At 43.1% G+C, this 57,671-nt stretch carries 60 protein-coding genes (2 of these 60 only partly in view); 48 read left to right on the top strand and 12 right to left on the bottom strand.

Annotation, left to right across the window (positions count from 1 at the left end; genetic code table 11):
- The 3 genes from NSS78_RS18675 to NSS78_RS18665 all read right to left on the bottom strand — a co-directional run.
- Positions 1-1,244, bottom strand: partial view of a four-carbon acid sugar kinase family protein gene (locus NSS78_RS18675; RefSeq protein ID WP_050944717.1) — the 5' portion only. 178 nt of this gene lie to the left of the window's left edge; the window shows 1,244 of its 1,422 coding nt (coding positions 1-1,244); it begins with the start codon at positions 1,242-1,244; the stop codon falls past the left edge of the window.
- Between the two features lie 7 nt (positions 1,245-1,251).
- Positions 1,252-2,145, bottom strand: a complete 894-nt coding sequence (gene garR, locus NSS78_RS18670; protein WP_003215219.1) for a 2-hydroxy-3-oxopropionate reductase — start codon at positions 2,143-2,145, stop codon at positions 1,252-1,254.
- A gap of 198 nt (positions 2,146-2,343) precedes the next feature.
- Positions 2,344-3,201 carry a MurR/RpiR family transcriptional regulator gene (locus tag NSS78_RS18665; protein WP_199852792.1) on the bottom strand — a complete coding sequence of 286 codons (858 nt, stop codon included), beginning with the start codon at positions 3,199-3,201 and terminating at the stop codon, positions 2,344-2,346.
- Between the two features lie 161 nt (positions 3,202-3,362).
- Between NSS78_RS18665 and NSS78_RS18660 the strand changes: the two genes are divergently transcribed.
- Entirely contained in the window at positions 3,363-4,040 is a 678-nt protein-coding gene (locus NSS78_RS18660) for a DUF3298 and DUF4163 domain-containing protein (protein ID WP_050944564.1), read from the top strand.
- 80 nt (positions 4,041-4,120) lie between these two features.
- Here the strand turns inward: NSS78_RS18660 and NSS78_RS18655 are convergent, their stop codons facing one another.
- Both NSS78_RS18655 and pepT read right to left on the bottom strand, forming a co-directional pair.
- A complete protein-coding gene (locus tag NSS78_RS18655) occupies positions 4,121-4,300 on the bottom strand; it encodes a hypothetical protein (RefSeq protein ID WP_003215411.1) in 180 nt (59 codons plus the stop codon).
- 288 nt (positions 4,301-4,588) lie between these two features.
- Complete coding sequence (pepT, locus tag NSS78_RS18650; RefSeq protein WP_327839463.1) at positions 4,589-5,821, bottom strand: peptidase T; 1,233 nt, start codon at positions 5,819-5,821, stop codon at positions 4,589-4,591.
- A gap of 226 nt (positions 5,822-6,047) precedes the next feature.
- Here pepT and NSS78_RS18645 point away from each other — a divergent pair, with 226 nt between their 5' ends.
- The 5 genes from NSS78_RS18645 (at position 6,048) to NSS78_RS18625 (ending at position 9,458) form a co-directional block, all read left to right on the top strand.
- Positions 6,048-6,371: a WXG100 family type VII secretion target gene (locus NSS78_RS18645; RefSeq protein ID WP_034321782.1), complete on the top strand. Its 324-nt coding sequence runs from the start codon at positions 6,048-6,050 to the stop codon at positions 6,369-6,371.
- A gap of 4 nt (positions 6,372-6,375) precedes the next feature.
- Complete coding sequence (locus tag NSS78_RS18640) at positions 6,376-7,572, top strand: glycine zipper domain-containing protein (protein ID WP_310026315.1); 1,197 nt, start codon at positions 6,376-6,378, stop codon at positions 7,570-7,572.
- 12 nt (positions 7,573-7,584) lie between these two features.
- Positions 7,585-8,343 (top strand): hypothetical protein, encoded by a 759-nt coding sequence (locus NSS78_RS18635; RefSeq protein WP_003215103.1) that lies wholly within the window; start codon positions 7,585-7,587, stop codon positions 8,341-8,343.
- Positions 8,344-8,364: 21 nt separating this feature from the next.
- Entirely contained in the window at positions 8,365-8,892 is a 528-nt protein-coding gene (locus tag NSS78_RS18630; protein WP_050944560.1) for a YfjD family protein, read from the top strand.
- Between the two features lie 98 nt (positions 8,893-8,990).
- Positions 8,991-9,458 carry a helix-turn-helix transcriptional regulator gene (locus NSS78_RS18625; RefSeq protein WP_003214797.1) on the top strand — a complete coding sequence of 156 codons (468 nt, stop codon included), beginning with the start codon at positions 8,991-8,993 and terminating at the stop codon, positions 9,456-9,458.
- Between the two features lie 59 nt (positions 9,459-9,517).
- Here NSS78_RS18625 and NSS78_RS18620 read toward each other — a convergent pair whose 3' ends face one another.
- Positions 9,518-9,865 (bottom strand): helix-turn-helix transcriptional regulator, encoded by a 348-nt coding sequence (locus tag NSS78_RS18620; RefSeq protein ID WP_003214932.1) that lies wholly within the window; start codon positions 9,863-9,865, stop codon positions 9,518-9,520.
- A 207-nt stretch (positions 9,866-10,072) separates the two neighbouring features.
- On the opposite strand from NSS78_RS18620, the gene NSS78_RS18615 reads away from it, so the two are divergent.
- From NSS78_RS18615 to NSS78_RS18590, 6 genes are all read left to right on the top strand, one after another.
- Positions 10,073-11,062 carry an asparaginase gene (locus tag NSS78_RS18615; protein WP_106029444.1) on the top strand — a complete coding sequence of 330 codons (990 nt, stop codon included), beginning with the start codon at positions 10,073-10,075 and terminating at the stop codon, positions 11,060-11,062.
- 28 nt (positions 11,063-11,090) lie between these two features.
- Complete coding sequence (aspA, locus tag NSS78_RS18610) at positions 11,091-12,512, top strand: aspartate ammonia-lyase (protein WP_137054182.1); 1,422 nt, start codon at positions 11,091-11,093, stop codon at positions 12,510-12,512.
- 143 nt (positions 12,513-12,655) lie between these two features.
- Complete coding sequence (gene nhaC, locus NSS78_RS18605; protein WP_044140314.1) at positions 12,656-14,062, top strand: Na+/H+ antiporter NhaC; 1,407 nt, start codon at positions 12,656-12,658, stop codon at positions 14,060-14,062.
- A 297-nt stretch (positions 14,063-14,359) separates the two neighbouring features.
- Positions 14,360-14,785, top strand: coding sequence for a DUF5082 family protein (locus tag NSS78_RS18600; RefSeq protein ID WP_050944558.1), 426 nt, complete (start codon positions 14,360-14,362; stop codon positions 14,783-14,785).
- Positions 14,786-14,827: 42 nt separating this feature from the next.
- Complete coding sequence (locus NSS78_RS18595; RefSeq protein WP_050944557.1) at positions 14,828-15,091, top strand: YwqI/YxiC family protein; 264 nt, start codon at positions 14,828-14,830, stop codon at positions 15,089-15,091.
- A gap of 281 nt (positions 15,092-15,372) precedes the next feature.
- The gene (locus NSS78_RS18590) at positions 15,373-15,798 is read left to right on the top strand and encodes a DUF5082 family protein (protein WP_003214784.1); all 426 of its coding nucleotides are present in this window, start codon (positions 15,373-15,375) and stop codon (positions 15,796-15,798) included.
- Between the two features lie 45 nt (positions 15,799-15,843).
- Here the strand turns inward: NSS78_RS18590 and NSS78_RS18585 are convergent, their stop codons facing one another.
- Positions 15,844-16,056, bottom strand: coding sequence for a hypothetical protein (locus NSS78_RS18585; RefSeq protein WP_223251185.1), 213 nt, complete (start codon positions 16,054-16,056; stop codon positions 15,844-15,846).
- Positions 16,057-16,192: 136 nt separating this feature from the next.
- Between NSS78_RS18585 and NSS78_RS18580 the strand changes: the two genes are divergently transcribed.
- The 7 genes from NSS78_RS18580 (at position 16,193) to NSS78_RS18550 (ending at position 23,473) form a co-directional block, all read left to right on the top strand.
- Complete coding sequence (locus NSS78_RS18580) at positions 16,193-18,151, top strand: BglG family transcription antiterminator (protein ID WP_212045715.1); 1,959 nt, start codon at positions 16,193-16,195, stop codon at positions 18,149-18,151.
- Between the two features lie 89 nt (positions 18,152-18,240).
- On the top strand, positions 18,241-19,551 hold the full coding sequence (locus NSS78_RS18575; RefSeq protein WP_050944554.1) for a PTS transporter subunit EIIC: 1,311 nt from the start codon (positions 18,241-18,243) through the stop codon (positions 19,549-19,551).
- A 175-nt stretch (positions 19,552-19,726) separates the two neighbouring features.
- Entirely contained in the window at positions 19,727-21,160 is a 1,434-nt protein-coding gene (locus NSS78_RS18570) for a glycoside hydrolase family 1 protein (RefSeq protein WP_212045714.1), read from the top strand.
- Between the two features lie 12 nt (positions 21,161-21,172).
- Positions 21,173-21,496, top strand: coding sequence for a PTS sugar transporter subunit IIB (locus tag NSS78_RS18565; RefSeq protein ID WP_050944552.1), 324 nt, complete (start codon positions 21,173-21,175; stop codon positions 21,494-21,496).
- A gap of 19 nt (positions 21,497-21,515) precedes the next feature.
- Positions 21,516-21,845, top strand: coding sequence for a PTS lactose/cellobiose transporter subunit IIA (locus NSS78_RS18560; protein ID WP_024423898.1), 330 nt, complete (start codon positions 21,516-21,518; stop codon positions 21,843-21,845).
- Positions 21,846-21,910: 65 nt separating this feature from the next.
- Entirely contained in the window at positions 21,911-22,765 is an 855-nt protein-coding gene (locus NSS78_RS18555; protein WP_212045713.1) for a polysaccharide deacetylase family protein, read from the top strand.
- A gap of 339 nt (positions 22,766-23,104) precedes the next feature.
- Positions 23,105-23,473, top strand: coding sequence for a glyoxalase (locus NSS78_RS18550; RefSeq protein ID WP_137054507.1), 369 nt, complete (start codon positions 23,105-23,107; stop codon positions 23,471-23,473).
- A 63-nt stretch (positions 23,474-23,536) separates the two neighbouring features.
- Here the strand turns inward: NSS78_RS18550 and ribD are convergent, their stop codons facing one another.
- From ribD to NSS78_RS18535, 3 genes are read right to left on the bottom strand one after another with little or no spacing between them, the layout of a single operon-like run.
- Entirely contained in the window at positions 23,537-24,628 is a 1,092-nt protein-coding gene (ribD, locus tag NSS78_RS18545) for a bifunctional diaminohydroxyphosphoribosylaminopyrimidine deaminase/5-amino-6-(5-phosphoribosylamino)uracil reductase RibD (protein WP_106032049.1), read from the bottom strand.
- Entirely contained in the window at positions 24,615-25,376 is a 762-nt protein-coding gene (locus NSS78_RS18540) for a GTP cyclohydrolase II (protein WP_003215082.1), read from the bottom strand. Before NSS78_RS18540 ends, ribD begins: the two co-directional genes overlap by 14 nt.
- Positions 25,354-26,247 carry a VOC family protein gene (locus NSS78_RS18535; RefSeq protein ID WP_137054188.1) on the bottom strand — a complete coding sequence of 298 codons (894 nt, stop codon included), beginning with the start codon at positions 26,245-26,247 and terminating at the stop codon, positions 25,354-25,356. The genes NSS78_RS18540 and NSS78_RS18535 overlap by 23 nt, the downstream gene beginning before the upstream one ends.
- Before the next feature lie 178 nt (positions 26,248-26,425).
- Between NSS78_RS18535 and NSS78_RS18530 the strand changes: the two genes are divergently transcribed.
- The 15 genes from NSS78_RS18530 to cydC all read left to right on the top strand — a co-directional run bounded on the left by NSS78_RS18530 (position 26,426) and on the right by cydC (position 42,915).
- Positions 26,426-26,758, top strand: a complete 333-nt coding sequence (locus tag NSS78_RS18530; protein ID WP_050944548.1) for a helix-turn-helix domain-containing protein — start codon at positions 26,426-26,428, stop codon at positions 26,756-26,758.
- 370 nt (positions 26,759-27,128) lie between these two features.
- Positions 27,129-27,587, top strand: a complete 459-nt coding sequence (locus NSS78_RS18525) for an NEAT domain-containing protein (RefSeq protein WP_034620280.1) — start codon at positions 27,129-27,131, stop codon at positions 27,585-27,587.
- A 20-nt stretch (positions 27,588-27,607) separates the two neighbouring features.
- Positions 27,608-28,261, top strand: a complete 654-nt coding sequence (gene isdC / locus NSS78_RS18520; protein WP_034620342.1) for a heme uptake protein IsdC — start codon at positions 27,608-27,610, stop codon at positions 28,259-28,261.
- Between the two features lie 18 nt (positions 28,262-28,279).
- Positions 28,280-30,097 (top strand): NEAT domain-containing protein, encoded by a 1,818-nt coding sequence (locus NSS78_RS18515; RefSeq protein WP_212045712.1) that lies wholly within the window; start codon positions 28,280-28,282, stop codon positions 30,095-30,097.
- Between the two features lie 75 nt (positions 30,098-30,172).
- Complete coding sequence (isdE, locus tag NSS78_RS18510; RefSeq protein WP_212045711.1) at positions 30,173-31,060, top strand: heme ABC transporter substrate-binding protein IsdE; 888 nt, start codon at positions 30,173-30,175, stop codon at positions 31,058-31,060.
- Positions 31,061-31,093: 33 nt separating this feature from the next.
- A complete protein-coding gene (locus tag NSS78_RS18505; protein ID WP_044140297.1) occupies positions 31,094-32,080 on the top strand; it encodes an iron ABC transporter permease in 987 nt (328 codons plus the stop codon).
- Complete coding sequence (locus NSS78_RS18500) at positions 32,067-32,837, top strand: ABC transporter ATP-binding protein (protein WP_003214769.1); 771 nt, start codon at positions 32,067-32,069, stop codon at positions 32,835-32,837. The genes NSS78_RS18505 and NSS78_RS18500 overlap by 14 nt, the downstream gene beginning before the upstream one ends.
- Positions 32,838-32,863: 26 nt before the next feature.
- A complete protein-coding gene (srtB, locus tag NSS78_RS18495) occupies positions 32,864-33,616 on the top strand; it encodes a class B sortase (protein WP_003215377.1) in 753 nt (250 codons plus the stop codon).
- 18 nt (positions 33,617-33,634) lie between these two features.
- Positions 33,635-34,573 carry an ABC transporter substrate-binding protein gene (locus tag NSS78_RS18490; RefSeq protein ID WP_212045710.1) on the top strand — a complete coding sequence of 313 codons (939 nt, stop codon included), beginning with the start codon at positions 33,635-33,637 and terminating at the stop codon, positions 34,571-34,573.
- Positions 34,570-35,583 carry an iron ABC transporter permease gene (locus tag NSS78_RS18485; protein ID WP_050944543.1) on the top strand — a complete coding sequence of 338 codons (1,014 nt, stop codon included), beginning with the start codon at positions 34,570-34,572 and terminating at the stop codon, positions 35,581-35,583. Before NSS78_RS18490 ends, NSS78_RS18485 begins: the two co-directional genes overlap by 4 nt.
- Before the next feature lies 1 nt (position 35,584).
- Positions 35,585-36,706 (top strand): heme oxygenase, encoded by a 1,122-nt coding sequence (gene isdG / locus NSS78_RS18480; protein ID WP_212045709.1) that lies wholly within the window; start codon positions 35,585-35,587, stop codon positions 36,704-36,706.
- A gap of 331 nt (positions 36,707-37,037) precedes the next feature.
- Positions 37,038-38,453: a cytochrome ubiquinol oxidase subunit I gene (locus NSS78_RS18475; protein WP_003214979.1), complete on the top strand. Its 1,416-nt coding sequence runs from the start codon at positions 37,038-37,040 to the stop codon at positions 38,451-38,453.
- Complete coding sequence (gene cydB, locus NSS78_RS18470; protein WP_044140290.1) at positions 38,440-39,456, top strand: cytochrome d ubiquinol oxidase subunit II; 1,017 nt, start codon at positions 38,440-38,442, stop codon at positions 39,454-39,456. Before NSS78_RS18475 ends, cydB begins: the two co-directional genes overlap by 14 nt.
- Positions 39,456-41,192 (top strand): thiol reductant ABC exporter subunit CydD, encoded by a 1,737-nt coding sequence (gene cydD / locus NSS78_RS18465; protein WP_212045707.1) that lies wholly within the window; start codon positions 39,456-39,458, stop codon positions 41,190-41,192. The genes cydB and cydD overlap by 1 nt, the downstream gene beginning before the upstream one ends.
- On the top strand, positions 41,182-42,915 hold the full coding sequence (gene cydC, locus NSS78_RS18460) for a thiol reductant ABC exporter subunit CydC (RefSeq protein ID WP_212045706.1): 1,734 nt from the start codon (positions 41,182-41,184) through the stop codon (positions 42,913-42,915). Before cydD ends, cydC begins: the two co-directional genes overlap by 11 nt.
- 57 nt (positions 42,916-42,972) lie before the next feature.
- Here the strand turns inward: cydC and NSS78_RS18455 are convergent, their stop codons facing one another.
- Positions 42,973-44,010: a pectate lyase gene (locus tag NSS78_RS18455; RefSeq protein WP_226804433.1), complete on the bottom strand. Its 1,038-nt coding sequence runs from the start codon at positions 44,008-44,010 to the stop codon at positions 42,973-42,975.
- 474 nt (positions 44,011-44,484) lie between these two features.
- On the opposite strand from NSS78_RS18455, the gene sigY reads away from it, so the two are divergent.
- The 13 genes from sigY (at position 44,485) to NSS78_RS18390 (ending at position 55,779) form a co-directional block, all read left to right on the top strand.
- Complete coding sequence (gene sigY / locus NSS78_RS18450) at positions 44,485-45,018, top strand: RNA polymerase sigma factor SigY (protein ID WP_003214662.1); 534 nt, start codon at positions 44,485-44,487, stop codon at positions 45,016-45,018.
- Positions 45,015-45,326: a YxlC family protein gene (locus NSS78_RS18445; RefSeq protein ID WP_050944537.1), complete on the top strand. Its 312-nt coding sequence runs from the start codon at positions 45,015-45,017 to the stop codon at positions 45,324-45,326. The genes sigY and NSS78_RS18445 overlap by 4 nt, the downstream gene beginning before the upstream one ends.
- Complete coding sequence (locus tag NSS78_RS18440) at positions 45,323-45,535, top strand: hypothetical protein (RefSeq protein WP_003214995.1); 213 nt, start codon at positions 45,323-45,325, stop codon at positions 45,533-45,535. Before NSS78_RS18445 ends, NSS78_RS18440 begins: the two co-directional genes overlap by 4 nt.
- Before the next feature lie 312 nt (positions 45,536-45,847).
- Positions 45,848-47,218, top strand: a complete 1,371-nt coding sequence (gene gdhA / locus NSS78_RS18435) for an NADP-specific glutamate dehydrogenase (RefSeq protein ID WP_003214886.1) — start codon at positions 45,848-45,850, stop codon at positions 47,216-47,218.
- Between the two features lie 83 nt (positions 47,219-47,301).
- On the top strand, positions 47,302-47,415 hold the full coding sequence (locus NSS78_RS18430) for a hypothetical protein (RefSeq protein ID WP_003214702.1): 114 nt from the start codon (positions 47,302-47,304) through the stop codon (positions 47,413-47,415).
- 126 nt (positions 47,416-47,541) lie between these two features.
- A complete protein-coding gene (locus NSS78_RS18425; RefSeq protein WP_212045704.1) occupies positions 47,542-48,924 on the top strand; it encodes a copper amine oxidase in 1,383 nt (460 codons plus the stop codon).
- Between the two features lie 73 nt (positions 48,925-48,997).
- A complete protein-coding gene (locus NSS78_RS18420; protein ID WP_212045703.1) occupies positions 48,998-49,612 on the top strand; it encodes a class F sortase in 615 nt (204 codons plus the stop codon).
- Positions 49,613-49,848: 236 nt separating this feature from the next.
- Positions 49,849-51,792 carry a BglG family transcription antiterminator gene (locus tag NSS78_RS18415; RefSeq protein WP_342468248.1) on the top strand — a complete coding sequence of 648 codons (1,944 nt, stop codon included), beginning with the start codon at positions 49,849-49,851 and terminating at the stop codon, positions 51,790-51,792.
- A 122-nt stretch (positions 51,793-51,914) separates the two neighbouring features.
- Positions 51,915-52,220 carry a PTS sugar transporter subunit IIB gene (locus NSS78_RS18410; protein WP_003214824.1) on the top strand — a complete coding sequence of 102 codons (306 nt, stop codon included), beginning with the start codon at positions 51,915-51,917 and terminating at the stop codon, positions 52,218-52,220.
- 14 nt (positions 52,221-52,234) lie between these two features.
- On the top strand, positions 52,235-53,584 hold the full coding sequence (gene celB / locus NSS78_RS18405) for a PTS cellobiose transporter subunit IIC (protein ID WP_212045701.1): 1,350 nt from the start codon (positions 52,235-52,237) through the stop codon (positions 53,582-53,584).
- Positions 53,585-53,610: 26 nt separating this feature from the next.
- Positions 53,611-53,937, top strand: a complete 327-nt coding sequence (locus NSS78_RS18400; protein ID WP_003215078.1) for a PTS lactose/cellobiose transporter subunit IIA — start codon at positions 53,611-53,613, stop codon at positions 53,935-53,937.
- Complete coding sequence (locus NSS78_RS18395; RefSeq protein WP_050944533.1) at positions 53,934-55,262, top strand: 6-phospho-beta-glucosidase; 1,329 nt, start codon at positions 53,934-53,936, stop codon at positions 55,260-55,262. The genes NSS78_RS18400 and NSS78_RS18395 overlap by 4 nt, the downstream gene beginning before the upstream one ends.
- Before the next feature lie 118 nt (positions 55,263-55,380).
- Positions 55,381-55,779 (top strand): hypothetical protein, encoded by a 399-nt coding sequence (locus NSS78_RS18390; RefSeq protein WP_212045700.1) that lies wholly within the window; start codon positions 55,381-55,383, stop codon positions 55,777-55,779.
- Between the two features lie 314 nt (positions 55,780-56,093).
- Here NSS78_RS18390 and NSS78_RS18385 read toward each other — a convergent pair whose 3' ends face one another.
- Entirely contained in the window at positions 56,094-57,185 is a 1,092-nt protein-coding gene (locus NSS78_RS18385; RefSeq protein ID WP_003215056.1) for a branched-chain amino acid aminotransferase, read from the bottom strand.
- A 368-nt stretch (positions 57,186-57,553) separates the two neighbouring features.
- On the opposite strand from NSS78_RS18385, the gene NSS78_RS18380 reads away from it, so the two are divergent.
- Positions 57,554-57,671: the 5' portion of a right-handed parallel beta-helix repeat-containing protein gene (locus NSS78_RS18380; RefSeq protein WP_212045699.1), read on the top strand. Its footprint extends 1,310 nt past the window's final position; 118 of the gene's 1,428 nt are visible here — the first part of the coding sequence; its start codon is at positions 57,554-57,556; its stop codon lies beyond the right edge, outside the window.

Below are 57,671 nucleotides of genomic sequence, written 5' to 3'. Positions count from 1 at the left end.
ATATCGCTGGAGGTAATGCCACCTTTGGCAATGAGATACTTAGGGCGAATTGTGAGACGCTGGACAATGCTTGTCACAGCATCACTAATTTTTACAGAGAGCTTTAATTCTTCCTCCTGACGATCATCCCCAAGATCAAGCCGTTCTCTTCTTGTATAAACCGCCACAGATTGACCAGATGCTAATAATGCCTCGGTTTGCTGAATCACGCGGTCAATTTCTTGTTGAAATGCTTCAGGCTCCAGCACGAGGTGTGTATTAAATTCAATAAAAGCTACCTCTTTATTTTGTTGAAGCGCTTTTAATTGATCTGTTGTCTTCTTCACATGAGAACCAATCATAATGAGACCACCGTGCGGGCTTTGTTCTTGTATCAAGTCATGTCTTGTTAATAAGGCACGATCCCCTATACCGCCAAGAACTTTTGTAAGTGCCGCCGCACTTCTGAACATGAGTTGCTTTCCTGCTTGAATGGCCTTAATGAGAGCAGTGACAAAGACTTTGACATCGTCATAGTCCACAGCGTTTACAACCACCTTTTTAAAATCGGTCACACTCATGAGCTGTTTTTTTATTTGATCAATTCGTAAAGCCCGTAGATCATCTAATGAAATGTAGGTGGTGTTCTCTTTCGTGAACGAACCGTCTGACTTTTCTTCAATCCATTCTCCGAGATGAGATGACTGAAAGCCGAATGTGCGATCTCGTGCAAATTCTGTTTCACCAGCAGGAATTAATTCGTGTCCTTCTTGGACGTAATGAATATTGTTGATCGTCAAGCGTCCACCTTCTTGGAAAAAAGGAAGAAGGATTTCTCCATCGAATTGGCGTGAGCTTTGTTGTTCAATTGTGGTTTTGAGTACTTCAGTTTCCAGCGGAAAGTGTCCACGAAGAGTGGAATCTCCTCGGCTGACAATGATGAAATTCTGATCAACCCGTTCCGCTACCTTCACAATTGTTGAAGCGATTGTTTCGTGCACAGCGGTCGTTTCCTTCTCTGTCATGCTGCGAGAATTGGTCAAAATAAAGAACATGCGGCTGTCTTCAAGAAAACCGGCTTCGATGCTTTCTTCTGACCAATCGGTGAAAACAGAGACGCCATGTACGGTTTGAATCCCTGTTGGATCATCATCTAATACAATGACTTTATGATGAAAGCTGTTCAGTGCTTGTTCGTATGCTGATTGAATGATCTTTGCATCCGCTTTCGGAATGGCATTCAGTATGTCAGTGCTTTTCTTCATGACCATCTCATCCTTTCTTCACTTCGACATGAGCCATTTTTTCGTAATATTGAACGATGCCGCCATGGTCAAGCCCAGATTTTCCGTCCGCTTTGAGGGCGTGGAAGATTTCAAGCAGCTGGCTAGAAAGCGGGAGAGGAACGCCGATATCATGAGCAGTTTCCATCACATTGGTTAAATCCTTTAAGTTGATGTCGATACGTCCGCCTGGTTCAAAGTTTCGTTCTAAGATGAGAGGGACCTTTGCATCGAGAACGGCACTTCCTGCCAGCCCGCCGCGAATGGCTTCATACATTTTGTCAATGGCAATGCCCGATTTAGCGGCAAGAACGAGCGCCTCGGACATAGCGGCAATATTTAAGTTGACGATGATTTGATTGGCGAGCTTCGCTGTTGTTCCGCTTCCATTTGTGCCAACTAATACGACCTCTGTGCCCATCGCAAGCAGGACATCCTTCACTTGCTCAAAGATGGTTTCTTCGCCGCCAGCCATGATGGCAAGTGTTCCGTCTATTGCCTTCGGTTCTCCGCCGCTGACAGGTGCGTCGATAAATTCCACCTGATGCTGTTTTGTAAGAGCAGCTAAAGCTCTAGAAGTAACAGGGGAAATTGAGCTCATATCTACGACAACAGTGCCAGGTTTAGCTGTAGTTAAAATGCCATGATCACCTGCAACAACTGCCTCTACATGCTCTCCTTTAGGAAGCATTGTGATGATGATATCGCTTTCAGAAGCGGCATCAGCTGCTGAAACAGCACCTTTTGCTCCGGCTTCTTGTAACGCTCGAATCGCTTCCTCATTTAGATCGAAAACAGTCACAGTATGACCGGCTTTTAATAGGTTGAGTGCCATAGGCTTTCCCATAATACCTAATCCAATGAATCCAATTTTCTTTGTCACATTGAACGCCTCCTATATAGAAAACCCTTATAAAAAGCGCTTTCTTTTTCTTTTGTTAGTATATATACTATCTTTTTGTTTTAATAGTAGGAAATAAACTATTGTTCATTTAATGTACATGACGTGATAGGAACGTGTCAACGGAAAATATGAGAAAAGTCACAAAAAAAGACCGGAATCAGCTCCGGCCTTTTGCGTTCATGTTTTATTTTTAGCTACGGCTAATCGAGATTGTTTCACGTTTTCAATGGCATCTGATCCTAGTTCTAAAACAGCGGCGACGTATAGTACATCAATGATTACAAGCTGGTTAATACGGGAGATCATAGAGTCAGATCGATAGGTTGTCTCCCTGGAAGAACTGAGCAGATGAAAGTCAGATCGCTTTGCGAGCTCTGATTTCGGATAGCTGGTGATAGAGGCAACCTTTGCTCCCTTTTCTTTAGCAAATTGCACGGCATCAAGAATTTCTCTACTCTCTCCTGAATGGGAGATCGCAACGATAAAATCGTGTTCCGTGGCGTGAGTAGCAATCATGTTCATCATATGCGGATCACTGCATAGACTCACTTCAAAACCAATCTGGAGGAACTTATGATAAGCATCTCCAGCAATAAAGCTGGATGCACCGGCTCCAAAGAAGACGGTTTTATGTGCCTGCTTCATTTGTTCAATGAATTGTGTGACGGCTTGGTCTTCTAATATATGCTTCATATCTTGAATAGAGTTTGTTGTTAACTCTATGACCTTATGTTTAATGTCAGCTACACTATCGGATGCCTCGATCTCACCGTATATGGATTGAGGCGTATTGGTTGCAATATCCTGTGCGACATGGACACGAAACACTTGGTACGATTCATAGCCAATTTTTCGTAGAAACCGAAAGATCGTCGTTTCACTAGTATTGCATTCAGCAGCGAGTGCACTAATGGAATGAAGCACAACTTTCTGAGGATTTTCTAAAATGTAATTGGCAATCTTTTTTTGGGTCGGAGACAAACTATGAAACGTCGTCCGAATGTGACTAAAAATATTCTCTTCTATGATAAACACCACACTTCATCTAGCATTCTACATTAAGCATACAGGAACTTATGAAAACGGTAAACAAACCCGAAGTGGGAAAAGAAAGAATAAAATGTAAATACTGCTTTTTTTGGTTCTTTTGTCATGGTATACTCAATTGGTAATAGACAAAAATGGGGGTTTTTACTATGACAATGAAAAAAGGCCTAACGATCAGTCTGATCATTTTTTCACTGATTGTTTCGTTGTTTGCGCCAGTTGGATCTGCGGATGCCAAACAAGCAAAAAAAGCAAAAGTAAGCACACACTATTATAAAAAGAAAAAAACATTCAAATATGCACAGGTGAAAAACCTAAGCAAGGCGCATATGAAAACCATCAATCGTGATTTAAAAGAAGATATCGCATTCTCTTATTCTACGTACTTGTTCTTAAAGGACGAAGCGAAAAAGGAAGGCTTTGGGAAGATCACTTACGAGAGATCGTTTAAAACGAAATTTAACAATGGGAAGAAGCTCAGTATCTTAAACTATGATTACATGAATGATGGTGGAATGCATGGAGATACGATGGTTTCCAGCATGAACTATGTGTTGACAAAGAAAAAGACAAAGCAGCTGTTCTTGACAGACGTTGTGAAAACGAAGAAAAAGCGTACGAAAGTGAGAGATTATGTCTATAACTATACAAAGAAACATAAAAGTAAATTCTATGCGAACCTGAAAAAAAGAGACATTGAAATCAACTACAACACGCAGTATTACTTCACGAAAAAGGGAATTGCTGTTGTCTTCCAGCCATATGAAATTTCACCTTACTATGTAGGAATTCCTGTGATTCAAGTTCCTGCGAAGGTGTATAAATAAAAGGAAAAACGACCAATGAATCTGGTCGTTTTTTTTATGTACTCACACAAAAGAGCCCCATATGAGGCTCTTTTTCAGATTTATACTTGTTTAGGTGCATCGTTTAGTGGGTGACGGCGTTTTCCGTTGTAGTGGCGGCGCATACGAAAGATTTCAAACTCCGAAAGCTCTGCGCTTTTTCGTTTTGGTGTGCGGTTATCTTTTTTGAAAGAGAATAGTAAGTAGCAGCAAAGTGAAGCGATAATCAATAAAATCATCATATGACATTCCTCCAATTCATCCTATTCTTTAAGTGTAGACAGGGTGAGTGATGTTTATAACTGAAAATATGCAGCAGAATCGGTTTAGTTCTTAAGGTTTAGGTGATCTGCTAATTTAGGTCTAAAATACTGGTTGTTTTTAACTATTATATTTCCAGTTATTGCACTCGTCAAGAAGAATTTTTCTGGGGTTGTCTCTATTAGTACGAATAAATGTCATAAAAGTTTCAGAAAATTGTAAACTTTTATTAAAAAACCGTTCCCGAACAGGAACGGTTGTAAACATATTTATGCTTTTTCTTCAAATAGACGGGCGATTTCAACGATGACTTCTGTTGCTTTCACCATGTTCTCGACAGAAATAAATTCATATTTACCGTGGAAGTTTTCCCCACCAGTAAAGATGTTTGGCGTTGGAAGACCTTTATATGAAAGCTGGGAGCCATCTGTACCGCCGCGGATCGGTTCGATTACAGGTGTCACTGAGCGGTTTTCCATTGCTTCATGGGCAATATCCACAATATGTTTCACCGGCTCAATTTTTTCTCTCATATTATAATATTGATCTTGAATTTTGAGATTGATGCTGTTTTCTCCGTAAATGGCTTTTAAGTCATTTGCTATTTTTTCAAATAGTGCTTTGCGTTCGTTAAATTTGTCTTTATCAAAATCACGAATAATATATTGCAGCTCTGCTTCTTCGACTTCTCCTACAAACTTCGTGAGATGGAAAAATCCCTCGTAGCCTTCTGTGTATTCCGGAGATTCATCAGAAGGAAGCTTGTTATGGAAGAGCATCCCAATCTTCGCAGCGCTGACCATTTTGTCTTTCGCTGTCCCAGGGTGGACGTTGTTTCCTTTAATGGATACTTTCGCACCTGCTGCGTTGAAGCTTTCATATTGCAGCTCCCCGAGCGGTCCTCCGTCAATTGTATACGCATAGGAAGCGCCAAAGGCATCAACATCAAATTTGTGCGGCCCTCTGCCAATCTCTTCATCGGGTGTAAAGGCGACGCGAATTTTCCCATGCTTGATTTCTGGATTTTCAATTAAGTAATGCATGGCGGTCATAATTTCTGCGATACCAGCTTTGTTATCTGCACCAAGCAAGGTTGTGCCATCTGTTGTGATCAGCGTATGTCCTTGATACTTTTGTAAATTTGGAAACTGTGATGGAGATAAAACGATATGTAGTTCATCATTTAAGGTGATGTCGCCGCCTTGATAGTTTTCATGAAGCTGCGGTTTCACATTCTTGCCGGTGAAGTCAGTAGCTGTGTCGATGTGAGCCAGGAAGCCAATGGTTGGCACGTCTTTGTCTGTGTTAGATGGGATCGTTCCCATGACATAGCCGTTTTCATCCATTGTCACTTCTTGAATCCCGATGGATTTCATTTCCTCAACTAGCTGTCTCGCTAAGTTCAACTGTCCTTCAGTCGATGGGCAGCTTTCCTTATCTGCATCCGACTGCGTATCTACCTTCACATAACCTGTGAAACGCTGAATCATTTCCTCTTTCATGTATACGTCACTCCTTTTGTAGAATACGTTCATTTTATCATGTCTTGAATGCGCTTCATAACAAGAAAGGCTTTCTCTGGCAATTAGAGAGGAAAAAGACCTACTTTTATTTGGTGATGTGTTGAATGGTTCTTTAGGGTGATTTTTTTGGGTGTCTTTTTATTTATAATGAGGACATATAAAATCATCCATTTGTACGTTAAATTGGGAGAAAGGGGTGCGAAAGTTGGATTCTAGTCAAACGCTGGCACTCGCTCAAAAGTTTCAGGAAGCAGCTGATGAGATTCGGCAGTCAAAGCAGCTGCTGGAGAATCGGCTCAAGGCAGTAGGATCAGGCTGGCAGGGAGAAGCAAGGAATAAATTTGATCAAAGCTTTGAGGAAACAACCGCACGCTATGATCAATTCGAAAAGGACTTGCTTGAAACAAGTCAGGAACTGCGCGATGCAGCGGTCAAAATCGAGGAACGGAAAGCTGAAATAGCCAGAATGGAAGAGCTTGAGCGAAAGAGACGAGAAGAACGGAGAGAAAGAAACCGAGAAGGGAGATGATGTGATGGCACGTGACATAGTGGTTGATCCAGATCAGCTGACAGGGCTTGCGAATGATGTTGTAGGCGAACTTTCTGCTATTGAAACGAAGCACCGCGATTTACATAGTGAACTGGATGGTCTCATTTTAGGCTGTGATCCTCGGTATAGTAGCTGTTTTTCAGGCGTCGGGGATGCATGGGGAGCAGGACAAGCGTTGATCAGTAAATTGAGCAGTGATGATATTGCGATTCGTCATGCAAAAGATAAAATGGTCGAAGCAGACGATATTTTACGGAAATTGTACAGTATCTATGATCAATATGGTACACTCACGAGCTTAGCTGGTATTGTGATGATGCAGGCGAAATACTATGGACTTGGGATGACGACTTTCATTAAAGACAATGGCCGTTATGCAGCGCAGCATTCAAAGCTGCTGCTTGATCTGACCAGCCGGGTAGAAGGAACGAGATTTGACCGGCTAGCAAGGATTTGGCTGAGTAATAAAGAATTATTAAAACGATCAAACTGGTCGATGGCTGATTTGGTCCATAAGAAATTCACAAAATTTTATCCTGACGATACAGTTGCATTCACGAACAGTGTCCGAGATTTTACAAAAGGAAGTATCAATTGGAAGGACACGGCTGCGATCAAGTCTGTTTTGAAAAATGGATCAAGATTCGCGAAAGGAAATGCCATCATTGCAACGGTTGTCACTGGCGCAACGGAAACGGTCGGCTGTGGTTTGAAAATTGCTGAGAACTATGCAGAATTCGGTGATCAGCCAGAAGTCCTGAAGCGTGAAAATGCTAAGGCTGTTGGAAATGCAGTGAACAATACGGTCTTTATCGCTGGCGGGTCTGTCGCAGGTGCCGTTGTCGGAGGAGCTCTTGGAAGCTTTGCAGGACCGATTGGAACCGTCGTTGGAGGAGCCATTGGTTCCGCAGTCGGTGGATTTATAGGAGAAAAAGTTGCCAAGCTGACATCAGGCTTTGCTGAGCAGGTTGCAGTGAAATTAAAGGACCCAATTCATGCGGTCGTGGATAAAGGGAAACAAGCATTCGAGCTGGCGGGTAAAGGTGTGAAGGCAGTTAATGACACCATTGATCAGGCAAATCAGGTGATACATAAAGGGATAGAAAAAACAAAAGAAACCGCAGATTCGCTCATAAAAGGTGCAGGCGATTTCTTTAAGGGTGCATTTTCTTTTGGATAAGGAGAGATCAATTTGGATCAGCTAAGTCTAAGTATTGAGGAACTCATCTTTAGTTTTTACAGTGAAGGCTATTTTGAACAGGGCATGTCCTTAAAGGAAGCCTATTATCCTGATGTAGAGGACGAGCGCCTAGGGTTTTTATTTGAAATTGCATGCCGCTCTTTGCTCGCAAAAGGTGTACTTGAATTTCGAAACAGACAATATCGTTATAAAGCGGAATACCGTCATTTCATCCAGGCGATGAATGATGCATCTCACACCGTCAAGGCATCTCGATTTGGGGATGAAGATGAAGAAGTCAGTACCTCCTTTCACACGACACAGATGGGCGTATATGCGCACCATACACTTTATGATCAACAAGTCCATCAGATTCAAAAACTGAAAGATGACCAGCAGGCAGAGGAGCAAGTGACTGCCTTTTTCAATATACAGATGAGTGATCACCCTGCACCTGTCGTCACCCTGCAAGCAGAGGAATTTGAAAAGCTATTAGAGCAAGCAAGTGAGGCGAAGAATGAGTGGCCCTCCTTCCTTCATCGAGCAGAGAACGAAGAACTCGTGCAGGCATTTGTTTCTGATGTACAGAAGAGAAAAGGAAAGATGGACTCCCTCATGAAGGTCGTCTACGACAAAAATAATACGCCTGATGTGGAATCCATGTTATTTGTCATTCCAGGTGAGAAACAGTCGTGGCTTGTGTCGGGAATAAAAGAAAGTGAATTTCGCGTGGAGACGGCTCATAGAGACGGATTACGTTCTATATTCTAATGGAGAAAAGGAGAATGACGCTTGAATCCAAGTGAAGTAATAGAAGTGAGAAGCAGGGCCTTTTTAAGGGTATGGGCATTCTTAGCAACGGGCGGCTTCGGTATCATTGGTATTTGGTTGTTTTCAGAAGCTCTTACATTTGAATCGAATTATACATTGTTTTTATTTTTAGGCGGACTATTAGGCATTGTCTATGGCTTGATCTCTTTTTTGATGATTCTGCCGGCTTTTACGAAGAGGGGAAATGTGATTTTTCGCATTCAGCGCGGAAAAAATGGTGCTGTACTGTATCGAGAGCGGACGATCCCTTTTCATGACATTCAATCCATTGATATGCGCAGGCATCGGTACAGTGTAAGGGGATTTCTTTTCATGGATGTGCTCATTCGGAAAATGGATGGGAAATTGATCAAGATTCCAGCGTACAGTATTTTAGATGAAGAAGTATTCGAGCAAACCGTCAAACAAGAGATCTATCCATATTTAAATCAGGCAGCCCAAGAGAATTGGAGACAGCAGCATGGTCAGGTCGAAGAGCAGATCAATTAGATAGTATTTGCCAATATTCTAAAGGATGAGGCGCCACTTTTTCGAAGAAATCGTGTATGATGTCAGTAAAGACTGAACACTCGGAGAGGTGATGAGAGATGGATAAAGAGATGGTAATCGACCTCGTCACAGAACAAATGACACGGATTCGAAAAGAAAAGAATTATACGCAGGACCGCATGGCTGAGGTACTTGGTTTATCGAAACGGCATTTGCATCAGGTTGAAAAAAATAGGCTGCGCCTCAACTGGACGCAAACGGCGGCCGTATGTGCATTATTCAGAGATAGTGACATTTTAAAAGGGACACTAGGGGATGATCCGCTTGAGATTCTGGAAGTCGTGGCACATGATGAATTGCATCTATCGGTGGAACGGACAATCGGCGGAAAGGTTTGGTGGCGGACTTCTATCAAAAAAGGCACATTTCGTCTTCAGCAAAATGTGCTCAGTCAGCATTACCGCATCTTAGATGATGAGAATTATCGCTATTATAGTTCATTTAATAAAGAAGAAGCGAAGCGGCGGTTAGAGGAATTAAGTCAGCTGTCTTCTCCTTATTCTTAAGCAGCTGAAAAAGGAAAGAGAGGCACCCGATTAATAGGGGCCTCTCTTTTCTATGTTTTTTATACTTTTAGGGTGTTTTTCGCCCGAATAAAGGCAACAAGCTGTTTGATTTCTTCATCATTTAGGGGAACGCCGTCTACAAGAATGGTTCCTTCTTTTGCTTCCGTCAGTTCAATTTTGATGTCAGAGATTTTACGTTGTATCTCTGGCTCGTCCGTTCTACCAAGTAAAAAATCAATGGACGTATCATACAAATCAGCCAGGCGCTTCACTGCTTCAAGCGAAGGTCGTCGGTACCCAGATTCGTAACCGGCATAGGTGCTTTTGGCGATACCTAGGCGATCTGCCGTATGCTGGAGAGACCATTTTTTCTTTTTTCTAAGAGTGGTTAAACGATCGAGTATCATTACATGAACGCTCCTTTATATACAACAACAGTATATCATATTTTGTGATAGAATGTACGCGTTATGCGTAATAATTTCTTGATTAATTCGCGTTATGTGACTATAATGGCAATGAAGGTACGCGTAAAGCGTATATTATAGAATAGCACAAGCTAGCTTATAATATGTGTGACAAACGAAGTAATTTTACTGAAAGAGGTGGACCTGTTGAAGAAATTATTGCTTTTAACCACTGGTGGGACGATTGCATCTGTAGAGAGTGAAAATGGTTTGGCTCCAGGTGTTAAAGCTGAGGACCTTTTAAGCTATTTAAACGAAATTAATGCAGAGTACACAATGGACACAAAGTCCCTAATGAGTATAGATAGTACAAATATGCAGCCTGAATACTGGGTGGATATCGCAACAGCCATTTATGAAAATTATGATCAATATGACGGCTTTGTCGTCACGCATGGAACCGATACAATGGCCTATACATCAGCAGCACTATCTTATATGCTGCAAAATCCGGATAAGCCAATTGTCATTACAGGCTCACAAATCCCGATTACGTTCAAGAAAACAGATGCGAAGAAAAACATCACCGATGCGATTCGCTTTGCATGTGACGGCGTAGGCGGCGTGTATGTTGTCTTTGATGGCAGAGTCATTCAAGGGACACGCGCAATCAAACTAAGAACGAAAAGCTATGATGCATTTGAAAGTATTAACTATCCATATATTGCATCGATTGAAAACCATCAAATTGAATACAATAGCAAAGTAAAAAGATCGTCAATGAAACCGCTTCAATTAGACGCATCCTTAAACACTGACGTTTGTCTCTTGAAATTGCACCCAGGTCTAAAGCCTGAGTTCTTAGATGCAATCAAAGGTGTTTACAAAGGAGTCGTCATCGAAAGCTACGGCAGCGGCGGAATTCCTTTCGAAGGAAGAAACCTTTTAGAGAAAATCAACGAATTGCTCGAAGAAGGCATTTCTGTTGTCATCACAACTCAGTGTCTTGAAGAAGGAGAAGACATGAGCGTGTATGAAGTAGGACGTAAAATCAATCAAGAACTAGTGGCACGTTCACGAAACATGAACACAGAGGCCATCGTGCCGAAACTCATGTGGGCACTAGGTAAAACAACAGACCCAAGAGAAGTGAAAAAGATTATGGAAACGCCAATCGCAGAAGATTTAGTGATTTAACTATTCTATAGAAAGCAGGTCATATCAGATGGTTCAAGCAACTTATCGCCATGAGAAGGATTTTCTTGGAGAAAAAGAAATTCCGGCAGACGTGTATTATGGGGTTCAAACCCTTCGTGCAAAAGAAAACTTCCCGATTACTGGATATCGCATGCACGAGGAACTAATTAGAGCCTTTGCCATCGTGAAAAAAGCAGCAGCTCAAGCCAATATGGAAGTTGGACGTTTATATGAAGGAATTGGAAATGCCATCGTACAAGCCTCTGATGAAGTCATTGAAGGCAAGCTGCATGAGTACTTTATTGTAGACCCAATTCAAGGCGGCGCAGGAACGTCGATGAATATGAATGCCAATGAAGTGATTGGAAACAGAGCGCTAGAAATCATGGGACATCAAAAGGGTGAATACATCCATTTAAGCCCAAACACACATGTAAACATGTCACAATCAACGAATGACTCGTTTCCAACATCTATCCATATTGCTGTATTGAAGCAGTTAGACATTCTGCTTGAGACAATGCAAACGATGCAGGACGTATTCAAAAAGAAAGCGAAAGAATTTGATCATGTGATCAAAATGGGACGTACGCACCTACAGGATGCTGTTCCAATTCGTTTAGGACAGGAATTTGAGGCTTACAGCCGCGTGCTCAGCCGTGATATTAAGCGGATCAACCAATCAAAGCAGCATTTATATGAAGTCAATATGGGTGCAACAGCTGTTGGGACAGGCCTAAATGCAGATCCTCGTTATATTGAGATCGTCGTGAAGAAGCTAGCCGATATTTCTGGTCTTCCGCTTGTAGGCGCAGAGCATCTTGTGGATGCAACGCAAAATACAGATGCTTACACAGAAGTGTCTGCTGCATTAAAAGTATGCATGATGAACATGTCTAAGATTGCCAATGACCTTCGCCTAATGGCTTCTGGTCCGCGTGCAGGTCTTGCTGAAATTGCATTGCCAGCTCGTCAGCCAGGATCATCCATTATGCCTGGGAAAGTCAATCCAGTCATGGCAGAGCTCATTAACCAAATCGCATTCCAGGTCATTGGGAATGACCACACCATCTGTCTTGCCTCTGAAGCAGGTCAGCTTGAGTTAAATGTGATGGAGCCTGTTTTGGTCTTTAACTTGCTTCAATCTATTAGTATAATGAATAACGGATTCCGTTCATTCACAGATCATTGCTTAGTGGACATTGAAGCAAATGAAATACGTTTGAAAGAATATGTCGAAAAAAGTGCAGGCGTGATCACTGCTGTGAACCCTCACTTAGGCTATGAAGCCGCGGCTAGAATCGCTAGGGAAGCCATTTTAACAGGACAATCGATCAGAGATCTTTGCTTGCAAAATGATGTGTTAACAGAAGAAGAACTTGATATTATTTTGAATCCATTCGAGATGACAAAGCCTGGCATTGCGGGTGCAGAGCTCCTAGAGCGATAGTAATATCAAAAATTTTATTTTATTAATATGTAGAATTGCCTGTGAAATAGAGAAAAACAGGCAATTCACTTTCTTTCGAATTGACACACTTTTTTCACAATATTTTGAAAACGCTTAACGCACGCACAAAGGGAGGAAACACAATGAAATCACCACGTCTGCCGTCTATTTTAGAAGTCGTGTTTGTACTTGGCTTGTTTTTAGCAATTGTTTTATCTTTTACTCTTTATTTCAAATTGGATATTCAACTGGCATTGTTTATCTCATGGTTTATGGTCATTGCTTTAGGTATTCGATTAGGACATTCATACAAAGACCTTCAAAACGCCATTACAAAAGGGATATCGAATGGTTTAGAGGCTGTTTTGATTTTAATTGCAGTAGGTGCACTTGTTGGAACATGGATTGCCGGCGGAGTGGTACCAACATTAATTTATTACGGACTGGAATTTATTCATCCTAATATTTTCTTACTAGCTACGCTGATCATCTGTTCCATTATGTCTGTTGCTACAGGTACATCATGGGGGACAGTTGGAACTGCAGGTATTGCCATGATTGCAATTGGTGAAGGATTGGGAATTCCATTACCTATCGTGGCTGGAGCCGTTTTATCTGGAGCCTATTTTGGTGATAAGTTATCTCCTTTATCTGATAGTACGGTGCTCGCTTCCTCACTTTCAAAAGTGGACGTGCTCGCACATGTTAGAGCGATGATGGTCTTATCCATTCCTGCCTTTGTTATTACAGCCATTATGTTTACAATCACCGGATTTATGTATGGCGGAAAAAATATTGATCAAGGCAAAGTAGAGTTTTTGAAACAAGCACTGCAGGACACATTCACCATTAATATTTGGATGATTATTCCGGCGTTGATTGTTGTACTATTACTTGTCTTGAAAAAACCTTCAATGCCTGTTATTGCTATTGGCGCACTTCTTGGTGCTGTCTGGGCAATGGCATTCCAGGGAATGAATCCAGCCGATGCACTTGGTACAGCTTATAATGGTTTCTCTATTAATTCAGATGTTGATTTCTTAAATACGCTGTTAAATCGTGGCGGTATTGTCAATATGTTAGGATCTCTAGTGGTGATTATTCTCGGACTTGGTTTCGGTGGAGTACTTGAATACTTGGGCGTATTAAAAGTCATCGTCGCTACATTCGAGAAGAAATTGCATAATGCAGGAAATGTGACTCTATCAACACTTGTTGTTGCATTCTTCGCCAATATCTTTGGCTGTGCGATGTATGTATCATTAATTCTTACACCGAAAATTATGGAAAAGAGCTATGATAAATTAAAGTTAGACAGACGAGTTTTATCCAGAAACTCAGAGGTCGGTGGTACGCTGACGTCAGGAATGGTTCCTTGGTCAGATAACGGGATTTACATGGCGGGAATTCTAGGCGTATCGACATTCTCTTATTTACCATTTATGTGGTTGAGCTTTGTTGCCATTGCTCTTGCTATTATTTACGGATACACAGGGAAATTCATCTGGTACGTTAAGAATCCACAAGAATCAGAAGAATCAGCTTCATAAGCCGTTTACAAAAGCCGCTCCTCAACCGGGCGGCTTTTGTTTGTCCTAGGTCTGTATAACTATATGTGGCATATAGCCAAGAATCAGGAATTAAGACCCCTTATAAAAGAGGTCTTAAGGGGTAATGTGAAGCAGAATGAAAGCGTATTTATCCCATAAAAAAGGCACAAATACCTATTCAAACATGAGTCTTTGAACCTTATAATAACAATATTGGAAAAAGTGCTATTCACCTTACGCTCGTTTAGAGGATCTCTAAGCAGCGTTTTTATTTTTTGTCAGGAGGAGGAACCCATAATGAGCTTATCGGATATGCTGTCTGCCCTAAACGGTGGCATTACAAGTAAAAAAGCAGAAATCGAAGAGAAAATCGCTCGACTGAAAAAGGCGAAAAGTAAGGTCGAACGTGAACAAGATGCGGCAGAGACAGACCTGAAGCAAATCAAGCAGCCAAAGCTTGGGACCTCTTGGAAAGGTGAGCGAAGCCAGGATTTCAAATCAGAGCGGAATGAAGCACATGATGCGCTGCAAACGATTGTGAACGACAAGTACCCACGCTACGTGAGCCGCATCGAATTCAAAATCAGTACGTTAGAAGCCGAACAAGCTGCGTTATCCTTTGCCAGTTCCTTAGCAGGAGACGCCGCACGTCTTGCTGAAAAAGGAGAAGACGCAGTAGAGGACGCCAAACGCTTGATCTCAAAAGCATGGAGCAGCTTATAAGCTACCTTACCTTCATGCTGAACAAATCTGGAGGATATCACGATGGGACAAATTAAGTTAAACTACCAAACAGTTATGGATCAACTAGATGAAGTCTCCCAAGCAGTCGAAGCATTAACGATCAAAAAAGCAGCAGATAAAGCAGGTGAAAACAGCCTTGAATTTGTGACCAAGTGGACGGCGCGCGAAGCAGAGGTGAACGAAATGGTTTCAAGTTTTAAAGAAGCCTTAATCAAAAATGTTCAGGACACGCGCTCTAATGTGAAAACCTTAAAAGAACAGGACGAAGCGATTGCGGCAAAATAATGGCAATCATTTTTCTAATGGGTTTCATGGGATGATACGAAATATAGTTCTAAGGGACCATATATAATTCAGGAAGTACGACCTTGTGTTATTCCGATTTTCTTCCAAACACGTCACTAAAAGGACACCTTTTCCCTATTTAAGACTGAGGCTTTTCACCTTATACTATACTTAATGAAAGCAAAACGATAGAAATGTCAGGTTTGGAAAAATCAAGTGAGTCGATCGTTTCCAAGGCTCTGATCTGTGCTTTCGTATGAGGTCCGATAGAGGTGGATGACATGAGTTTATCCGAGATGCTACACCATCTGCATATGGGAATTGAAAACAGACGTGCAGAATTTGATGACATGATCTCTCGGTTAAAGACAGCCAAAAGCAATATTCGAACAGAACAAGATCTTGCGCAGTCAGACATAAAGGAAATCAAGAAACCTGCTCTAGATTCGTCATGGAAAGGTGAGAGAGGAACCGACTTTCATCGCCACCGAAAAGATGCCTATCATGTCATGCATGACATCGTGAACAATGAGTATGAAAAATATATCGCCGAGATTGATCAAAAAATATTGCACTTTGAATTAAAAAAAATGGAGCTGGCTGTTGCCAGTAACTTTGCCGGAAGAGCCCAGGACGTGATGGAAAAGGGTGAGGATTTTGCACTCGATGTTAAACATCTGATTGAACGGGGCTGGAAGGCTCTTTAAAATAATAAAAACAGCCAACTCATCAGCGAGCGGCTGTTTTTTTGTTTAGTCACATCCACCACCACTATCCCCGGAATCTCCCCCGCAGGAGGCATCAGAAGCGTGATGAGTATAAGAATCAGTATAGGTACTTGTTGTTGAACTGTGATGTGAAGAACGCTTCGCAGACGTACGTTGATCCTTTGATGTGAATAAATGGGCGATGATTGCTCCTAAAGAAGCCAATATCATAATAACAACAAACATAAAAGAACCCATGATGCATCCCTCCTCTTGTTTCCTATTCATACGAATGAGCCATATCGTGGTTCCCGATTTGAAAGAAAAACTGGGCAAAGAGTTCTACTTTCGTTTATGATGATAGGCAAAAGTAAATGCCAAGGGAGGAGAGCCTATGCTATTTCTACGTCAGGAGGAGCTGCTGAAACGACTGATGCAAGCGGAACAGGAACTGACTAGTGAAGAAATTGCCCGCATGATTGGCGTCACATCAAGAACGATCCGAACAGATATGAAAGCGCTTAAATCTATTTTGGATGAACATGGAGCCGTACTTCATATCAAACGCGGGGCAGGGTATACATTGACCGTAGAGGATTATGGGTCTTTTCGTACATTTTTGAAAAAGTCGTTGAGAGAAAGAAACGAAAAAAAGGAGCAGACCATTCCCAATCAGCCTGAGGACCGTGTAGCCTATCTATTGAAAAGGCTGCTTCTGTCAGAAGACCATATTAAGTTAGACGCGCTCGCAGAGGAATTATTTGTGAGTGAATCGACAGTAAAAAATGATTTGAAAGCCGTCAGACATTTGTTTTCATTACATGGCCTTTCTGTGTCACATCGTCCTAAATATGGGCTGCGGCTGACAGGGGATGAAATGAAATTAAGATATTGTATGGCTGAGCATGTGTTTCAGCAAGCGCATGCGAACCCTGCGCTGTTACCTGAAGAAACGTATCAATTGATTCAGGATATCGTGCGTTCACGTACAAAAGTAAGCGGACTTCATCTGTCAGAAATCGGTTTAAGTAATTTAGTCACCCACATCGCCATTGCATGCAAACGAATTGAAGAGAAAAAACTGGTCATGATGCCAGAAACGGAATTAAAAGAGATTCAAGTGCAGCCTGTTTTCCAAGTAGCTCAACAAATGGCAGAGGATATTCGGCATGTCCTAGCGATTGATTTTCCATTATCTGAAATGGCGTATATTGCGATTCACTTGATGGGAGCGAAAATGATGGCATACGGAGATACCGGTCATACGCTATGTCATCTTCTAGACGAAGATCACTTTCGCTTCATCCACCAACTGCTTGCTTATGTAGAGGAGCACATGTCACTTGATATTCAATTTGATAAAGAATTAATCGTTGGATTAAGTCTTCATTTACGTTCCGCTATTCATCGTTTTAGGTACGGTATGAACATTCGTAACCCTTATTTAACGGACATTAAAAGGCATTATCCCATTGCATTTGAAGCTGGCGTCTATATGGGTAGATGGCTGAGAGAAAAAGAGGGAATTGAGATTCATGAGGATGAGATTGGGTATTTGGCGCTTCATATCGGTGCTGCAATCGAGCGGACAAAATCACAGCATGTGAGAAAGAGATGTCTGATTGTATGTGCGACGGGTGTCGCCAGCAGTCAGCTCCTTCTTCATAAACTGACAGCGGCTTTTAGCGGAGGGCTAGAGATCGCTGGCACTGCAAGTGTTAGGGAAATTCCTTCGTATGATTTGAGAAGCATTGATTTTATTATTAGTACCATTCCGCTTCAGAACACGTTGCCGGTACCAGTGATTGATGTACATACCATTCTAAGTGACGATGATATTGTGCGGCTGAAACGGTTTGTTCAGGGCGCGCAGGATACAGGGGTTTTGCGGTATGTGAGTCCGGCGCTGACATTTTTTCAGCAAGACCTTCAATCAAGGGAAGAGGTACTGCAATTTTTCGTAAACGTGCTCAAGGAACAGGATCGCATCCCAGAAGAGTTTGAACAATTATTGCTGGAAAGAGAGCAAGTGTCACCGACATCGTTCGGTCATTTGGTTGCGATTCCTCATCCGATGAAGCCGGCAACAGATGACACGTTTTGTGCGATCTGTACGTTGAAAAAACCGGTGCTGTGGGGTGAAAATCGGGTACAAGTCGTTTGTTTGTTAAGTATCCAGAAGACGTATCAAAAAGAATTGCAATCACTTTATCAATTTCTTGTACGGCTGACAGAGCGCAAGGAAGTGGTGGAGCAACTCATCAAGGCCGCTTCATTTGAGGAACTGACGGCGGCGCTTCAAGTATTGGAGCATCCGAATGAAAAAACGGGACACCCATTTCCGCATCTGTGAGGAAAAAGATTAGATGTTAATGAAAGCGTTTTTAAAATAACATCAAAAAGGAGGATGATCACGAGTTTTTGCAAAGGGGGAGACAGATCATGAGCTTCAAGGAGAAAGCGGCAGACGTCATGGGGAATGTGGCTTATCGCATCACGAATCAGAAGTATATTATGGCGATTAAACAGGCATTTGTCACACTGATGCCAATCATCATTACAGGGGCTTTTGCTGTATTGGTGGCAAATATGATCATGAGCCCGGAAACAGGGCTTGCTCATTTTGAGATGTTCAGATTTTTAGCGGAGCTTCAGCCAATTATGAAGGCAATCAATTATGCCACGCTGAACTTTTTAACGATTGGGGCTGTGTTCCTCATCGGGATAGAGCTTGGGAAAATCAACGGGCACAAGTCCCTGTTCCCAGGGCTGATGGCATTGATTTCATTTATATCTGTTATTCCAACGACACTTCTACTTGAAGTGGATGGATCTATGCGTGAGGTTGTAGATGTACTGGCAAGGCAATTTTCCGATCCAAAAAGCTTATTTTTAGGGATGATCATTGCGATCGTATCTGTGGAAATTTTTTGTAAGCTGACCAAGGTGAAATGGCTGCAAATCAAGATGCCAGATTCTGTTCCATCGAATGTGGCAACATCTTTTTCATCACTTTTTCCTTCGATCATTACGATTACGATCATTAGTTCATTCGGCTTTGCATTTCACCGTTTGACAGGCATTTATTTGCATGAAGCAGTGTATAACGTGGTGCAACGCCCGCTAGAAAGTGTCGTACAGGGTCTACCGGGGATTTTAACGTTGATGTTTGTGGCGCAATTCTTCTGGGTGATCGGCATCCATGGCAACCAGATGATCAAACCGATCCGGGAGCCGCTCTTATTAGGATCAATTGCAGTGAATATGACAGCATTTCAAGAAGGAAAAGAGATTCCGAATATCATCACGATGCCATTTTGGGATGTGTATATGAGCATCGGTGGTTCAGGTGTGACCATTGGGCTTTTGATTGCGATTTTTATTGCTGGAAGAAGGGAAGAGATGCGAAGTATTGCCAAGCTCTCATCTGGGCCGGGCCTCTTCAACATCAATGAACCCGTTATTTTTGGCTTGCCCGTCATGTTAAACCCTGTGATGGCAATTCCATTTATCGTCACACCACTTGTGACAGGAACGATTGGTTACATTGCGACAGCTACAGGGTTTGCTGGAAAAGCCGTCGTGATGGTGCCGTGGACGACACCACCGATTGTGAATGCATGGCTGTCCACCGCTGGCAGCATGGGGGCTGTCATCACACAGCTCATCTGTATTGTGGTCGCAGTCTTCATCTATTTGCCATTTGTCCTCTTGTCTAACCGCAAACCAGAAGCGGCACCAGATTCAGAATAAAAGGAGAGGCATGAATGAATATGCAATGTAGGTGGTTATGATCCCATTTCACTTGACCGTAAATATACGAAAAAAGGGCAGGAAGTCTCGATATGGGGGCAATTGTGAAGGCTATGTATTTGCAAGGAATTTGGGAAGGACTTCACGTTCAAACGAGGAAAGGGAAGGTGGCGACATGAACAGAATCGAGATTCCAAGAGATTTTATCCTAGGTGCTGCGGCCTCTGCTTGGCAAACGGAGGGATGGAAGGGAAAGCAAGCGCATCAGGACTCGTACATCGATTTATGGTATAAGAACGGGTATCACGTTTGGCACGAAGGATATGGCCCGGCTGGTGCGACGAACTTTTACGAGCGCTATCCAGAAGATGTAGCTCTCATGAAAGAAATCGGTCTGACTCATTATAGGACATCGATCAATTGGTCGAGGTTTCTCATCGATTACGAGAAGGGGATTGTGGATGAAGCATATGCCCGTTACATTGATGATTTGATCAATGAATTAATCGCAGCAGGTGTAGAGCCGATGTTTTGCTTAGAGCATTATGAGCTTCCAGCCGTGCTGCTTGAAAAGTACGACGGATGGTCATCAAAGCATGTCGTCGAGCTGTTTGTTCTCTATGCGGAAAAGGTGTTTGAGCGATATGGAGACAGGGTCAAGCATTGGTTTAGCTTTAATGAACCGATTGTTGTCCAAACACGCGTGTACCTAGATGCTATACGTTATCCCTTTGAGCAAAATACGAAGAAATGGATGCAGTGGAACTATCATAAAGCGCTGGCAACAGCAAAAGTAGTGAAGCTGTTTCGGGAGATGGGATTGAAGGAATCAACAGGTGCAAAAATTGGGGTGATTCTCAATCCAGAAGTGACGTATGCAAGATCCTCTGCTCCGCATGATCAAGAAGCGGCACGGATATATGATTTGTTTTTCAATCGAATGTTCTTAGATCCCTCCATCAAAGGAGAGTATCCAGAAGAACTGCTTGATGTGTTAAAAAAGCATGAGATTCTTTTCGATGCGACAGAGGAAGAGCTTCAGGTCATCAAGAATCATACGGTTGATGTCGTTGGGCTCAACTTATACTATCCGCATCGTGTCAAAGCACCGAGTAAGGCGTGGAATGAGATGACACCATTTCACCCGTCTTATTATTACGATATGTTTGAGCTTCCAGGAAGAAAAATGAATCCATTCAGAGGATGGGAAATTTACCCGGACATTGTCTATGATATGGGCATGAGAATTAAAGAAGAATACGGAAATATTGAGTGGTTTGTGGCCGAAAACGGCATGGGCGTAGAAAAGGAAGAACGGTTTAAAAAAGAAGACGGTATCATTGATGACCAGTATCGCATTTCATTTATCAGCCAGCATTTGAAACGGGCACTTCAAGCGAAAGCAGAAGGCTCAAATTGCACGGGATATATGCTGTGGGCTTTTACGGATAATGTATCGCCGATGAATGCCTTTAAAAATCGCTACGGATTAGTCGAAATCCAGCTGGAAAATGAACGGAATCGTCAGTTGAAGGCATCAGCGTATTGGTACCAGACATTAATTAAAACAAGGGAACTGAAGATCCAAACAGAAGTCAACTATCGATAGGAGTGTTGGGATATGAAACGAATCATTCTCGCTTGTGCCGCAGGAATGTCGACATCCATTGTAGTGTCCAAAATGAAGGCAGCCGCAGAAGCGAAGGGGCTGGATTATGAGATATACGCCATACCTGAAGGGGCTATTGCGGATGAATTAGAAGAGCATGGAGAAGATGTGCAGGTGATTTTACTTGGACCGCAAGTAAGCTTTATGAAAAAGGCAGCAGAAAAAACAGCGGCACCTTACCAAATACCTGTTGATGTCATCAATGTGAGATTATACGGAACAGCGAACGGAGAAAAAATACTAGAGCATGCTCTGAAACTAGCAAATGAATCTTAAGTAATTGGAGGAGAAGCAGATGACGGTATTAGAGGAAATGCAGGGAGCAGCCTTTCAAATCATTGCTCATGCAGGCGAGGCAAGAAGTCATTATGTTGAAGCGATTCGTCTAGCAAGAGCTGATGATTTTGAAAAAGCACAGCAGTTGATTGAAAAAGGGGAGGAAGCGTTTCGAAGCATCCACAACCTGCACTTGTCGCTGATCCAAAAAGAGGCGGCAGGTGAGCAGCTTCCCTTTTCTTTACTGCTGATACATGCAGAAGATCAAATGCTCACAACAGAGACCATTCATCTGCTTGCCATCGAAATGATTGAAATGTGTAAAAAAATGAACACCCTGTCAAAATAGATATCAGGTAGTAACCAATTTCTGTTATAATCATTCGATAGATAGAGAGAAAGCAGGATTGGTGAATGAAAAAAACATGTATGTTGATGACGGTTGGTCTTGTGGCGCTGCTCATTTCGGGTTGTATGGGAACGAAGGAGCAAACGGAAGGAAACCAGCAAGTAGTCAAAGAGGAAAAGGGTCAATTACAAGCAAAAGAAACAAAACAGATTCAGCAGAAAAAAGAGGCAGAGATAGATACACAAAACTGGATTAAGCAAAAGGAACCAGTAGAGCTTCCGATTTTGATGTATCACAGCATCTCCAGCGGTAACTCGCTTCGTGTACCAAAGAGCGAGTTTGCGGCTCATATGAAATGGCTGAAGGACAACGACTATGTCACGCTGTCGCCAGAAGAAGCGTACCGCGTCTTCACAACAAATACGAAGCCAAGTGAAAAGTGTGTCCTTATTACATTCGATGATGGATATACCGATAACTATACAAAGGCATTTCCGATTTTAAAGCAGTATGGAATGAAGGCAACGATTTTCATGATTGAGCAATCCATTGGCCGTCCGAACCACTTAACGGATGAACAAATGGATGAAATGATAGCAAATGGGCTATCAATTGAGAGTCATACCATTCATCATTTAGAGCTCAATCGTTTATCAAAGAAGCAGCAGAAAGAGGAATTAAAAGGGTCAAAGGCATTCTTTGATCAACGTTTTTCTCAGCGTACGAGAATGGTCAGCTATCCTGTCGGGCGCTATAACGAAGACACGCTAAAGCTGGCGAAGCAAGCCGGTTATCAAATGGCTGTCACCACTGAACCAGGACATGCGAAGAAGGAACAGGGGATGATGTCCTTGCACCGTGTTCGCGTGTCACCGGGACTTTCACCCGAAAGCTTTGGCAGGCTGGTAGAAGGGAATTAACGATAAATGTTTCACATGAAACAATTTACGACAAGTTTCACCAAAATGAATCACTACACATGATATGTCTTGGTTTCAAATGTCATTACAAGAGACACTTAGATGGACAGAACTTTCATTACAATGGGAGTTCTGTTTTTGAAAAAAATTTTGCACTGTCATTTAGATGAAATCAATCAAACTCTACATCGTATGAAACACCTCACGGAAAGACTCCAAGTATCAAGCCCACCAATGAAGCAAAGAACAAAAATACCCAAGCAAATTTGCTCAGTATCACAAAAACTTAAGAAACACTTCATAGAAAAACCAATTGAGAAAAGAAAGGAAGAGAGGATTATGTCAAATTTTGTTGGAATCGATCATGTTCAATTAGCTGCCCCAAAAGGTAGTGAAGAGAAAGCACGTTTGTTTTTTGGCGGAATTTTAGGAATGGAGGAAATACCCAAGCCTAGTAATCTAGCTAAACGTGGAGGTGTCTGGTTTCAATGCGGTCATCATCAGCTTCACATTGGAATACAGGATCATTTCCAAGCTGCAAAGAAAGCCCATCCAGCTTTTCTTGTAAAGTGTCTATCGGAATTAAAAAAGGCATTATTGAATCACCACATTAGCATCAGAGAAGATGAGCCATTGGAAGGAGCCATCCGGTTCTATGTAGAAGATCCCTTTGGGAATCGAATTGAATTTTTAGAGAGAACAGACTAAAAAAACTAGATTTTTAAAAACAAGGCGGCTGTTGAGGAGATCTAAACAGCCGCCTTGTTTTTGTTATTGATAAACGGGATAGCCCGTTATTTTAATATCTTTCCCAAGTGTTTCTACTGAGAGCTGATCGAGTTCAATGGCATCACTCATGAGACGTATGCCTTCGCCTCCGAAAAAGGAAGGAGAAAGTCTTCCGCCAATGAGTTTAGGTGCCATATAAATGACCAATTTATCTACAAGCTGCTGTTCTAAAAATGAAGCATTGATCTGGCCGCCGCCTTCAATCATGAGGGAGGAGACATTTCTTTCTCCCAGCATTTGAAGTACTTCTTGCAGGGGCACCCGCGTCTCGCTGTCTGTTACAAAGACGCTGACGCCGGCTGCTTCTAAAGCGGCTCGTTTTTCCTCATCGGCTTGCTTTGTTGTAAAGATCCATGTTGGTGCCATCTGATCAGTGACGATCTTTGCTGTCAGCGGTGTTGAGAGCCTAGAGTCTAAAACAATTCGAATCGGATGATGCCCATTTGGAATCCGTGCAGTTAGTGAAGGATCGTCATGAATAACAGTTTGAGCACCGACCAAAATCGCATCATTGATGCTGCGGATATGATGAGCATCATAACGGGATGTCTCAGATGTAATCCATTTGCTGTCAGACGTAGCAGACGCAATTTTTCCGTCTAAGGTAATACCTGCCTTGAGCGTCACGAAAGGTGTTTTTTTCGTAATAAAATGATTAAACACTTCATTCATGAGAATGGATTCCTGCTCAAGTACGCCTGTAATCACTTGGATGCCAGCATCTTGTAAAATGGCGATTCCGCGGCCAGCGACAAGCGGGTTCGGGTCAAGTGCTGCCACGACAACGGTTTCGACGCCTGCTTTCACAAGTGCCTCCGCGCAAGGACCTGTACGGCCATGGTGGGAACAAGGCTCGAGGGTCACATAAATAGTGGCTCCTTTTGCCTTGTCTCCAGCCATTTTAAGTGCATGAATTTCAGCATGTGGTTCACCGGCTTTCATATGAGCACCGACTCCAACAATTTCATTATCGCGCACAATCACAGCCCCGACGAGCGGGTTCGGTGATGTCTGGCCTTTCATTGCCCGTGCATTTTCTAGGGCTAGATTCATATATCGCTCATGATGTGGCAATCGTACGCACCTCTTGCTCCGCCTTCATGTGACCTGAGCGGTTGATTTTTGTCTGCAAGTATTTTTCATTAAACTCTGAGACATCACCCCAAAGCGGAATACGTCCAGAAAGAGATAAACCTGCATGGCTGATGGCATCTGTCTTTTTCGGATTATTGGTAATGAGTCTGACTGGCTTTGTACGAAGTGTTTGAAGAACCGCGATGGCTTCTTCATATTGACGCGTGTCATCTTCAAAGCCGAGTGCTTCGTTCGCTTCTACTGTATCGTAGCCGTTTTCTTGAAGGATATAAGCCATGGCTTTCGTGAAAAGTCCAATACCTCGGCCTTCATGGTTGGCTAAATAAAACAGGGCACCTGCACCATTGTCCTCAATCATTCGCATGGACTGCTTCAATTGGAATCCGCAGTCACAGCGCTTGCTTCCGAAAATATCACCAGTGTGACAAATGGAATGCATGCGGATAAGAGCTTCGTCAGCGTGCTCGAAATCTCCATACACTAGCACGCTTGACTGCTGATGATCGGCAAGCTGGCGGGAGGAGAGGCTTTCAATTAAAGCTTCATCTGACAATGGCTCTAACCCGTCGTCTTTTAACCATGAATACCAGTTGAACATCACCGTTCTGCCGTCTAAATTCACTGGCAATTTAATGGGTCCAGTGATATATATATACCCGTCTTCTTGCTGTACTCGTTTGATTTTATCTTTTAAAATGGCTGTTTTAAGATCTGTGTGTTTGTCCATATTCTGCACCTTCTTTTTTGTCTGTTTCTTCAATCTGTAAACGAACGAGAACGCCAAATGGATCAACAAATTCGTTACTTTTCCCTATTGTTTTCACTTGAGTGCCTGCTTTTGTTAGGCGCTCAACGACGGACTGTCTGTCTGCTTCTTGTGGGAATACGAGTGTATAGCTTCTAATTCCTGAAAAACGTGGATCAATGGCTCCTTTTCGTCCGCGTCCCCATGCATTAAAGGCAAGGTGATGGTGGTACACACCAGCGGCGATAAATACGCTTGCTGGTGGAGCCATTCGGATATGAAAACCGAGCGTATTGACATAAAAGGAATCAGCTTCTTCTGGGTTCAGATGGAAATGTAAGTGTCCCATGACTGTCCCAGCCGGAAGTCCTTTCCACGTCGTATCAGCGGCTTCTTGCAGGAGACCATCTCCATCAAGAGGTGCATTTCCGCCACCTTTCAGTTCTCCATGCTCACCTACCCAAACGTCCTCAGGGCGATCAGCATATATTTCTACGCCAATGCCGTCAGGGTCACTTAAATAAATGGCTTCACTGAAAAAGTGATCGCTTGCTCCAATTAAAGGATAGCCTTTTTTGATCACATGTGCCAGCCATGTGCCCAGGTTTTTTCTGGTAGGTAATAAAACAGCAAAATGATAAAGTCCTGGCTCATGATCAGGTTTCTCCTTGAGCTGTGCATCTTCTTTTAACAAAAGGATTGGTTCCTTTGCATTGCTTCCAAGAGTGACGGTGGATTCCGTCTGTTCTAATAAAGTAAAACCTAAAATGTCTGTATAAAAAGGCAAAGAACGCTCAAAGCTGGACACATGTAATTCTGTTACACCTAATCTTACCTGCTCTATTGTATTCAAAGCTCGGTCATCTCCTTCATGTTATATGCATCTGCATGTTCAATGGTTTATTGAAAATCTATAAAAATGAATACCTTGTTACTTAAAGTAACTAAACTATATAATAGTTAGTAACTTATTTCAAGTAATTAATTATGTTATAATGAAAAAAAGAGAGAAAAGCGGGAGGGAGTAAGGTATGGCTCAAGTAGATGGCTGCCCAATCACAGATGCCATGGAGATTCTAGGCAAGAAGTGGGTCATTCTCATCATCAATCAGCTTCTGACAGGCCCTAAGCGTTTCTGTCAGCTTGAAAATGAAATGAACATCAGCGGCAGATTATTATCTGAAAGGCTGAAGGATTTAGAGGCTGAAGGACTCGTTGAGAAGAACGTATACCCTGACATTCCAGTACGGATTGAATACGAATTAACAGCGCAAGGGAAGAAAATAGAGCCGATTATTCGTGAAATGTATGCTTGGTCTTTAGAACGTAAAAATAGCAAAAAAGGGGAACATGTTCCTTCCTAATCGATTTCGATCAGTCTGTCTGATCGAAATTTTTTTGTGCGATTTTCCAGAAATCTAAGTCAATAGTATGAAAAATGATGTTGACAATAAATTCACTCATCATATAAGATCAAGAAGAAGAGGGTTCTTTTCCCTGTAATGGAATGGAGGTCATGCCATGGTATCATGAATGGGACAGATTGCCTAAAACACGTGTCAAACCATCATTTAGAAACAGACATCTTTGGCTTTTAGGAAGCAAAGATTTATTTTTTCAACTCAATTGATAATGATTATCATAATCATCTATAAGTGTGATCAAGCGCTTATGAAGGTTATTTTTTTTATTATCCGTTGAGAATAATTATCAATATCATTTAGGAGGGTTCACATGAAAGCCATTCGTTCAACATCACACGTATTATTGTTCTTTAGCTTTGTTCTATTATTTGCTCTAGCCCCGATTAGCTCAGCCTCAGCAGCAGGCTTAGCAGATGGTCAACATTCAGCACAATATGTGGTATGGAAGGCAGATAGCGATTCGACTTCAACAGCGAATACGTATTTTGAAAAACCAGCCAAGCTTGTCGTGAAGGATGGAAAAATCAAAGCACAAGTCACGTTAACGAATAGTTCTTGGATCACTAGCTTTAAAACACTTGAACAAGGTGTCTACAAAGATGCGAAGGTGATCAGTACAAACACAGCTGCGAATAAGAGAACAGTAGAATTCAACGTGAACAGCCTGACAGAGGTCGTACCAGCAAAAGTGAGCGTGACTGTACCGGTCATCGGATATACAGGTAATTACGACATCCGTATCAAGTTTGATGCAGCATCTGTTCAGTAAAAAGGGAGGAAATTCGCTTGATGAAAAAAATGATGAGGCTATCAGTCTTCATGACCGCTTTATTATTGGCACTCATGCTGCCTTTTTCAAACGCACAGGCTGCCACGTTAAAGGATGGTACATACTCCGTCAACTATACTGTGCTCAAGGCTGAAGGAAATGCGGTCTCTATGGCAAATGACTACTGGCTGAAGCCAGCAAAAGTGATTGCAAAAAATGGGAAGCTGACAGTACAAATGACCATTAAAAATAGCAGCTGGGTGACGGAATTTAAAGTTCCGGGAAATGGCGGCTATGTTGATACAACGGTTCTCTCAACCAATAAAAAAGCCAACACAAGGATTGTTCAGTTCCAAGCTCAGAGCTTGTCTAAACCAATCAAATCAAAAATTCATGTCACTGTAAAATCTGCTGATTATGATCATGATTATACCATTCAGCTGAAATTTGATGAGAGCAGCATGAAATCACTTTCGTCTAACAGCACAAACAAATCAGCGGGTGAAGCAGAAAAGCAGCAGCCATCAAAAGAATCAACGAAAACATCTGATTCATCCACGACAAAACAAGAAGAGAATCCTCAAACTGGTGATACAAACCAGACAGGGTGGCTCCTTGTGCTTGCTCTATGCTCAGGCGGATTTTTAGCAAGAAAGTGGATCATTAAGCATTAAGGAAGGAAGTGTCACCATTTGAAACGTCTTTTTCATCTAAAGGCAGCCATTCTGCTCGTTTTCTTCAGTTTATTGACTGCATTTCAGATTCCTCAAGGAACGGCTCAAGCTGCATCATTTGTTGATGGTGAATACACGGTCGGATTCACTGTTTTAAAAAATGGCAGCACAGAAGCGTCCATGATGGATACGTATACAGAAAAGCCAGCTAAGCTGATTGTGGAAAATGGCAAGACGACTGCCTATGTCACACTGAAGCAAAGCAAAGAGATTACAGATTTCAAGGTCGAACAAAATGGCGCTCTTGTCACCACTGAAACCGTTAGTGAGGATGCAACTGCCAATACACGTGTGATCAAGTTTGATGTTGCCGACCTATCAGCCAAATTAAACGGCTGGGTGAAAATTTACTGGGATTTAGGCGGCTTTATTTATGACGAAGCATATGACGTACAGCTTGCATTCGATCAAAGCAGCCTAACGCTCGTTACACCTGCAAAGCCAGACGATAACGAAACAAAACCAGATGACGAAAATGGCACAAAGCCAGGCGATAGCGAAACAAAGCCGGATGACCAAAATGGCACAAAGCCAGACGATAACGAAACAAAGCCGGATGATCAAAATGGCACAAAGCCAGACGATCAGCAGACAACACCAGACAATAACAATGGTACAAAGCCAGTAGATTCCGCGCAAAACCAACTGAAAGATGGCGAGTACCGCATCAATTACAGTGTGCTCAAAGGGGATGAGGACGAGGCATCTCGGATGAACCAATACTTCTCACATCCTGCATCCTTAACCGTCAAAAACGGAAAGCAAACCATTTCCTTTACGGTGAAGGACAATACGTCTGTTGCTTCTTTGAAAATAGAGAAAAACGGCTCTTATCAAGAAGTGAAGACCGTCAGCACAGATCAAGCAAAGAACACAAGAGTGGTGTCATTTGATGTCGCTGATTTGAAAAAAGCGGTCAAAGGAAAAGTTCACATTGTAGTAGCGGCCGCCCACTATGACCAAACTTACGATATTCGTTTTCAATTCGATGCAAAGAGTATCGCGCCACTTAAAGGCGGACAGGTAGAGGAAGAAACACCTGCTGCACCAGAAACACCAAAACCAAACACACCATCACCAGAAACAAATAACGGCGGAGTTGCTCAAGAGACGGCTCAGCTTAAAGATGGTGTATACAAGCTTCCTTTCTCAATGAAGAAAGCAGACAAGGATGAGCTTTCTCGTATGAACGATTACGTCGTGAGCCCTGCGACATTGGTTGTGAAAAATGGCCGCCATTTCGTTTCATATACAGTGAAGAATAGCTCAGCTATCACGTCCTTCCAAGTAGGAACAGGTGGCAAGTTTGAAGAGACGCTTGTTGCAAAAACAGATCAAAAATCAGATACACGAGTGATTCAATACGAAGCCAAAAGCTTAAGCACGGCTCAGGCAGCACGCGTGAAAATTGATATTCCAGCTGCGAATTATCATGAGCAGTACGATGTCAAACTTATCTATGACACAAAAGGAATTGCTCTTGGTGAAGGAAGCGGGATTCGATCGATCATCGGAGACGATGAGAGTATCGGCTTTGTCAAAAATCCAAATGATCGCGATTCTCAATCAAATCAACCAAATCAACTTGAGAATTTAGCGCCAGAGGAAACAGGCGCAGAGCAGCTGACATTTACTCCATCAGATGACCAAACCAAGTCTGAGACTGGACAGCTGAATCCAAAAACAGGAGATACCTCTCTTCTTTGGGTGTATATTCTTTTATTCGGCGGGTCATTATTCGTACTCGTCAGAAAGCATCAAACAAGAACAAGATAGATGGTTTAGTTGAAGTGAGATGCGCCGAGATCATCGACGCATCCACTCTCTTTTTTCGAAAGGGGGCTTCTGTTTTTGAAGCATCGAATGTTATGTACCTTGATCGCTGCCCTTAGTGTGTGCGTGATCTTATCGGGCTGCTCACAGTCAGCTGAAAGCTCAGCAAAAGGCAAAAAAAACGCAGATTCAAATGCGCGCATTGTGGCAACGACTGTAGCTGCTGTGGAGATCATGGATGCCTTAGAGATCGATCTTGTTGGGGTGCCAACAAGCCAAAAATCCTTGCCAGCTCGTTATAAAGGACTGCCAGAAGTAGGCAATCCAATGAGCCCAGACATGGAAATCATCCAATCACTTCAACCGACAGATGTCCTGTCCGTTACAACCCTTCAATATGATTTAGAGACACCCTTTCAACAAGCAGGTGTCCCTGCCACATACTTAAATCTCGAGAGCATGGCTAACATGGAGAAGGCGATCACTAAGCTCGGAGATCAGTATGACAGAAAGAAACAAGCCGAGCGCATTGTGTCTGATTTTGAGCAAAAAAAGAAAGACATACAAGAGAAGACGAAGGGAAAACGAAAGCCATCCGTTCTGATTTTGCTTGGTGTACCAGGCAGTTATTTGGTGGCGACAGAGCATTCATATATTGGTGATCTTGTGCGGATCGCAGGCGGAGAGAACATTGTCAAAGGCGAGAAAATGGAGTATTTGGCTTCCAATACGGAGTATTTACAAAAAGCCAATCCAGATATCATCCTCCGGGCCGCACATGGGATGCCAGATGAAGTCGTCCGCATGTTTGATCAAGAATTTAAAACAAATGACATTTGGAAGCATTTTCATGCAGTCAAGCAAGACCGGGTGTATGACCTCGAAGAAAGCTTATTCGGGACAACGGGCAATTTAAAGGCAGCAGAAGCACTAGATGAACTAACGCGTATGCTGTATCCGTCATAAGCGGCGAATTTGAATGATAAAAGGACGTTTAAGATGAAAAAAACAGGGATTTTATTTCTGACAGTCAGTGTCTTACTGGTGTGCGTGTTTATTTATTCCGCCATTACGGGGAGCATTCATGTCACCCCGATTGAATTATTGGAAGGGCTCATCACCGGTCAACATGCACAGGTAGAAATCATTAAAGATCTCAGAATTCCTCGCATGCTCATTGCAATGTTTACAGGGGCTGCTTTATCTGTCTCCGGTGTACTGCTGCAGTCGGTCATGAGGAATCCATTAGCTGATGCCGGCGTCATTGGGATTTCATCAGGAGCCAGCTTCTTTTCTTTAATGGCCATAACAGCACTTCCTCAATTTTATTTCTACTCTCCTTTATTTTCGGTGTTAGGTGGAGCCATTGCGTGTTTCCTCGTGTATGTTCTGTCTTGGAAGGGTGGATTAAGCCCCATCCGCATGATTTTGGTTGGGATCGCCATCAATGCCATGTTTACTGGAATGGCTGAAGCATTTGTGACCATTTGCAGCTATTTCAATATCACGATCAATCAGTCAGGACAGTCGAATCTCACGATGAAAACGTGGGGGGATGTCCGTTTAATCGGAGTCTATGGCGTCGTCGGCCTTGTCGTAGCCCTTTTCTTTAGCAGATGGTGTAACCTCTTGGCTCTTCAGGACAAGACAGCGAAAAATTTAGGATTGCGTGTGACCAGAATGCGCCTTTTGATTTCCATCACAGCTGTATTGCTTGCGGCGGTGACAGCAGCAGTCGCGGGCGTGATTGCCTTTGTCGGTTTGCTTATCCCGCACATTTCAAGAAGACTTGTCGGGTCTGATCACCGGGTACTCATTCCATTTTCTGCGTTAAGCGGGGCTTTGCTGATTCTGACGGCTGATACGCTCGGCAGGACGCTTGTCGCACCAAATGAAATTCCTGCTTCTACGATCATGGCCGTGATTGGCGGGCCATTTCTGATCTTTTTACTAAGAAGGGGGGACCGTCTCCATGGACATTCGTGAGGTGTCATTCTCATATGACCAGCAGAAGGACATCGTTCAATCGGTCACAACACACATTGAAAAGGGGAAAATCACAACCATTATCGGTCCGAATGGCTCAGGGAAATCTACACTGCTTTCATTGATGGCGAATAACCATGCGCCAAACAAAGGGCAAATTCACTTAGACGGCCAAGCACTGAATGCATTTAAGCCAAAGGAGCTGGCAAAAAAGCTGGCTGTCGTCCATCAGCAAAATGAAGCGCCGCTTGATTTAACGATCGAGAGGGTCGTGGCATTCGGCAGAACGCCGTACCAGACGATGCGCGGAGGAGACAAGGAAGAGGATGAGAGAGCGATAGAGTGGGCGCTTTCCAGTACAAAGCTAACGGAAAAACGAAAGGTGCCGCTCGCCTCACTGTCAGGCGGTGAGCGGCAGCGAGTATGGATTGCGATGGCACTTGCGCAAAAAACGTCGATCCTTTTCTTAGATGAACCGACAACCTATTTGGATATCTATTATCAATTTGACATTCTTGAGCTGATCCGTGAGCTCAATGTCGTACATGGACTAACAATCGTTATGGTGCTGCACGACATGAATCAGGCTGTCCGCTACAGCGATGTCATTATTGCGATGAAGAATGGCCGGATTATGAGTGAAGGACAGCCAAATGATGTGTTAACAGAAGAAAATGTGCGGCACATTTATGATGTGTCCGTCACGATTAAACAGGATGCAGAAACAGGGATGTATATCGTGCCTGTTGGTATATAAGCTGTGCAAAAAGCAGGTGAGACAGTGTGAAAAGAGGAAAACGGGTATGGCAGCGGATGCTGACGATCGTCTGTTTAGGTGTATTCATTTATAGCGGGTCGGCCATTGGCTTAGAGCTGTTCGGCTATTATCAAAATCGTCAGGTGCTTGCAAAGGCTCAGACGATGTATGGACATGAGCAAGGAATGAATGAAAGCCGGGAGCCGGGAACTATTCGTACGTCATTTGATGAACTGCGGAAGGTAAACGATGACATTGTCGGCTGGATCAATATGAAGGACACGATGATTCAGTACCCAATCGTCCAATCTCGCGATAATGCGTTCTACTTAACCCGTAATTACTTAAAAAACGACACCCGGGCAGGCAGTATTTTTATGGATTATCGCAATGACGTCTTGCATGAAAGCCCGAATACTGTGGTGTACGGGCATCGGATGAGGGATGGGTCCATGTTCGCTGGACTCACAAACTATTTAAAAAAGGATTTCTTCGATGAGCATCGGACATTTCAGTACGATACGCTGTATCAAAGCTATGAAGCGGAGATTTTTGCCGTGTATGAAACAACGGTGGACTTCGATTATATTCAAACCGATTTTCGAGATCTTGGCGAATATGCGCACTACTTGCAAGCTGTGCGGAAAAAATCAATCTACCAAACGAAAACAGACGTGTCCACCGATGACCTCATTCTCACTCTATCGACCTGTGATCATGTGCTTGCACCGAAAAACGGGCGTCTTGTGGTACAGGCAAAGCTAAAGAAAGTTTACTAGAAAAGGAGAGACAGACGGTTGAAATTTTCACATGTGATCTTCGTGGGACTTGTCTTGATGCTTCTCCTCAGCGGATGCAGTCAGGCAGCACCTGTAGAGAAAGGGAGCGGTCAAGGTGCGCTGAAGATAAAGGACTTTGCCGGCAGAACGCTGTCGTTTGAGGACTCCCCTCAGCGTATTGTCTCATTATCGACTGGAGACATGAGCATCCTATATGCCTTAGGCGGTGAGGTGGTCGGTCGTCCGGCCGCCGAATTACCAGAGAGCTTACAACAGGCTACATCAGTCCAAACAATTGGTACCACACATCAATTTGATGTAGAGCTCATCACAAGCTTAAAGCCCGATGTTGTACTTGGGAATGAACAATTAAACAGCAAGGACATCTCTACAATAGAAGGAATTGGTTCACAGCTTCTTTTGACAAGTGCCAATTCAGTAAAGGACATCCAGCGACAAATTACGTTATTCGGAGATTTGCTAGGGAAGCAGCATAAGGCAAAAGAGCTTAACAAGCAAATCGATCAGCGGAAAAAGCAGGTCAAACAGCCTCAGAAAAAAGTGAAGACACTCGTTGTGTACGGGGCACCCGGCACATATATGGCGGCGCTACCTCAATCCTTAAGCGGAGATTTACTGCACATCGCTGGAGGGACGAACATTGCTGAGAATGAACCAGCACTCGAGAAATTCCCTCAATACGCTCAAATCAATGCAGAAAAGGTCATCGAAGCTGATCCTGATCTTATCCTGCTTATGACCCACAGCAATCCTGAAGATGTGAAAGCGGGCTTTATGAGTGAAATGAAACAGAATGCTGCATGGCACGATGTATCAGCCGTCAAACATGGACACGTCGAGATTCTGCCTAGTGATCTATTTGGAACGAATCCAGGCGCAGACGTGATCAGAGCGATTGATGAGCTAGAGAAAAGATTGAAGCGATTGTCATCATGAAAATGAATGCAGAATTAGATTTTCAAAAAAGACAGTCGAGGCGAAGATGGCTGATACCCGGGCTGTTCATCTCGTTAGTTGTAGGCGCATGTCTAGGGCTTGCATTAGGTTCTGTTCAATTATCACTGCAAGATTTACTCGCTGCTTTGACGGGATCAGGTCAGCCTGTCCATGAGAAAATTGTGATGGATTTACGCCTACCGCGCGTTCTCATCGGTTTCATCGTTGGGGCCTGTCTCGCAGCATCAGGGGCGATTTTACAAGGAGTCGTCCGAAATCCACTCGCTGACCCTGGCATCATCGGTGTGACGGCTGGCGGCGGATTGGCTGCTGTGCTTAGCATGATTGTGTTTCCACAATTCACGTATTTGCTGCCAGCCGCTGCTTTCCTTGGCGCTTTATTAGCGGCACTTGTGGTGTATATGCTCTCATTTGATCAAGGGGTTTCACCGCTGAAGCTGATTTTGGCGGGAGTGGCAGTCAATGCCCTACTTGGGGCGGTGATGAATGGGTTTATGGTGCTTTATAGTGAGCGTGTGCAGGCTGTTCTGCCCTTTTTATCAGGAGGATTAAATGGACGGAGCTGGCATCATCTAACCTTCGTGTCGCCCTATGCGCTTGCTGGGTTGTGCCTTTGTTTTTTTGCCATCAAGCCGGCAAATCTTCTTTTGCTTGGCGATGAATCGGCTCAGCTGCTCGGTCTCAGAGTAGAGCGCACCCGGTTTTTCTTAATTGCACTGGCGGCACTTTTAGCTGGTGCAGCAGTAAGTGTGAGCGGCTTAATTGGATTTGTCGGACTAGTCGTTCCTCATTTTATCCGTCTTTTAATTGGAGATGACTACCGGTATCTGCTGCCAATCTCGATGCTGGGCGGAGGCGTGCTTGTGGTTTTTGCAGATACAGCCGCAAGGGTATGGTTTACGCCAGTTGAACTGCCTGTCGGTATCCTGCTTGCCTGCATCGGTGCACCTTTCTTCCTCTATTTATTAAAAAAGAAAGGGAGGGGTTAAGTTGGATGTGATCGCTATGGATGACGTGAGTCTCAGTCAAGGAGGCTTTCAGCTGTCATCTATTTCAGCAGCTGTTCCTAAAGGAAGCGTGACAGGAATTATTGGACCGAATGGATCAGGGAAGTCGACTTTTATTAAAGCAGCCGCACGTCTTACGTCAATCGAAAGCGGCACGATATACATTCACGATATACCGCAAAAAGAGATGACAGCTCAGGAGATCGCAAAGGAAATCGCCGTTCTCATGCAGACGAGAACAGCCATTCCATCTATGACCGTACGGGAGCTGGTCGCACTTGGACGCAGTCCGCATCGTTCGATCTGGAAAAAAAGCTCGAAGACGGATCAAGAAGCGATTGAGTGGGCGCTTGATGTGACCAATAGCCGGATCAATGAAAATAGAATGCTGCATACATTGTCTGGCGGAGAAAGGCAAAAAGCGTATATTGCGATGGCGCTCGCTCAGAAGACGGAGACGATTATTCTGGATGAGCCGACAACTTACTTAGATATTGCGCATCAGCTTGATTTACTAGAGCTGCTCAAACAGCTGAATAAGACGCATGGAATCACCATTTTAATGGTTCTTCACGACCTGCAGCAGGCAGCAAAATATTGTGACCGCCTTATTGCGATGAAGCGTGGTCAGATTTATCAAATAGGGACACCAAAAGAAGTATTAACAGAAAGCTTTTTCAAAGAGGTCTTTGGGATTCAGGCTGAGGTTCACTTAGACGGTGAGCATCCGCTGATTATTCCAATCGCTTCGATCCAACAACAAAAGGGAGATGAACAAAACATGATCATTGTCAACAACCAGGTAAGAGTAGAAAAAGGCAGTGCCGACCACCTCGTCAAGCGTTTCAACAAGCAGGGACAAGTAGAATTCATGGAAGGATTTTTAGGCATGGAAGTATGGGTCACACAGCAGACAACCGATTACGATGAAGTGACCATTCATACACGCTGGAATCGAAAAGAAGACTTTGTGAATTGGACAAAATCTCAGGCATTTGGTGATGCGCACGCTCATGGAAAAGCGAAACCTGAAGGTCTATTAAAAAACAAAATTACGTACTATGAAGTGCAAGTCACTAGACCAGCCTTACAGAAAAAAGCCTAAAAAAGAAACACAGCGCTGCAACTCACGTGCAGCGCTATTTTTTTACGTTTTTTTACTTTCTGTCACATATCTTTGACAAAGTATTCAAACAACTGACACAATACCTCCCAATTTTTAGGTAAAATTTACTTTATTTTTGAAGCGTATGGGTGTAAAGTACAGGTATAAATAACTAACCGAATGAAAAGCAAGAGTAAAATTTCACCGAGTAAACCATTTCAAACAGGCTATTATTTGTGAATCATTGAACAAATAGTGAACATTTTGTGAAATGGTGAGCATATACATTTCGAATCATTCGGCATGTGAAAGTAAGGGAGGATGTAAGGCTGTGAGTGAGCTGTTTTTAGCAAGATTTCAATTTGCTTCAACGACATTATTTCATTTTATTTTTGTTCCTATGTCAATAGGTTTGGTGTTTATCGTTGCATTGATGCAGACCCTTTATGTCGTCAAGAAAAAAGAGATTTATAAAAAGATGGCGAAGTTTTGGGGTCATCTATTCTTACTCAATTTTGCAGTAGGTGTGGTGACAGGGATTCTTCAGGAATTCCAGTTTGGGATGAACTGGTCAGATTATTCAAGGTTTGTCGGTGATGTATTTGGTGCACCGCTTGCCATTGAAGCACTGCTCGCCTTTTTCCTTGAATCTACATTTATTGGACTTTGGATATTCGGCTGGGATCGTCTGCCGAAGAAGATTCATTTATTGTGTATTTGGCTTGTTTCCCTTGGTACGATCTTTTCGGCGTTTTGGATTTTACTCGCCAACTCATTTATGCAAGAGCCAGTTGGATTTGTCATTAAAAATGGCCGTGCAGAAATGAATGACTTTGGCGCTCTTGTAACGAACCCGCAGCTTTGGGTTGAATTCCCGCACGTTCTGTTTGGTGCGCTGGCTACAGGTGCATTCTTTATTGCAGGAGTTAGTGCCTATAAAATGATCAAAAAACAAGAAATCGCCTTTTTCAAAAAATCATTCCAGATTGCCATGGTTCTCGCTTTAATTTCTGGTTTAGGTGTGGCATTCTCTGGACATGATCAAGCGAAGCACTTAATGGAATCACAGCCAATGAAGATGGCAGCAAGTGAAGCCCTTTGGAAGGATAGTGGAGATCCAGCGGCTTGGACACTATTTGCCAATATTGATACAGATAAAAAAGAAAACTCTGCGGAGATCAATATTCCGTTTGCTTTAAGTTACTTGGCTTATTCGAAGTTTAGTGGAGATGTGCCAGGCATGCTGACCCTTCAAAAAGAATATGAAGCAAAGTTTGGTCCTGGAGACTACATTCCGCCAGTAAAAACAACCTTCTGGAGCTTTAGAATCATGGTTGGTGCCGGCATGCTGATGATTTTTGCCAGTATGATTGGCTTGTACTTGAGCTTTAGAAAGAAACTCGAAACGAACAAATGGTTTTTACGCTTCATGGTAGGGATGATTGCCTTCCCATTTATTGCGAACTCAGCTGGCTGGATCATGACTGAAATTGGGCGTCAGCCGTGGACGGTCTTTGGTATGATGACGACGGCTCAATCGATTTCGCCAAACGTATCGTATGGCATGCTGTTATTCTCAGTCATTAGCTTTACGACGATGTATCTGATTCTTGCCATCTTGCTTGCCTACCTATTCATTCGAGAAATTAAAAAAGGTGCACATTCGGAAGAGGATACAGATCAAAAGGATGAAACGGACCTGTCTACAGATCCATTTGATGGAGGCGCATATCATGGCATATCTTAACGAGATTTGGTTTATTCTTGTCGCAGTATTGTTTGTTGGATTTTTCTTCTTAGAAGGATTTGATTTTGGTGTTGGGATGTCCATGCAGCTGCTTGGAAAGGATGCGCACGAACGCCGCATTTTAATTAACACGATTGGTCCTTTCTGGGATGCGAATGAGGTCTGGCTGATTACAGCTGGGGGCGCTATTTTCGCTGCTTTCCCTAACTGGTATGCCACGATGTTCAGTGGATACTATATACCGTTTGCGGTTCTCCTCTTAGCACTCATCGGGCGCGGAGTCGCCTTTGAATTCCGAGGGAAGGTTGAGAAAGCCTCTTGGATCAAAGCATGGGACTGGGTGATCTTCTTTGGCAGTCTGTTGCCGCCGTTTTTACTCGGTGTGCTATTCACAAGTATTTTACGCGGGATGCCAATTGATCAAGACATGAACATGTACGCTGGTTTTACGGATTTTGTGAATCTTTATTCAGTGATTGGCGGGTTAGCTGTGACGGTTCTTTGCCTTCTGCACGGATTGATTTTCGTCACACTTCGTACAGAGGGTGATTTAAGAGATCGTGCGAGAAAGCTTGGCAAGCGTGTCCTGCTTATTGCGCTGCCAGTTCTTGTCCTATTTGTTGGTGTATCTATCATGGAAACAGACATTTATACGGTACGCCCGATCATCACCATTCCGTTAACTGTCCTCATTGTGGTTTGTTACGTAGCGGCGCTATTCTTTATGAAAAAAGAACGTGATGGCTGGACATTCCTATTCACAGGTGCGGGCATCATGGTGACAGTGACGATGCTGTTCACTGCATTGTTCCCGCGCGTCATGATTAGCTCAATCAACCATACGTTTGATCTGACCATTCAAAACGCTGCATCTGGATCTTATTCACTGACGGTGATGACGATTGTTGCCATTTCTTTGCTGCCCTTTGTGCTTGGGTATCAAATTTGGAGCTATTACGTCTTCCGTAAACGTGTAAGCGGTAAGGAGCCAATGACCTACTAATGGATAAACGTTTGCTTCAATTAAAAGGAATGAGAGGGCTTCTTGCCCTCTTAGGTATTGTGTCACTCATCCAAGGAGCAAGTATTATTTTCCAAGCACAGTGGCTGGCACATGCCATTACTACGCTGTTTGACGGGAAAAGCCTTTCGCAGGCAACGCCTTATGTCCTGCTGTTTCTTGCAGCCTTTCTGGTGCGGCACGGTCTCACCTTGATTCGGGAGAAGGTCATGTTTACCTACTCTTCCCGAATTGGAGCAGACGTCAGAAAACAGCTGTTAGACCAACTCTTTCGTTTAGGTCCAGCTTTTACAAAGAAAAAGGGTACAGGAAAGCTTGTCACATTAGCGATGGAGGGAATTGCTCAATATCGTCAGTATTTACAGCTATTTTTACCGAAGATGGTGAACATGGCTGTGATACCGGCAATGGTCCTCATCTATGTTTGGACATTAGACGAAACATCTGCCGTCATTTTAATCGTGACGCTGCCGATTTTAATGATCTTTATGATTTTGCTAGGTCTTGTCGCTCAGCGTAAAGCGGCCAAACAATGGAGATCGTATGAGAAATTATCCAATCATTTTACTGATTCTCTCCGCGGCCTTGAAACGCTTCGTTATTTAGGCATTAGCAAAAAACATTCCCGCAATATCGGGGAAGTGTCAAAGCGATATCGAAAGGCGACCATGAGCACGCTGAAGGTCGCATTTCTTTCATCATTTGCGCTTGATTTCTTTTCCATGCTGTCGATTGCAACCGTCGCTGTCTTTCTTGGCTTGCGATTAATTGAAGGAGAGCTTCTGTTATTGCCGGCTTTGACGGCGCTCATGCTGGCACCGGAATATTTTTTGCCAGTACGTGAAGTGGGCAATGATTATCATGCCACGCTAAATGGAAAAGAAGCGAATGAGGCGATGCAGGTCATTTTAGAAGAAAAGGGCTTCCGCGCGCAGGAAACACAATCAGTGCAGTTGAACGAGTGGAATGAACAGTCTGCGCTCACCCTGCAAGATGTGAGTGTCCAGCATGACGAACATGCCCCTTATTCGATTCAGGATGTAGATCTCACTGTGAAAGGGAAGAAGAAAATCGGAATCATTGGTGCCAGTGGTTCAGGGAAATCGACATTAACCGATGTGCTCGGCGGCTTTGTTGAACCGACCTCAGGTCAAATCACACTAAACGGCCAGCCGCTTGTTCATTTACAGATGAAGGAATGGCAAAAGGAAGTCGTCTATATGCCGCAGCACCCTTATTTATTTCACATGACATTAAGAGAAAACATTCGTTTTTATGAACCGCATGCAACAGATGAAGATGTGGAAAGAGCTACCAGTGAAGCTGGCTTATCTCAGCTCGTGGCGCAGCTGCCAAATGGTCTTGATGAGGTCATTGGAGAACAGGGAAGAGGGCTAAGCGGCGGACAGGCACAAAGAATTGCGCTTGCGCGAACGGTGCTGGGCAAGCGGTCCATTATGCTGTTAGATGAACCAACGGCACATCTCGATATTGAGACAGAGTATGAATTGAAGAAAACAATGCTTCCGCTGTTTGAAGATAAACTTGTGTTCTTAGCGACACATAGGCTTCATTGGATGCCAGACATGGATGAGATCATTGTCATGGATCAAGGAACGATTGCGGAAATGGGTACACATGAATCATTGATGCAAAGAAAAGGCGTGTATTATCAATTGGTACAGGAGCAAATGGGGGCGGTCACACATGGTAAGTAAAGGCTGGTTTATACCTTATATCAAGGAGAATCAAAAGCTGTTTGCGCTAGTTTTATTTCTTGGGGCAATTGCAGTATTCTCTGCTTCTATGCTGATGTATACGTCAGGATTTCTCATTTCAAAAGCTGCCACAAGACCTGAGAATATACTTATGGTCTACGTCCCAATTGTAGCTGTCCGTACCTTTGGTATATCACGCTCAGCTGCCCGCTATGCAGAAAGATTGGCGAGCCACCAGCTCATTTTGACCATGATTGAAAAAATGCGTGTCCGCCTATATGACATGGCTGAACGAAGTGCGAAACAGATAAAGCTGGGTACAGGTGAAATGCTGGGGCTCTTGTCAGATGATGTTGAAAGACTGCAGGATGCCTATTTAAAAACCATCTTTCCATCTATCGGTGCGCTGCTTTTATATGCCGCATCGATTGGGGCACTTGGCCTATTCTCATGGCCTTTTACTGGCTTGATGCTGCTTTATATGGCACTTCTCGTATTTGTTTTCCCATACGTCACAGTGCTAGTGAACCGGGCGAGACAAATTCAAATGAAAAAAGGCAGAAATGAACTGTACAGCCATTTAACAGATGCCGTCATGGGCGTGAGTGACTGGTTGTTTAGCGGTAGGCAGAAAGATTTTGTTGATGAATATGAACAGAAAGAAGCGCAGCTGTTAGCGCTTGAAGCAGCTAAGCACCGATTTATCCGTCTGCGCCAGTTTTTTGCACAGCTTATCATTGGAGGAGCTGTCGTGCTTGTCGTGTATTGGAGCGGTTCCGTCGTTCAGTCAGGCTCGATGTCACACACCCTGATTGCAGCCTTCGTGCTTGTGCTATTTCCGTTAACAGAAGCCTTTCTTCCACTCTCAGATGCAGCTGGTGATATTCCAGTCTATCAGCATGCTGTCAGCAGATTACATCATTATGAAAAGCTTTCGTATGAAGGAGAATCTGATCGCAAGATAGTGGATCAGTCAGCTGTTTCTCAAGATGAAGCTGTTTCTTTTGATCAAGTGTCCTTTGGGTATGATTTGCACCAACACGTGCTAAAGCATCTGTCATTTTCATTGAAGCAAGGAGAATCACTCGCTCTCTTGGGAAAAAGCGGTGCAGGAAAATCGACTATTTTGAAGTTGTTAGAAGGAGCTGTCGTGCCAAATCAAGGAGCTGTCAGTATCCAGGGGAAACCGGTCGAAAGCATTCGAGAGAACGTGTCCACCTATGTGTCAGTACTCAATCAACAGCCGTATTTATTCGATACCTCTGTTTTAAACAATATTCGCTTAGGCTCTCCTAATGCGACAGAGGAGCAAGTAAAAGAAGCAGCGAGACAAGTGCAGCTGCACGATACCATCGAATCTTTGCCAGAGGGCTATCACACCGGTGTGCAGGAGACAGGAATTCGTTTCTCAGGTGGAGAAAGACAACGGATGGCGTTAGCCCGGATTTTGCTGCAAAACACCCCGATTGTTGTATTAGATGAGCCCACCGTCGGACTTGACCCACGCACAGAGCGTGAGCTGCTTGAAACCATTTTCCATGTGTTAAAAGGAAAAACGGTCATTTGGATTACCCATCATCTCACTGGCTGTGAGGCATGTGACCGCATTATGTTTATTGAAGATGGACAAATTGAGATGCAGGGGGAGCATCAGGATTTACTGAAAGAAAACCTGCGCTATCAAAAATTGTATGAGATGGATCGTCCGTTTTCTACAATATAAATAGATGAAATGACAAGAACGTTCGGACAGAGATTTCTGCCCGAACGTTTTGTGGTTTTAAGGATTTACCTTTCCAACACCAGCATTTGATACAACTTCTGATTTGACATTGTTCACGTTAAGCAAGGAGTAGTTATAAGGAGGGTTGTACGTACCTGTAGAAGACGTTGGCAGACTGCCTGTGCTGTTAATAAATGAGTTGTTGATGACATGCCATGTACCGACTTGACGGCTGTCCCAGCTGCCGATCGCATTTTTTGTATTTTCAAATACGTTGTGCTCAATTCTCATTTTTGCGCCCATACGAGAGTTAATTGCAGTTGTCAGGATGCCTTTGTAATAGTTGTTATAGACATGTCCTTCCCCAAAGCGCATAGATGGTACACGAGAATTCAGGTTTTCGAAACGGTTGTTGTGGAATGTGATTTTTCGGTTGTAGTTGTCGTTATCAGAGCTGCCCATGAGCATCGTTTTCCAGCTGTCATGAACATAGTTCCATGAGAAGGTAATATAATCGGAGTCATTTTTCACATCGAATAATCCATCATAATCATCTTTACCAGAGTTTAATGTATTGTACAGTTCATTATGATCGACCCATACGTTTTTAGAAGCGCCTTCGATTCCGATGGCATCCTTGTCACCGATTTTGCTGTGATGGATTTTCAGGTTGCGGATGATGATGTTATTGGCACGCCATACTTTAATGCCAATTCCATTAAATTCACCTTTTGTGCCTTTGCCGACGATTGAGACATTGTTTGTATCTTTCACATCGATTTTATTGGCAGATGTATTAGAAGGGGTAATCGTCCCGTCGACAACAATTTTTAATTTCTCGTTTGTTCCTTTACTTTTGAGGGCAGCCAATAGTTCATTTCCAGTTTTGACTGTGACGGTTTTACCGCCTTCACCGCCTGTTGTACCGCCATTTAATGTGGAGAATCCTTGTTGATTAAAATTGGCCATAATAGAAGGGCTTTCGGGATACTTTACTGCCGCCTTTGCCTCCCCATTAGGTGCAAATAATGAAGTCACGAGACCAACCGCTAACACACCAGCTAACATTGGAACTTTTTTCTTCAAAGTCAACATCTCCATTCATTTTTGTTTTAATGTAAACGTTTCCAAAAATAAGCTGCAATTCAACTGCTCCTCCTTTCTTCGCCAGTATCGCCTTTTTCGGAATGTAGGAAGAGCATAGCATGCAAAAAGGTATCATCGGCTAAGAATTGGCGCTGTGTATTCCATGATTTTCTAGAAAACTAAGGCCATGATTATTTTATTTTCGTCTAAATGAGACAAGGATCATTGACAATAGGTATTGGGATGACCTAGTGATTATGGGGGAGAGCATCTCCGCTTGATAGAAAATCAGAACGCATCATTTTGTTAGAGCCGAAAGAATGTCATAATCATTACATAAGAAAAAACTGGATATTTAACGCTTCAATTACTGGATCAACAGGGAGAAAAGCAGACAAGCTAAAAAAATAAAATCTATTTTGAACGATATCGTCATACGTGTCGTCTCATGAATAAGAGAAGAAAAAGGAAGGAGGGGTGTGTTTGGAGCAGACAGAAGAGACATTATTGATTCAGCGGGCAAAACAGGGGGATGATGCTGCATTTACAGCTCTTTATCGCCATCATTATTCCTTTCTTTACCGTTATATAATGAAGCTCACCCTTCAACAAGAGCTTGCAGAAGAAATCATGCAAGAAACGATGCTGAAAGCGTACATGAAACTCTCTTCTTTTAGAGGAGATTCCTTATTTTCAACATGGCTCATATCCATTGCATCTAGACAATTTTTGGATCACCAGAAGAAAAGAAAACGTGAACAATTGAGGGAAGGAAAGGCGAATCAAGAGACGATACGCCGTTTTAAATGGGAGATTCAGCAAAAGGGACATACATGGCATGAGATGTGGGATGCTCTTAACGAATTGAAGGCTCAGGAGAGAGCGCCGATTATTTTGCACTATTATTATGGCTTTACTTACCCAGAGATTGCTTCAATGCTCGGGATGAGAGAAGGCACTGTGAAGTCGAGGGTTCATCATGGATTAAAGAAAATTCGAAAGGAGTGGTCTCAATGAAGGAAGATCAGTTCACCGAACGTTTAAAGGAAGAGTTACAGCAGCTAGATGATCAAATCGAAGTGAAAGAGCCAAGTGAACAGGCTGTCATGATGATGCTGAAGCAGGCGAAGGAACAAGAGAAAAGGCGTTTTAAACAAGAAGTACTGGCGTACGTTCTCATCAGTCTGACCATTCTCACACTATTTGTCGCTGCCATCACCCATTTGCCTATCATCTTCATTCTTCTTCAAGTAGTGAGTGTGCCGCTCTGCGTTGTTGTCGGCATCAAGGAATATCAACACATTAAAGGAGGGTCTTCCTTATGAGTCAGTCGGAGATGATCATCTTATTGTGCGCATTGCCGTTACTATTTGCGCAGGGCCTTCTTTTATTTATGGATGCCAAAAAAAGAGGACGTTATAAGTGGTTTTGGGGCATTGTCGGTTTAATTAACTTCCCATCGTCTTCTATTTTATATTGGCTTTGTGTCGTGTACCCTGATCGAAAAAAAGAGAAGGAGATCCGAAAAGATTGAGCAGAGGCCTATAAAACTTTAGGCCTTTTTTCTTGTTGAAGATCAACTAGAAATCATTCATGGTTCATCTAATTGTCAAAGAGTGCGGGATATATAACGTCTAAATCATGATTTCTAGCTCAATAGTCACTCTGTAAGAGATACTTTCTAAAAACGATTGCGGCGGCTGCTTGATCCATCTCAAATCGGCATCATTTTCATCTGTTATCAGTATTGATCAGTTTTTACAAATGGTGTTAAATTAATCTCAATATGCGTTAGAAAATCTAACAGGATAAATGTGTGAAGATATACAAAGGAGGCAGATGAGACATGTTGACCTTAGATCGAGCAGCACAAACAGCACAAAGCTACATCGACCGTGTGTTAGAAGAGGTGGAAAAACGAAATCCTGGTGAGGAGGAATTTCAGCAAGCCGTAAGAGAAATTCTCGAATCACTCGTTCCCGTTTTTGCAAAGCATCCAGAGTATGAAAAACAAGGCATTTTAGAACGACTCATCGAGCCTGAGCGGCTTGTGGTATTTCGCGTACCATGGGTAGATGATGAGGGGAAAGTACAAGTTAATCGGGGATTTAGGGTTCAATTCAACAGTGCCATCGGTCCTTATAAAGGAGGCATTCGTTTCCACCCATCTGTCAATGCAAGCATTATTAAGTTTTTAGGTTTTGAACAAATCTTTAAAAACGCACTGACTGGTATGCCGATCGGTGGAGGAAAAGGTGGATCAGATTTTGATCCTAAAGGGAAATCGGATGGAGAAATCATGCGTTTCGTTCAAAGCTTTATGAGTGAGCTCAGCCGATATATTGGACCTGATCAAGATGTGCCAGCAGGTGATATTGGCGTAGGGGCACGCGAAATTGGCTATATGTTTGGGCAGTACAAGAAAATGCGTGGTGCTTATGAAGCAGGTGTGCTCACAGGGAAAAGCCCTGGATTTGGAGGCAGCTTAGCGAGAAAAGAAGCGACAGGCTATGGATTGGTGTACTTTATGGAAGAAATGTTAAAAGCGCATGGACTTCAATTTGAAGGACGTTCAGTTGTCGTGTCCGGCTCAGGGAATGTGTCTATTTATGCGATGGAGAAGGTCATAGAGCTAGGTGGTAAGGTCGTTGCGTGCAGTGATTCAAGCGGAGCGATTTATGATCCACAAGGCATTTCACTTGAAACAGTGAAGCAGCTGAAGGAAGTAAGCAATCAACGGATTGGGGCATACATAGACATTCACCCGCATGCTGAATTGATTGAAGATTGCGAACAAATTTGGTCTGTTCCTTGTGACATTGCGCTTCCATGTGCAACGCAAAATGAAATATCTGAGATGCAGGCACAGCAGCTCGTGGAAAATGGTGTCATTGCGGTAGGAGAAGGAGCGAATATGCCTTCTACTCTAAAGGCAGTCAAAGTTTTTGAACAGAATGATATTCTATTCGCGCCAGCAAAAGCGGCGAATGCAGGTGGGGTAGGTGTCTCAGCGCTGGAAATGGCGCAAAATAGTGCAAGAATGTCTTGGACATTTGAGGAAGTAGATGATCAGCTGAAACAAATGATGCAGACGATTTATCGTCAGTGTACAGAGACAGCGGACGAATATGGACACTCTGGAAACTTAATAGTAGGAGCAAATATTGCAGGATTTCGCAAAGTGGCAGATGCGATGATCGCACAAGGCGTGATTTAACTCCTGCTCTCCCGCACCTGTTTATTTCATGCCAAGATGGGGAATCTTCCTTGTAAGAATGACAATAAGGAGGCGCGGGAGAAATGAAAAAATGGCTGAAACAAATTTTTAAATGGGCACCTGTGATTTATCCAGTGGTGAGAAAAATATATAAAGAGCGGAAAGCATCTAAACGTCGTAACGTATCAGCCGGATAATCCGGCTTTTTTTTATGCAAGCATGACCGAATTGTGCGCTAAACAAAAAAGATGATAGATTTGAATGATCCATTTCATGCTTCTTTCCGTTAAGTACATAACAAACGGAAAGAGGAGGAAAAACAGATGAACATGAAAAAAGCGATTTTAACCATTCCGCTTAGCGCAGCATTACTATTTCCGGCAGCCCATAGCGCAAGTGCACACGAAGGACATATGCATGGAGAGGCAAAGAAGACATCTTCGTCACAAGAGGTGTCAAACAAAGCAACCGATCTTCGAGCAGCACTAGACCAGTTATTTTCGGAGCATGCCTACTTAGCAGTCATCACAATGCAAAAGGGAATTGACGGCAGCAAAGATTTTAAACAAGCAGCGGCAGCGCTAAATGACAACACAAATGACTTATCGGAAGCCATCGCTTCTGTGTACGGAAAAAAAGCAGGGAAACAATTCAAAGACATTTGGTCAAGCCATATCGGCTACTTTGTGGATTATGTACAAGCAACCGCAAAGAAAGATGAGACAGGTAAAAAGAAAGCTGTCAAGCAGCTTGATCAATATCGTATGAAACAAGCCGACATGCTCGATCAAGCAACAGGCGGGAGGTTGAAAGCAAGTGAGCTTGAAGAAGGCTTGAAGATGCATGTGAACGAACTATTAAAAGCGTTTGACAGCTACACAGAAAAGGATTTTGATACGACCTATGAGACTGTTAGAAAATCCATTCATCATATGTTTGAAGTAGGCAAAGGCGTATCGTGGGCGATCACAGATCAATTTCCTGGGAAATTTGATCATAAATCTGTCGATACACCAGCCGCAGATCTTCGTGAAGATTTAAACTACTTGTTCTCAGAGCATTTGGCACTTGCGGTCGTTGCCATGCAAAAAGGAAATGATGGTAGCAAGGACTTTGATCAAGCAGCAGCAGCTTTGAACGAGAATACAAATGATTTATCTAATGCGATTGCATCTGTTTATGGTAAGGATGCAGGAAAACAATTCAAATCCATTTGGTCAAGCCATATTGGTTACTTAGTTGATTATGTCAAAGCGGATGCATCAGGAGACAAAGAAGCGAAAGAAAAAGCTGTGAAAAACTTGGATGCATATCGGATGAAGCAAGCGAAATTTCTAGAGCAAGCGACAGATGGCCGTTTAAAGGCGGCGGATTTAGAAGCTGGCTTAAAAATGCATATTGATGAGCTGATCAAAACATATACGGCTTACCATAATGGCGAATATGATCAGCTTTATCCAACAGTGAGAGAGGCGTACGGTCATATGTTCATGGTCGGTCAAGATGTCGCAGCAGCGATTGTTGATCAGCATCCTGAACTGTTCAAATCTAACATGCCTAACGAAATGCCGAAAACAGGTATGGGAGGCACAGCCGGTCCTTTAGGTATGTCATATGAAGCATTTGCGGGATTAATCGCAAGCTTGATCCTAGCTGGCGGTGCAATGGGTGCGTTCTTCCTAATTCGTCGTAAGACATCAAATTAAGCTCATATCAAAACAAAAGGGGGGGAACGTGCACAATCGTGCCGTTCCTTTCTTTCAAAGGAGGCAGACTGACTTGAAAAGGTGGCTGTTTGGTCTTCTGATGCTTCTTGTCATCACGGGCTGTGCATCAAAATCGATGGATGATTCGTCATCCGCTAAAACAACCTCATCTCCTGAAAAAATGACAACAAACCAAGTCACAAAACAGTCTCATTCAAAAGCCATGTTAAAAGACGAACCGTCCGGTATTGTCCCGGCTGAAATTGCGATTCCGGCGATTGATGTCAAAGCAAAAGTAGAGAAAACCACTTTATCAAAGGATGGCAGTATGGGCGTTCCAAAAAATACGGACAACACAGCTTGGTTTAAGGATGGTCCGAAGCCAGGAGATAAAGGAAATGCCGTTATGAATGGTCATGTTGATCATAAGTGGGGACCTTCTGTTTTTTATCGATTGAAGGAGCTGAAAAAGGGAAACAAGGTAATCGTGACATCCATATCAGGTAAAAAGCGAACCTTTGAAGTCGTCAAAGTGCAAAGCTATCCGCGTGAAGAAAAACCAAATGCGTTTTTCGGGTATGCTTTTACACGGAATCTCAATTTAATCACGTGTACAGGGACATTTGATCATGCAGCAGGGACTCATGAAAAAAGATTGGTTGTCTTTACGCAGCTGATTTCTTCATAAAAGGCGATGATACGGAGGTGTATCGCCTTTTTTTCATGGTTTCCCCAACGGTCCTGCCAAAAGATTCATAGGTCATTGGATAGGGTTTGTTGTATAAATAGGGGCGTTTGTCATATAAATGAGATGGCAATTTTTATTTCTTTTCAGTAGAATATGAGTAATGAAGAGAACTGCAAGCGTATACACCTTGTCCAGACAAGGCAGATTCTCCACCCTTACATAAGGAGGCCGATCTGATGCTGAGTAAAAGACTGGCGCACATCTTAAGTCAGCTCATGGCAGCGGAGACCCCGCTCACAAGCGCTGCGCTTTCTGTCAGTTTACAAGTAACAAGCCGCACCATTCGTACAGACATCAAGGAACTGAACGACTGTCTTGCTCCTTATCAAGCGGCTGTAACAGCTGTTCGAGGAGCTGGTTATGAGCTGTTGATCAACGATGAGAATGCCTTTCGCCGTTTTATGAAAGAGGAGGTCGAACAGGAAGAGCCGCTGGCTGTTCTGCCAGAGGAGCGCGTTCGATTTATTTTAAAAAAGCTGCTTCTCGCAGAATCTTATGTGAAACTGGAAGACTTACAGCAGCTGCTGTTTATTAGTAAATCGACGATGAGTAACGATATGAAATGGGTTAAACGCAAGCTTGAGCCCTTTGATCTGAAGCTGGAAGCGAAGCCGAATAAAGGCTGCCGGATCAAAGGATCGGAGATGAAAATTCGTTATTGTATGTCAGAATATTTATTCAGTGAACGCCGATCCTGCCAAACGATGCTGAACACGGCAGTCACCATTTTGCCAAAACATGAACTGGAATTGATTCAGAAAACAATCATTGATTATATCAATGAAGAACGAATGAATCTATCAGACATTTGCATGAATAATTTAATCGTTCATGTCGCGATTGCCTGCAAACGAATTAGACACGGAAACTATGTATCTGTTTTGCCAGAGGAAATCAATGAGATTCCACGGGCAAAGGAATACGAGGTGGCTAAAAAAATGGTGGAATGCCTTGAAGGACTGCTGGACGTCTCTTTTCCACAAGAAGAGATCGTCTATATCGCCATTCATTTATTAGGAACAGCCAAAATGGTGCAGTCCTTTTCATCGAGCGCTCAAAAACAAATTGTGGATGATGACACGAGCCGTCTTGTCCAGCTGATGCTCCAAGCCATTGATCAAAAGCTGCAGCTTGATTTAGCCGGTGATGCGGAATTAATGATTGGGCTGAGTCTGCACTTAAAGACAGCCATGACCCGGTGTAAATATGGGATGAACTTAAGAAATCCAATGCTTGATGAAATAAAGGCGGGGTATCCACTTGCCTTTGAAGCAGGAATTATCGCCAGCAGGGTCCTTGAAGAAGAGGAGGGGCTGAGTATTCATGAGAATGAAATCGGATATATGGCGCTTCATTTTGGTGCGGCTTTAGAACGGAGAAAGATGGAGATTCCACCGAAGCGATGTCTCATCGTCTGTGCGTCTGGTGCAGGAAGTGCAAGACTGCTTCAAGATCGTCTGCGGTCACAATTTGGGTCGAAGCTGACCATTTTAGGAACAGCAGAGCTTTATTCGCTTCCGCATGTCTCTTTACATGCCATGGATTTGATTATTACAACGGTCCCGATTCAGATGGATTTACCGATTCCAGTCATACAAGTGAACACCATTTTGGGAGGCGGCGACTTTTTAAAAATTGAAGAAGCCCTGACGAGTGAAACAAGGGTGACATTGGCCTCTCAATATATGAAAAAGGAATTGGTCTTTACAAAACGCGCCTTTCAAACAAAGGAAGAGGTCATCACTTTTCTCACGAAACAAGTTATCGATATGGGATTAGCACCAGCAGAACTTACACCTTCTGTGATGGAAAGAGAAGAGGCTGCACCGACATCCTTCGGGCATTATACAGCCATTCCGCACCCTATGATGCCGCTGACAGAAGAGACATTTTGGGCGATCTGTTCATTAGAAAAACCGATCATATGGGGAGAGAAAAAAGTTCAATTTGTTTGCTTGCTTTGTGTCGAAAAAGAGAATGCCAAAGATTTAAAAGGGATGTATCGTCTGCTGGGCGAGCTTGTGCACAATGTGAAATTCATTCAGCATCTCATCGCCTGTGATACATTTGAAGACATGCTCGATATCATGTATAAAAAGGCCCCTTCGTACAAGAGCTAACAATGTGATCTTAACTTTTTCCGCTTCCTAAAGGAAAAAGTATAGGTGTTTATGAAAGCGGTTTCATAATATGATGAATGTGTAAAGAAAAGCTACACACTTTCAAAAGGGGGCGTTTACACATGAACATCTTATTGGTTTGTGCAGCAGGTATGTCAACAAGCTTACTAGTCACAAAAATGGAGAAAAGCGCACAAGAACAAGGAAAAGACTATCGTATTTGGGCAGTATCTGGAGATTCAGCAAAAAATCATATTGATCAAGCCGATGTGCTTTTATTAGGACCACAGGTTCGATATTTATTACCACAAATGAAAAAGCTCGGAGAAGAAAAAGGGATTCCAGTCGACGTCATCAATACCGTGCATTACGGCGTATGTAATGGGGCTGAGGTTTTAAAATCTGCTGAACAGTTAGTGAACGGATAAAGGGGGCGGAAGGGATGAATGGATTCAACCGATTTCTAGAAGAGAAGGTCATGCCGTTTGCAGGGAAGATTGCCGCTCAAAGACATTTACAAGCATTGCGTGACGGAATTGTTTTAACCATGCCTCTCATTATTGTCGGTTCACTGTTTCTCATTTTAGCCAACCTTCCGATCCCAGGATACAGCGATTTTATGGCAAGTATCTTCGGAGCAGAATGGGCCACGAAACTATCCTATCCTGTTAATGCGACCTTTGACATTATGGCACTTGTTGCAACCTTCGGGATTGCCTACAGGCTTGCTGAAAAGTATGCAGTGGATGCCCTATCATCTGGTGCGATCGCTGTTGCAGCTTTCCTTTTGGCAACACCATATCAAGTTCCTTTCACACCTGAAGGCTCAACAGAAGCCATCTTAGTAGGTGGGGGAATTCCAGTTACATTGATGGGAAGTAAAGGGTTATTCGTTGCCATGATTATTGCCATGCTTTCAACTGAAATTTACCGATTCATTGTCCAGCGGAATATCGTCATTAGGATGCCTGATGGTGTACCGCCAGCAGTGAGTAAATCGTTTATCGCACTTATTCCAGGTTTTGTGGTCATCACGCTGATCTGGGTCGCTAGACTTTTGATTGAGATGACACCATTTGAGAGTATTCATAATATCATCACGGTCTTAATTGGCACACCGCTTTCCATTCTTGGTGGAAGCTTAGGCGGAAGTATTGTCGCCATTGGTGTGCAAATGCTCCTCTGGGCATGTGGTATTCACGGAGCAACCATTGTCGGCGGCGTCATGGGCCCAATTTGGCTCGGTGCGATGGATGAGAACCGTCTCGCATTCCAAGCAGGAGAAGTGCTGCCAAATATCTTCACAGCGCAGTTCTTTGAAATCTTCATCAATGTCGGCGGTAGCGGTGCAACGCTTGCCTTGGTGCTGACGATGATCTTACGTGCCAGAAGTAAACAAATGAAACAGCTTGGCCGACTTGCCATTGGGCCAGCCATCTTTAACATCAACGAACCGATCATCTTTGGAATGCCGATTGTTATGAATCCAATGCTTCTGATTCCGTTTATCCTTACGCCTATCATGATGATCATCACGACATATATCGGAATGAGCACAGGGCTTGTCGCAAAACCGGCGGGGATTGCGGTCCCATGGACGATGCCGCCTATCATTTCAGGCTATCTCGCCACAGGAGGCAAAATCTCAGGTGCTGTCATGCAGCTGATTAACCTAGCGTTGTCATTCGCTTTATACTACCCATTCTTTAGAATGTGGGATAAGCAGAAATTAAAAGAAGAAAGTGAACTAGAAACAAAAGCAACAACTGATGAAAATGTCGTCAGCATGTAATAGAGGAAACAAGGGGGATGCGGCCGATGGAAATGGAACAAATTGTGTTTCAACTCATCTTACACGGCGGGAATGGCAGAAGCTCTGCGATGGAGGCCATTACATGTGCAAAGCAAGGGAATTTTGATGAGGCGAAGCAAAAATTGCAGGAAGCACAAGACGCGTTAAATGAGGCGCATCACGCACAGACAGAGCTGATCCAAGGAGAAATTAGAGGAGAAAAGACCGATATTAGCCTCTTAATGATCCATGCACAGGATCATCTCATGAACGCAATGACCGTCAAGGAGCTTGCGGCGGAAATCATCGAGCTCCATGAAAAAATGAAGCAACTCGGAGGTGTCAATTCATGAAAGATGGAATCAAAATTGTCACAATAGGCGGAGGATCAAGCTATACGCCTGAGCTTGTCGAAGGATTTATCAAACGATATCATGAATTGCCTATAAAGGAATTATGGCTCGTGGATATTGAAGCGGGTCAGGAAAAGTTAAACATCGTGGGTGCTCTCGCGAAACGCATGGTCGAAAAAGCCGGTCTGCCGATTGAGGTACACCTGACGCTTGACCGCCGGGAAGCCCTGAAGGACGCAGATTTCGTGACAACACAATTTCGTGTAGGACTGCTGGAAGCACGGGCTAAGGATGAGAGAATCCCACTTAAATACGGAGTCATCGGTCAGGAAACGAACGGACCAGGCGGCTTATTTAAAGGCCTTCGAACCATCCCAGTCATTCTAGATATCGTGAAGGATATGGAAGAGCTTTGTCCAGATGCATGGCTTGTGAACTTTACAAATCCGGCGGGCATGGTCACAGAAGCTGTGCTACGCTACACAAATCTAAAAAAAGTAGTCGGTCTATGTAATGTCCCAATTGGGATAAAAATGGGGATTGCCAAGGCGCTTGATGTGGAAGTTGAACGGATCGAGGTACAGTTTGCCGGTCTCAATCACATGGTCTATGGATTAGACGTGTATTTAGACGGGGTCAGCATTATGGATCAAGTACTCGATGAATTAGGAAACCCGAATAGTCAGTGGTCTATGAAGAACATTGAAGCGAAAAACTGGGAACCTTCTTTTGTAAAAGGATTAGGAGTGATCCCATGTCCGTATCATCGCTATTACTATAAAACAAAAGATATGCTGGAAGAAGAGCAAAAAGCGGCCCAAGAAAAAGGAACAAGAGCAGAGGTAGTCCAGCAGGTCGAGCACGAATTATTTGAGCTCTATAAAGATCCTGATTTATCGATTAAACCACCACAGCTCGAAAAAAGAGGCGGGGCATATTACAGTGATGCGGCATGTAACTTAATCAGCTCCATCTATAATGATAAGCATGACATCCAACCAGTCAATACAGTGAACAGAGGGGCGATTGCAAGCATTCCGGCTGAATCAGCGGTTGAAGTGAACTGTATCATTACGAAGGACGGACCAAAACCAATCGCGACGGGTGATCTGCCTGTAGCTGTGAGAGGACTCGTTCAACAAATCAAATCATTCGAGCGTGTGGCAGCAGAAGCGGCAGTCACAGGAGATTACGAGACGGCTCTTGTGGCAATGACGATCAATCCGCTTGTCCCTTCTGACGAAATTGCAAAGCAAATTTTAGATGAAATGCTCGAAGCACATCGTGAATATTTACCGCAATTCTTCAAATCAGTCAAAGCGTAAAACAAAATGGCCCCTTTATGGGGTCGTTTTTTTATCATGGCCCCATATGGAAATTCAAGAAAGAAGTGTATGATATAAAAAACAGCATGTATGGCTTCAAAGAAAGGACGGTTTGAGTATGGTTGCAATTGGTTTAATGCTTTACGGCTTTATCGTTCAACCTCTGTTGAGTTATGGCACAGTGGTCTTGTTTTTGTATGGAATCATCGCTTCATTTATTGGTCTTATTCGTCATAGACAGTATGTGTGGATTTATGTTCTTCGCCTGCTCGTTTGTTTTACCATTCCAGTAACCAACCTGTTGATGTATTTCGCAACGATTGGTGGAGATGAAAGAGACTTTGATTTCCAGCCGATGCCGTTTGTTTATTATCTTGTCTTTATCCTAGAAATCATCATCGTTTTTTTACCAGAGATCTTTCTACTAATCGAAAGAAAGCGGAGCATCAAAGGGAAACAGTGGATATATATAGGGGCGATTGTGGGTGTATCGGTCTTGTTTTGGTGCACGATTTGATGGGAAGGCTGACTGGACATCTAAGTCTATTTCCCCTTCTTGTTGCGTAACCTTTTTCGTCTAACCTTTACAAAAGTAATAGAAAGAGCAAGGATAGAAATTCCGAGAAACTTAAATAGAAACCGGGTGTGGAACGGTGAATCGTCGAAGCCTGTAGCGATGATGATCGATCCGATGCAAATACCAAAGAACGCTAGTAGATAAGTAAAAAACATACCATCACTCCTCAATGTGTTATTACCATTATAAGGTATATCAGAGAGGTAAATAAACAAAAAAAGAACCCTTCATGATTGAAAGGTTCTTTTACATGCTTAAGCTTGTTTGACGACCGAATCGACTTCTACTGTCCAGCCGAAGATATCTGGTTGTGTTCCTTTTTGAATACCCGTAATGGCTTCATACAATTTCTTCGATACTTCACCTGTTTGACCATCTTGAATCACATATGGCTGATCGTGATAAATTAATTCCCCGACAGGAGAGATGACGGCCGCTGTTCCAGTTCCAAAGATTTCTTCAAGCTCGCCTGATTGATGTGCTTCAATTAACTCATCAATCGAAATTTTACGCTCTGTCACTGGAATTCCCCAGTGTTTTAATAGCTCAAGTACAGAGTTACGTGTGATTCCTTCTAAAATGCTGCCGTTCAATTCAGGCGTCACGATTTCTCCATTGATTTTAAAGAAGATATTCATACTCCCGACTTCTTCAATGTACTTTTTCTCGACCCCATCAAGCCAAAGAACTTGTGAAAAACCTTTCGTTTCAGCAACTTGCTGTGCCTTGAGGCTTGAGGCGTAGTTTCCAGCTGTTTTGGCATTTCCTGTTCCGCCTTTAACGGCACGGACAAATTCGTTTTCAACGGCAATTTTGACAGGATGGATGCCTTCTTTATAGTAAGACCCCACTGGAGATAGGATAATGAGCAGCTTATATGTGCTTGACGGCGCAACGCCTAAATACGGCTCAGTGGAAATAATGAATGGACGGATATACAAGGAAGTGCCCTCTGCATCAGGTACCCAATCCTTATCAATGCGAATGAGTTCATTTAAGCCCTCTAAAACCGTTTCTGTATCAATTTGTGGGATGCACAGGCGGTCATTGGATCTGTTTAAGCGTTCCATGTTCTTTTCCGGACGGAATAAGAGAATTTTCTGATCCTCAGAAACATAAGCCTTCAAGCCTTCAAAAACAGATTGCCCATAATGGTAGACCATCGAAGCTGGGTCCATTGGAATGGCCTGATAAGGGATAATTCTTGGATCATACCAGCCTTGATCAATGGAATAATCCATCACAAACATGTGATCTGTGAAGATTTTTCCGAATTCAAGTTGATCAGATTGAGGTTTTGGTTTTTTTGTTGAACTAAGTTCAACGCGGATGGGTTGTTTTGGCATCGTAAATCTCCTTGCTATTTGATTATTTGAAAATTCTAATAATATGAAATAATTATGATTCTATTCTATACCTTCACAAAATATTAGCAATAGGTTTTCTGGAATTCAGACAAGAAAAATCTGTTAAAGCGCTTTCCTTCTCTCTGCCGTCAGTCTGCCTCATGTCACCCCTTTTTAATAAAGAAATAAAATCCAAATACATTATTAACTGATTAATCTGACAATTTAAAAGCGGATAAATTACCTGTAAGATATTCTTTCAACCATACACCTTTTGACTAGTACATTGCAAGGGGCATTGTCATATTTTAATCCTCTTTTTTTTAACCGATAAAGAAAGAAGAGAAGTGAAAGGAGCAAACAACAAGATGAAACGAGCGATACCAAGCATTTTACTCATTTTATTCATGACCGTGATCAGCTTCGGCTGTCAAGCGATGACAGAGGAGGCGGGCGCTAAGCAGGGAACTGCCTATTACGTGGCGA

This window comes from Bacillus sp. FSL W8-0920 (assembly GCF_038593215.1).
Taxonomy (GTDB): domain Bacteria; phylum Bacillota; class Bacilli; order Bacillales; family Bacillaceae; genus Bacillus; species Bacillus pumilus.
The sequence above is the reverse complement of the archived record's forward strand: the minus strand, read 5'-3'. Positions and strand labels throughout refer to the sequence as shown.

Excerpts from the sequence above, each read along its gene's own strand:
- NSS78_RS18660 (WP_050944564.1), top strand. The coding sequence starts at position 3,363 with ATGACAATGAAAAAAGGCCTAACGATCAGTCTGATCATTTTTTCACTG.
- NSS78_RS18655 (WP_003215411.1), bottom strand. The coding sequence starts at position 4,300 with ATGATGATTTTATTGATTATCGCTTCACTTTGCTGCTACTTACTATTC.
- pepT (WP_327839463.1), bottom strand. The coding sequence starts at position 5,821 with ATGAAAGAGGAAATGATTCAGCGTTTCACAGGTTATGTGAAGGTAGAT.
- NSS78_RS18640 (WP_310026315.1), top strand. The coding sequence starts at position 6,376 with ATGGCACGTGACATAGTGGTTGATCCAGATCAGCTGACAGGGCTTGCG.
- NSS78_RS18625 (WP_003214797.1), top strand. The coding sequence starts at position 8,991 with ATGGATAAAGAGATGGTAATCGACCTCGTCACAGAACAAATGACACGG.
- NSS78_RS18620 (WP_003214932.1), bottom strand. The coding sequence starts at position 9,865 with ATGATACTCGATCGTTTAACCACTCTTAGAAAAAAGAAAAAATGGTCT.
- aspA (WP_137054182.1), top strand. The coding sequence starts at position 11,091 with ATGGTTCAAGCAACTTATCGCCATGAGAAGGATTTTCTTGGAGAAAAA.
- nhaC (WP_044140314.1), top strand. The coding sequence starts at position 12,656 with ATGAAATCACCACGTCTGCCGTCTATTTTAGAAGTCGTGTTTGTACTT.
- NSS78_RS18600 (WP_050944558.1), top strand. The coding sequence starts at position 14,360 with ATGAGCTTATCGGATATGCTGTCTGCCCTAAACGGTGGCATTACAAGT.
- NSS78_RS18595 (WP_050944557.1), top strand. The coding sequence starts at position 14,828 with ATGGGACAAATTAAGTTAAACTACCAAACAGTTATGGATCAACTAGAT.
- NSS78_RS18590 (WP_003214784.1), top strand. The coding sequence starts at position 15,373 with ATGAGTTTATCCGAGATGCTACACCATCTGCATATGGGAATTGAAAAC.
- NSS78_RS18585 (WP_223251185.1), bottom strand. The coding sequence starts at position 16,056 with ATGGGTTCTTTTATGTTTGTTGTTATTATGATATTGGCTTCTTTAGGA.
- NSS78_RS18580 (WP_212045715.1), top strand. The coding sequence starts at position 16,193 with ATGCTATTTCTACGTCAGGAGGAGCTGCTGAAACGACTGATGCAAGCG.
- NSS78_RS18575 (WP_050944554.1), top strand. The coding sequence starts at position 18,241 with ATGAGCTTCAAGGAGAAAGCGGCAGACGTCATGGGGAATGTGGCTTAT.
- NSS78_RS18570 (WP_212045714.1), top strand. The coding sequence starts at position 19,727 with ATGAACAGAATCGAGATTCCAAGAGATTTTATCCTAGGTGCTGCGGCC.
- NSS78_RS18565 (WP_050944552.1), top strand. The coding sequence starts at position 21,173 with ATGAAACGAATCATTCTCGCTTGTGCCGCAGGAATGTCGACATCCATT.
- NSS78_RS18560 (WP_024423898.1), top strand. The coding sequence starts at position 21,516 with ATGACGGTATTAGAGGAAATGCAGGGAGCAGCCTTTCAAATCATTGCT.
- NSS78_RS18555 (WP_212045713.1), top strand. The coding sequence starts at position 21,911 with ATGAAAAAAACATGTATGTTGATGACGGTTGGTCTTGTGGCGCTGCTC.
- NSS78_RS18550 (WP_137054507.1), top strand. The coding sequence starts at position 23,105 with ATGTCAAATTTTGTTGGAATCGATCATGTTCAATTAGCTGCCCCAAAA.
- NSS78_RS18540 (WP_003215082.1), bottom strand. The coding sequence starts at position 25,376 with ATGGACAAACACACAGATCTTAAAACAGCCATTTTAAAAGATAAAATC.
- NSS78_RS18530 (WP_050944548.1), top strand. The coding sequence starts at position 26,426 with ATGGCTCAAGTAGATGGCTGCCCAATCACAGATGCCATGGAGATTCTA.
- NSS78_RS18525 (WP_034620280.1), top strand. The coding sequence starts at position 27,129 with ATGAAAGCCATTCGTTCAACATCACACGTATTATTGTTCTTTAGCTTT.
- isdC (WP_034620342.1), top strand. The coding sequence starts at position 27,608 with ATGAAAAAAATGATGAGGCTATCAGTCTTCATGACCGCTTTATTATTG.
- NSS78_RS18505 (WP_044140297.1), top strand. The coding sequence starts at position 31,094 with ATGAAAAAAACAGGGATTTTATTTCTGACAGTCAGTGTCTTACTGGTG.
- NSS78_RS18500 (WP_003214769.1), top strand. The coding sequence starts at position 32,067 with ATGGACATTCGTGAGGTGTCATTCTCATATGACCAGCAGAAGGACATC.
- NSS78_RS18485 (WP_050944543.1), top strand. The coding sequence starts at position 34,570 with ATGAAAATGAATGCAGAATTAGATTTTCAAAAAAGACAGTCGAGGCGA.
- cydB (WP_044140290.1), top strand. The coding sequence starts at position 38,440 with ATGGCATATCTTAACGAGATTTGGTTTATTCTTGTCGCAGTATTGTTT.
- cydD (WP_212045707.1), top strand. The coding sequence starts at position 39,456 with ATGGATAAACGTTTGCTTCAATTAAAAGGAATGAGAGGGCTTCTTGCC.
- cydC (WP_212045706.1), top strand. The coding sequence starts at position 41,182 with ATGGTAAGTAAAGGCTGGTTTATACCTTATATCAAGGAGAATCAAAAG.
- NSS78_RS18455 (WP_226804433.1), bottom strand. The coding sequence starts at position 44,010 with ATGTTGACTTTGAAGAAAAAAGTTCCAATGTTAGCTGGTGTGTTAGCG.
- NSS78_RS18445 (WP_050944537.1), top strand. The coding sequence starts at position 45,015 with ATGAAGGAAGATCAGTTCACCGAACGTTTAAAGGAAGAGTTACAGCAG.
- NSS78_RS18440 (WP_003214995.1), top strand. The coding sequence starts at position 45,323 with ATGAGTCAGTCGGAGATGATCATCTTATTGTGCGCATTGCCGTTACTA.
- gdhA (WP_003214886.1), top strand. The coding sequence starts at position 45,848 with ATGTTGACCTTAGATCGAGCAGCACAAACAGCACAAAGCTACATCGAC.
- NSS78_RS18430 (WP_003214702.1), top strand. The coding sequence starts at position 47,302 with ATGAAAAAATGGCTGAAACAAATTTTTAAATGGGCACCTGTGATTTAT.
- NSS78_RS18425 (WP_212045704.1), top strand. The coding sequence starts at position 47,542 with ATGAACATGAAAAAAGCGATTTTAACCATTCCGCTTAGCGCAGCATTA.
- NSS78_RS18415 (WP_342468248.1), top strand. The coding sequence starts at position 49,849 with ATGCTGAGTAAAAGACTGGCGCACATCTTAAGTCAGCTCATGGCAGCG.
- NSS78_RS18410 (WP_003214824.1), top strand. The coding sequence starts at position 51,915 with ATGAACATCTTATTGGTTTGTGCAGCAGGTATGTCAACAAGCTTACTA.
- celB (WP_212045701.1), top strand. The coding sequence starts at position 52,235 with ATGAATGGATTCAACCGATTTCTAGAAGAGAAGGTCATGCCGTTTGCA.
- NSS78_RS18400 (WP_003215078.1), top strand. The coding sequence starts at position 53,611 with ATGGAAATGGAACAAATTGTGTTTCAACTCATCTTACACGGCGGGAAT.
- NSS78_RS18395 (WP_050944533.1), top strand. The coding sequence starts at position 53,934 with ATGAAAGATGGAATCAAAATTGTCACAATAGGCGGAGGATCAAGCTAT.
- NSS78_RS18390 (WP_212045700.1), top strand. The coding sequence starts at position 55,381 with ATGGTTGCAATTGGTTTAATGCTTTACGGCTTTATCGTTCAACCTCTG.
- NSS78_RS18385 (WP_003215056.1), bottom strand. The coding sequence starts at position 57,185 with ATGCCAAAACAACCCATCCGCGTTGAACTTAGTTCAACAAAAAAACCA.